The 57412-nt window shown below is 67.2% G+C and carries 49 protein-coding genes and 2 tRNA genes (1 of these 51 cut by a window edge); 42 read left to right on the plus strand and 9 right to left on the minus strand.

Translation table 11 applies throughout. The features are described from left to right. Window positions 1-254 precede the first annotated feature (254 nt). From GOY17_RS07030 to GOY17_RS07040, 3 genes are all read left to right on the plus strand, one after another. Window positions 255-2144, plus strand: a complete 1890-nt coding sequence (locus tag GOY17_RS07030; protein WP_232338548.1) for a type IV pilus assembly protein FimV — start codon at window positions 255-257, stop codon at window positions 2142-2144. A 246-nt stretch (window positions 2145-2390) separates the two neighbouring features. Further along, window positions 2391-3227 carry a tRNA pseudouridine(38-40) synthase TruA gene (gene truA, locus GOY17_RS07035; RefSeq protein WP_157029841.1) on the plus strand — a complete coding sequence of 279 codons (837 nt, stop codon included), beginning with the start codon at window positions 2391-2393 and terminating at the stop codon, window positions 3225-3227. Next, window positions 3224-3865, plus strand: coding sequence for a phosphoribosylanthranilate isomerase (locus tag GOY17_RS07040; protein WP_157029842.1), 642 nt, complete (start codon window positions 3224-3226; stop codon window positions 3863-3865). The genes truA and GOY17_RS07040 overlap by 4 nt, the downstream gene beginning before the upstream one ends. Before the next feature lie 9 nt (window positions 3866-3874). Here GOY17_RS07040 and GOY17_RS07045 read toward each other — a convergent pair whose 3' ends face one another. Next, window positions 3875-4762, minus strand: coding sequence for a LysR family transcriptional regulator (locus GOY17_RS07045; RefSeq protein WP_157029843.1), 888 nt, complete (start codon window positions 4760-4762; stop codon window positions 3875-3877). A gap of 79 nt (window positions 4763-4841) precedes the next feature. On the opposite strand from GOY17_RS07045, the gene trpB reads away from it, so the two are divergent. The 4 genes from trpB to glmM all read left to right on the plus strand — a co-directional run bounded on the left by trpB (window position 4842) and on the right by glmM (window position 9340). Then, window positions 4842-6050 (plus strand): tryptophan synthase subunit beta, encoded by a 1209-nt coding sequence (gene trpB / locus GOY17_RS07050; protein ID WP_157029844.1) that lies wholly within the window; start codon window positions 4842-4844, stop codon window positions 6048-6050. 147 nt (window positions 6051-6197) lie between these two features. Next, complete coding sequence (trpA, locus tag GOY17_RS07055) at window positions 6198-7016, plus strand: tryptophan synthase subunit alpha (RefSeq protein WP_157029845.1); 819 nt, start codon at window positions 6198-6200, stop codon at window positions 7014-7016. Window positions 7017-7115: 99 nt separating this feature from the next. After that, window positions 7116-8003 (plus strand): acetyl-CoA carboxylase, carboxyltransferase subunit beta, encoded by an 888-nt coding sequence (accD, locus tag GOY17_RS07060; protein WP_157029846.1) that lies wholly within the window; start codon window positions 7116-7118, stop codon window positions 8001-8003. After that, window positions 8000-9340 (plus strand): phosphoglucosamine mutase, encoded by a 1341-nt coding sequence (gene glmM / locus GOY17_RS07065; protein ID WP_157029847.1) that lies wholly within the window; start codon window positions 8000-8002, stop codon window positions 9338-9340. Before accD ends, glmM begins: the two co-directional genes overlap by 4 nt. A 46-nt stretch (window positions 9341-9386) precedes the next feature. Here the strand turns inward: glmM and GOY17_RS07070 are convergent, their stop codons facing one another. Next, window positions 9387-11234 carry a DUF3413 domain-containing protein gene (locus GOY17_RS07070; protein WP_157029848.1) on the minus strand — a complete coding sequence of 616 codons (1848 nt, stop codon included), beginning with the start codon at window positions 11232-11234 and terminating at the stop codon, window positions 9387-9389. 144 nt (window positions 11235-11378) lie between these two features. On the opposite strand from GOY17_RS07070, the gene GOY17_RS07075 reads away from it, so the two are divergent. Next, window positions 11379-12368, plus strand: a complete 990-nt coding sequence (locus tag GOY17_RS07075; protein ID WP_157029849.1) for an isopenicillin N synthase family dioxygenase — start codon at window positions 11379-11381, stop codon at window positions 12366-12368. Window positions 12369-12380: 12 nt separating this feature from the next. On the opposite strand, the gene GOY17_RS07080 is transcribed toward GOY17_RS07075, so the two are convergent. Beyond that, complete coding sequence (locus GOY17_RS07080) at window positions 12381-12923, minus strand: DNA-deoxyinosine glycosylase (protein ID WP_157029850.1); 543 nt, start codon at window positions 12921-12923, stop codon at window positions 12381-12383. A gap of 91 nt (window positions 12924-13014) precedes the next feature. On the opposite strand from GOY17_RS07080, the gene tpiA reads away from it, so the two are divergent. The 27 genes from tpiA (at window position 13015) to GOY17_RS07215 (ending at window position 41611) form a co-directional block, all read left to right on the plus strand. Then, window positions 13015-13767 (plus strand): triose-phosphate isomerase, encoded by a 753-nt coding sequence (tpiA, locus tag GOY17_RS07085; protein WP_157029851.1) that lies wholly within the window; start codon window positions 13015-13017, stop codon window positions 13765-13767. Window positions 13768-13799: 32 nt separating this feature from the next. Continuing rightward, window positions 13800-14297: a preprotein translocase subunit SecG gene (gene secG / locus GOY17_RS07090; RefSeq protein ID WP_157029852.1), complete on the plus strand. Its 498-nt coding sequence runs from the start codon at window positions 13800-13802 to the stop codon at window positions 14295-14297. 137 nt (window positions 14298-14434) lie between these two features. Then, a tRNA-Leu gene (locus GOY17_RS07095) sits at window positions 14435-14519 on the plus strand. A 169-nt stretch (window positions 14520-14688) separates the two neighbouring features. Continuing rightward, entirely contained in the window at window positions 14689-15045 is a 357-nt protein-coding gene (locus GOY17_RS07100) for an NADH-quinone oxidoreductase subunit A (RefSeq protein WP_115840673.1), read from the plus strand. After that, window positions 15036-15608, plus strand: coding sequence for a NuoB/complex I 20 kDa subunit family protein (locus tag GOY17_RS07105; protein ID WP_115840672.1), 573 nt, complete (start codon window positions 15036-15038; stop codon window positions 15606-15608). The genes GOY17_RS07100 and GOY17_RS07105 overlap by 10 nt, the downstream gene beginning before the upstream one ends. Window position 15609: 1 nt before the next feature. Further along, window positions 15610-16353: an NADH-quinone oxidoreductase subunit C gene (locus GOY17_RS07110; RefSeq protein ID WP_115840671.1), complete on the plus strand. Its 744-nt coding sequence runs from the start codon at window positions 15610-15612 to the stop codon at window positions 16351-16353. A gap of 23 nt (window positions 16354-16376) precedes the next feature. Continuing rightward, window positions 16377-17657, plus strand: a complete 1281-nt coding sequence (locus tag GOY17_RS07115) for an NADH-quinone oxidoreductase subunit D (protein WP_115840670.1) — start codon at window positions 16377-16379, stop codon at window positions 17655-17657. Window positions 17658-17687: 30 nt separating this feature from the next. Next, entirely contained in the window at window positions 17688-18215 is a 528-nt protein-coding gene (gene nuoE, locus GOY17_RS07120) for an NADH-quinone oxidoreductase subunit NuoE (RefSeq protein WP_115840669.1), read from the plus strand. 12 nt (window positions 18216-18227) lie between these two features. After that, the gene (nuoF, locus tag GOY17_RS07125) at window positions 18228-19595 is read left to right on the plus strand and encodes an NADH-quinone oxidoreductase subunit NuoF (RefSeq protein WP_157029853.1); all 1368 of its coding nucleotides are present in this window, start codon (window positions 18228-18230) and stop codon (window positions 19593-19595) included. Then, window positions 19592-21820, plus strand: coding sequence for an NADH-quinone oxidoreductase subunit NuoG (nuoG, locus tag GOY17_RS07130; RefSeq protein WP_157029854.1), 2229 nt, complete (start codon window positions 19592-19594; stop codon window positions 21818-21820). The genes nuoF and nuoG overlap by 4 nt, the downstream gene beginning before the upstream one ends. Window positions 21821-21823: 3 nt before the next feature. Continuing rightward, entirely contained in the window at window positions 21824-22873 is a 1050-nt protein-coding gene (gene nuoH / locus GOY17_RS07135; protein ID WP_115840666.1) for an NADH-quinone oxidoreductase subunit NuoH, read from the plus strand. Window positions 22874-22882: 9 nt separating this feature from the next. Further along, complete coding sequence (nuoI, locus tag GOY17_RS07140; protein WP_115840665.1) at window positions 22883-23371, plus strand: NADH-quinone oxidoreductase subunit NuoI; 489 nt, start codon at window positions 22883-22885, stop codon at window positions 23369-23371. Window positions 23372-23384: 13 nt separating this feature from the next. Continuing rightward, window positions 23385-24017 (plus strand): NADH-quinone oxidoreductase subunit J, encoded by a 633-nt coding sequence (locus GOY17_RS07145; RefSeq protein WP_157031630.1) that lies wholly within the window; start codon window positions 23385-23387, stop codon window positions 24015-24017. Next, window positions 24014-24340 carry an NADH-quinone oxidoreductase subunit NuoK gene (gene nuoK, locus GOY17_RS07150; RefSeq protein ID WP_157029855.1) on the plus strand — a complete coding sequence of 109 codons (327 nt, stop codon included), beginning with the start codon at window positions 24014-24016 and terminating at the stop codon, window positions 24338-24340. The genes GOY17_RS07145 and nuoK overlap by 4 nt, the downstream gene beginning before the upstream one ends. Before the next feature lie 155 nt (window positions 24341-24495). Next, entirely contained in the window at window positions 24496-26724 is a 2229-nt protein-coding gene (gene nuoL / locus GOY17_RS07155) for an NADH-quinone oxidoreductase subunit L (RefSeq protein WP_157029856.1), read from the plus strand. A 51-nt stretch (window positions 26725-26775) separates the two neighbouring features. Further along, window positions 26776-28272, plus strand: a complete 1497-nt coding sequence (locus GOY17_RS07160; protein WP_181902683.1) for an NADH-quinone oxidoreductase subunit M — start codon at window positions 26776-26778, stop codon at window positions 28270-28272. 11 nt (window positions 28273-28283) lie between these two features. After that, window positions 28284-29738, plus strand: a complete 1455-nt coding sequence (nuoN, locus tag GOY17_RS07165; RefSeq protein WP_157029857.1) for an NADH-quinone oxidoreductase subunit NuoN — start codon at window positions 28284-28286, stop codon at window positions 29736-29738. Window positions 29739-29818: 80 nt separating this feature from the next. After that, window positions 29819-29895: transfer RNA gene (locus tag GOY17_RS07170), tRNA-Met, on the plus strand. Window positions 29896-30203: 308 nt separating this feature from the next. Further along, window positions 30204-30779: a ribosome maturation factor RimP gene (gene rimP, locus GOY17_RS07175; protein ID WP_115840662.1), complete on the plus strand. Its 576-nt coding sequence runs from the start codon at window positions 30204-30206 to the stop codon at window positions 30777-30779. Between the two features lie 58 nt (window positions 30780-30837). After that, window positions 30838-32325 (plus strand): transcription termination factor NusA, encoded by a 1488-nt coding sequence (gene nusA, locus GOY17_RS07180; protein WP_115840661.1) that lies wholly within the window; start codon window positions 30838-30840, stop codon window positions 32323-32325. An 89-nt stretch (window positions 32326-32414) separates the two neighbouring features. Further along, window positions 32415-35027 carry a translation initiation factor IF-2 gene (gene infB / locus GOY17_RS07185; RefSeq protein WP_115840660.1) on the plus strand — a complete coding sequence of 871 codons (2613 nt, stop codon included), beginning with the start codon at window positions 32415-32417 and terminating at the stop codon, window positions 35025-35027. Window positions 35028-35089: 62 nt separating this feature from the next. Next, on the plus strand, window positions 35090-35476 hold the full coding sequence (gene rbfA, locus GOY17_RS07190; protein WP_157029858.1) for a 30S ribosome-binding factor RbfA: 387 nt from the start codon (window positions 35090-35092) through the stop codon (window positions 35474-35476). A 188-nt stretch (window positions 35477-35664) separates the two neighbouring features. Beyond that, window positions 35665-36618, plus strand: a complete 954-nt coding sequence (truB, locus tag GOY17_RS07195; protein ID WP_157029859.1) for a tRNA pseudouridine(55) synthase TruB — start codon at window positions 35665-35667, stop codon at window positions 36616-36618. 212 nt (window positions 36619-36830) lie between these two features. Further along, entirely contained in the window at window positions 36831-37091 is a 261-nt protein-coding gene (rpsO, locus tag GOY17_RS07200; protein ID WP_115840657.1) for a 30S ribosomal protein S15, read from the plus strand. Window positions 37092-37323: 232 nt separating this feature from the next. After that, window positions 37324-39432, plus strand: a complete 2109-nt coding sequence (gene pnp / locus GOY17_RS07205) for a polyribonucleotide nucleotidyltransferase (RefSeq protein ID WP_115840656.1) — start codon at window positions 37324-37326, stop codon at window positions 39430-39432. Window positions 39433-39597: 165 nt separating this feature from the next. Then, entirely contained in the window at window positions 39598-40674 is a 1077-nt protein-coding gene (locus tag GOY17_RS07210) for a DUF5671 domain-containing protein (protein ID WP_157029860.1), read from the plus strand. A gap of 64 nt (window positions 40675-40738) precedes the next feature. Beyond that, window positions 40739-41611 carry an RNA polymerase sigma-70 factor gene (locus GOY17_RS07215; RefSeq protein ID WP_425482292.1) on the plus strand — a complete coding sequence of 291 codons (873 nt, stop codon included), beginning with the start codon at window positions 40739-40741 and terminating at the stop codon, window positions 41609-41611. Between the two features lie 57 nt (window positions 41612-41668). Here the strand turns inward: GOY17_RS07215 and GOY17_RS07220 are convergent, their stop codons facing one another. The 4 genes from GOY17_RS07220 to GOY17_RS07235 all read right to left on the minus strand — a co-directional run bounded on the left by GOY17_RS07220 (window position 41669) and on the right by GOY17_RS07235 (window position 44683). After that, window positions 41669-42118, minus strand: coding sequence for a carboxymuconolactone decarboxylase family protein (locus tag GOY17_RS07220; protein WP_157029861.1), 450 nt, complete (start codon window positions 42116-42118; stop codon window positions 41669-41671). 109 nt (window positions 42119-42227) lie between these two features. Then, window positions 42228-42644 carry a hypothetical protein gene (locus GOY17_RS07225; protein WP_157029862.1) on the minus strand — a complete coding sequence of 139 codons (417 nt, stop codon included), beginning with the start codon at window positions 42642-42644 and terminating at the stop codon, window positions 42228-42230. A gap of 66 nt (window positions 42645-42710) precedes the next feature. Next, complete coding sequence (locus GOY17_RS07230; RefSeq protein ID WP_232338549.1) at window positions 42711-43982, minus strand: sensor histidine kinase; 1272 nt, start codon at window positions 43980-43982, stop codon at window positions 42711-42713. Next, window positions 43979-44683, minus strand: a complete 705-nt coding sequence (locus tag GOY17_RS07235; protein ID WP_115841012.1) for a response regulator transcription factor — start codon at window positions 44681-44683, stop codon at window positions 43979-43981. Before GOY17_RS07235 ends, GOY17_RS07230 begins: the two co-directional genes overlap by 4 nt. Window positions 44684-44958: 275 nt before the next feature. Here GOY17_RS07235 and GOY17_RS07240 point away from each other — a divergent pair, with 275 nt between their 5' ends. The 3 genes from GOY17_RS07240 (at window position 44959) to GOY17_RS07250 (ending at window position 49020) form a co-directional block, all read left to right on the plus strand. Then, window positions 44959-45702 (plus strand): phosphatase PAP2 family protein, encoded by a 744-nt coding sequence (locus GOY17_RS07240; RefSeq protein ID WP_198173845.1) that lies wholly within the window; start codon window positions 44959-44961, stop codon window positions 45700-45702. Continuing rightward, window positions 45699-47375, plus strand: a complete 1677-nt coding sequence (locus GOY17_RS07245) for a phosphoethanolamine transferase (RefSeq protein WP_157029864.1) — start codon at window positions 45699-45701, stop codon at window positions 47373-47375. The genes GOY17_RS07240 and GOY17_RS07245 overlap by 4 nt, the downstream gene beginning before the upstream one ends. Window positions 47376-47514: 139 nt before the next feature. Beyond that, window positions 47515-49020 carry a ComEA family DNA-binding protein gene (locus GOY17_RS07250; protein WP_198173846.1) on the plus strand — a complete coding sequence of 502 codons (1506 nt, stop codon included), beginning with the start codon at window positions 47515-47517 and terminating at the stop codon, window positions 49018-49020. Window positions 49021-49039: 19 nt separating this feature from the next. Here the strand turns inward: GOY17_RS07250 and dinB are convergent, their stop codons facing one another. Next, entirely contained in the window at window positions 49040-50110 is a 1071-nt protein-coding gene (dinB, locus tag GOY17_RS07255; protein ID WP_232338592.1) for a DNA polymerase IV, read from the minus strand. Window positions 50111-50373: 263 nt separating this feature from the next. Next, on the minus strand, window positions 50374-50742 hold the full coding sequence (locus GOY17_RS07260) for an HPF/RaiA family ribosome-associated protein (RefSeq protein WP_157029867.1): 369 nt from the start codon (window positions 50740-50742) through the stop codon (window positions 50374-50376). A 123-nt stretch (window positions 50743-50865) separates the two neighbouring features. Here GOY17_RS07260 and GOY17_RS07265 point away from each other — a divergent pair, with 123 nt between their 5' ends. The 4 genes from GOY17_RS07265 to GOY17_RS07275 all read left to right on the plus strand — a co-directional run. Then, entirely contained in the window at window positions 50866-53568 is a 2703-nt protein-coding gene (locus GOY17_RS07265; protein WP_157029868.1) for a bifunctional acetate--CoA ligase family protein/GNAT family N-acetyltransferase, read from the plus strand. A gap of 96 nt (window positions 53569-53664) precedes the next feature. Continuing rightward, a complete protein-coding gene (locus GOY17_RS18760; RefSeq protein WP_198173847.1) occupies window positions 53665-54081 on the plus strand; it encodes a hypothetical protein in 417 nt (138 codons plus the stop codon). 218 nt (window positions 54082-54299) lie between these two features. Continuing rightward, window positions 54300-56081: a CPBP family intramembrane glutamic endopeptidase gene (locus GOY17_RS07270; protein ID WP_198173848.1), complete on the plus strand. Its 1782-nt coding sequence runs from the start codon at window positions 54300-54302 to the stop codon at window positions 56079-56081. 113 nt (window positions 56082-56194) lie between these two features. Further along, window positions 56195-57412, plus strand: the 5' portion of a protein-coding gene (locus GOY17_RS07275; protein ID WP_157029870.1) for an AAA family ATPase. The gene runs 60 nt beyond the window's last position; 1218 of the gene's 1278 nt are visible here — the first part of the coding sequence; its start codon is at window positions 56195-56197; its stop codon lies off the right edge, out of view.

Below are 57412 nucleotides of genomic sequence, written 5' to 3' on the forward strand. Positions count from 1 at the left end.
GCTCCAGTGTCCGGAACTGGCGCGTCAGTCGAAAAGACTCGCGTACCAGGCTTCGGGACTGGCGCGCCAGGCAAAAACACCGGCGCGCGAGGCTACGGGACTCGACGCAGACGGGCAGGGCGCGCTCCCGCGTCCTCACGCGAGTGGCGCGACAATGCCCATTCCGCCGCGCCAGTCGCAGTCGACGGCGGTTTTCGTTGCCGCGCCCCCCGGCGAGGGCTTAGAGTCGCGCCGGGGAAGGGCAGGGATCCGAAGTGAAACAACAAGTTGCCAAACAAAGCTCCGCCAGACGCTACGTGCGCACCGCGCTCGGGCTGGCGCTGGCCCTGGCCAGCGGCGCCGCGTCGGCGCTGGGCCTTGGGCAGATCGAGGTCAAATCGCGGATCGGGCAGCCGTTCCTGGCCGAGATCCCGATCATTTCCAATGATCCGGCCGAACTGGAGAACCTCCAGGCCGAGCTCGCTTCGCCGCTCGTCTTCGCCCGCGTCGGCCTGCAGCCGCCGATGGGCGTGGTCGCCGAACTGCAGTTCACCTCGGCGCTGGACTCGGCCGGCCGGCCGGTCATCCGCGTCACCACCACGCAGCCGGTCAACGAGCCGCTGCTGACCTTCCTGGTGTCGGTCGATTGGGGCCAGGGCCGGCTGGTGCGCGAATACGCGGCGCTGGTAGATGCGCCGCGCACGGTCTCGGCGCCGATGCAGCCGGCGATCGAGGAGACCGTCGTCTCCGAACCCAACACGATCGAACGCGAGCCCGAAGCCGCCACCCCGACAACCACCGCCGAGGCCCCGCCCGCGACGACGCCGGAAGAGGAAGTCGAACAGGCGATCGCGCGCGAGGAAAACGCCGCGGCCGACAACGAGATCCCCGCCGCGCCGCAGCCCGAACCGCAGCCGCAGGTCGCCTCCGTCACCCCGCCGCGCGAACCGGTGCCGCAGGCCTCGCGCGAGCTGTCGGGCGACTACACCGTGCGACGCGGCGACACGCTGTCGGAGATCGCCGGCCGCATGGAAGGCCAAGCGAGCCTCGACCAGGCGATGATCGCGCTGCTGCGCGCCAATCCCGACGCCTTCATCGACGGCAACATCAACCTGCTGAAGGCCGGCGCTGTACTCGACGTGCCGTCCGGCGACGAGCTCGCCAGCGTCGAGTCCGGCGAAGCGCGGCGTCTGGTCGCCCAGCACGTGCAGCAGTGGCGCGATGCGCGTCGCGCCGTGCCGCAGCCGGCGCTGGAAGGCGCGGCCGCGTCCGCCGCGGCGACGCCCGTCGGCGCCGCGCCGGGCAACACCACTACGGCGGGTGGAACGGCGACGGCCGATGCCCGCCTCGAAATCGTTCCGCCGGAGGCCGCGCGTGCCGCCCAGGCGGGCACCCAGTCCGGCATCCAGGCCGGCGGCGAGGGCCAGATGCTGCGACAGGAACTGCAACAGACCCAGGAAACCGTCGCCGCGCGCGACGCCGAGGTCCAGGAACTCAAGAGCCGCGTCGCCGAGCTCGAACAGCTGCAGAAGCAGCAGCAACAGCTCATCGCGATGAAGGACAGCGAACTGGCCGCCGCGCAGCAGCGCGTGGCCAAGACCAACGAGCAGGCCGCGACGCAGGGCGGCTCGCCGCTCCCGTGGATCCTTGGCGGTGGCGCGATCCTGCTGGCGTTGCTCGGCGGCTGGTGGTTCGGGCGTCGTCCGAACAAGCCGGCGTTCCGGGCGCCGTCCGATGCGGCTGTCGCCACCACGCCGTCGATCGCCGACGCGTTCGCAGCGGGCCCGGATATCGAAGCGCGCCAGGAACCGGAGACGATCGTCGAGCCGCCCGCGCCGGAGTACGTGCAGGAGCCGGTGCGGCAGGAAGAGCCCGCGTTCGAACTGACGCCGGAACCGCCGGCGCCGGTGCGTCCGGCTCCGGCCGCCGCGCCCGCCGCGCCGATCGCCCCGGCCTGGCACATTGCCGCGAACGGCAACGGCCGCCGCGGCCACGTCGAACCGACGCTCGCCACGCAGCCGGGTCAGGAACGCCTTGAACTCGCCCGCGCCTACATCGACCTGGGCGACCGCGAAAGCGCGCGCCAGCTGCTGAGCGAAGTGGTCATCAACGGCGACCTCGCCGCCCGCCAGGCGGCGTCGCGGATGCTGCAGGACCTGGGCTGATCGATCAGCGCCTAAAGTAGTGCGGCGAATCGATCAGCACCTGAAGTAGGGCGGCGAACCCTGACTTGAAGCCCCTCTCCCTTCGGGAGAGGGGTTGGGGTGAGGGGCAACGAAGCGATCGCCCCACACGTCGCCGCAACCGCACAGCGCTGCGCTGTCCGAGCCGACATTGCGCTGGCCCACCAGCCCAAGCACGATGCCCCAATCCCCACGATTCCGGCCCCACCGGAACGCAAGCCGCACCCCGTGAACACGCCCGCCGAATCCTCCCCGCCCGACACCGCCCCGACGCACCGCTTCGCCCTCGGCGTCGAATACGACGGCAACGGCTTCTGCGGCTGGCAGCGCCTGAGCAAGCACGGCGAGCCGGAGCGCGAAGGCGAGGAAACCCTGCAGGCCGCGCTGGAGTTCGCGATCTCCTTCGTCGCCGGCCATCCGGTCGAAACGATCTGCGCCGGACGGACCGACGCCGGCGTGCATGCCGAATGCCAGGTCGTCCACTTCGACAGCCACGCCGTGCGCGATCCGCGCAGCTGGATGCTCGGCGTCACCAGCCGCCTGCCGCCGTCCATCGCGGTGCGCTGGTGCCGGCCGGTGCCGGACGACTTCCACGCGCGCTTTTCCGCGCGTGCGCGCCGCTATCGCTACCGCATCCTCAACCGTCCCGTGCGCGCGGCGCTCGGCCGGCAGTACCTGAGCTGGGAACGCCGCCCGCTCGACGCCGACGCCATGCATCGCGCCGCGCAGGCCTTGCTGGGCGAAAACGACTTCTCCTCCTTCCGCACCGTGCACTGCCAGTCGCCGCACGCATGGCGCGAGTTGCAGGACATCCGCGTCACGCGCACCGGCGACGTCGTCGAAGTGGAAGTGCAGGCGAACGCCTTCCTGCATCACATGGTGCGCAACATCGTCGGCAGCCTGCTGATGGTCGGTAGCGGTGAGAAACCCGAGCGTTGGATCGCCGAATTGCTCGACACGCGCGACCGCACCGTCGCAGGTCCGACCGCGCCGCCCACCGGACTGGTGTTCCTCGGGCCGCGTTATCCGGCGCAGTGGAACCTTCCCGCCGAGGTGATGCTATGAACGCGTCGGCGCACACGCGCATCAAGTTCTGCGGCATGACGCGCCGGGACGACATCGCGCTGGCGTGCGAACTGGGCGTGGATGCGATCGGCCTGGTGTTTGCACAGCGCAGTTCGCGCAGGCTCGACATCGAGCAGGCGCGCGCGCTGCGTGACGTGGTTGCGGACGACATCGACGTCGTCGCGCTCTTCATGGACAACGAGGCCGCGTACGTACAGCGCGTGATCGATGAAGTGCGCCCGACGCTCCTGCAGTTCCACGGCAGCGAGGACGAAGCCTTCAGCGAGGCGTTCGGCGTGCCCTACCTCAAGGCGGTCGCGATGGGCGGCGACGTCGCATCGGACGCGTTGTCGCGCCATGCACGCGCTGTCGCGTTGCTGCTCGACAGCCACGCCACCGGTGGCGCGGGCGGTACTGGGCATCGGTTCGACTGGTCGCGCATTCCGCACGATTCCGGGCGCGCGTTCCTGCTCGCCGGCGGGCTGCATCCGGACAACGTCTTCGAGGCAGTGAACATCGTGCACCCGTGGGGCGTGGACGTGTCCAGCGGCATCGAGTCGGCGCCCGGCGAGAAGGACGCCGCGAAAATGCGGCGCTTCGTCGAGGAAGTGCGTCGCGCGGATTCGTTGCCGCGCTGATCCGCGCGATCAGCCCGCCAGTTCGGCGCGCAGCCACGCCACCAGCAGCGCGACGCGCTGATCGTTCGTCCTGCGTCGCGTGACCAGCACCCAGCTTGCCTGCGTCTCGACGAAACCCCACGGGGCGACCAGCCTGCCCGCGGCCAGATCCTCCGCTACCAGCGGTTGGGGCGCGATGGCCACGCCCAGCCCTGCGTTCGCCGCTTCCAGCAGGTAGTACAGGTGGGGGAACGCGGTGCCCATGTGCAGCGCGTCGGCGTCGAGCCCACTCCCAGCCGCCCAGTCCGACCACGCCTGCGGGCGCGACTGGGTGTGCAGCAGCGACTCGTTTGCCAGCGCATCGGCCGACGCGTCGCGCAGGCGATCGAAACCGGCGAAGCGAGGGCTCACCACCGGGCCGAGGCGTTCGGGCGCCAGTTCGTGCACCTGCCAGTCGGCGGGCCAGGGCGCGCGGTCGATCAACAGCGCGGCGTCGAGCCCGGTCAGCGCCGCGTCCGGCGTGCGCTCGCTGGCGGCGAGGTGGAGGGTCAGATCGGGGCGCTCGCGGGCGAGGCGGTCCAGCCGCGGGATCATCCATCGCGCCAGCACGCTACCCGGACAGCCGAGCACCAGCGGCGCCTGCTGCGGGCGCCGGCGCAGGTCGCTCCAACCCTGGCGGAGCAGGCCGAAAGCGCCATCGGCGGCTTCGTGCAGCCGCCGGCCGGCCGGCGTCAGGGCAAGGCCGCGGCCTTCGCGGACGAACAGCGCCGTCCCCAGCGCCTCTTCCAGCGCCTTCAGGTGGCGGCTCACCGCGCCGTGGGTCACGTGCAGCTCCTCGGCCGCACGGCTGACGCTGTCCAGCCTGGCGACGGCTTCAAAGGCCCGCAGGGCGTTGAGCGGGGGTAGGTCTCGGCTCATTTGAACCTGTGAGGTTTTCTGACAGGACAATCCGATTTTATGCATGTTCCCGGCGGATGTCGTTCGCTAAAGTCACGGCATGTCCCGCCCCGACTTCCATGCCTTTCCCGACGCCGCCGGCCACTTCGGTCGCTACGGCGGCCGTTTCGTCGCCGAGACCCTGATCGGGCCGTTGGAGGAACTGGCCGCCGCCTACGACGCGGCGCGGGTCGATCCGGCCTTCAACGCAGCCTTCGACGCCGACCTGGCGCACTACGTCGGTCGCCCCAGCCCGATCTACTTCGCCGAGCGGCTCAGCCGCGAGGTCGGCGGCGCACGCATCCTGCTCAAGCGCGAAGACCTGAACCACACCGGCGCGCACAAGATCAACAACACCATCGGCCAGGCGCTGCTCGCCAGCCGCATGGGCAAGACGCGGATCATCGCCGAGACCGGCGCCGGCCAGCACGGTGTCGCAAGCGCCACCGTCGCGGCGCGGCTCGGGCTCGAATGCGTGGTCTACATGGGCGCCACCGACATCGAGCGCCAGAAGATCAACGTCTACCGCATGAAGCTGCTCGGCGCGACCGTCGTGCCGGTGACCAGCGGTTCGGCGACGCTGAAAGACGCGCTCAACGAGGCGATGCGCGACTGGGTCACGAACGTGCGCGACACGTTCTACATCATCGGCACGGTCGCCGGCCCCGATCCGTATCCGCGCATGGTGCGGGACTTCAACGCGGTCGTCGGTCGCGAGGCGCGCGCGCAGATGCTCGCCGAATACGGTCGCCTGCCGGACGCGGTGACCGCGTGCGTCGGCGGCGGCAGCAACGCCATCGGCATCTTCCACGCCTTCCTCAATGACGCCGACGTCCGACTGGTCGGCGCCGAAGCGGCGGGCGAGGGCATGGAAACGGGGCATCACGCCGCGTCGCTTGCCGCGGGTCGCCCGGGCGTGTTGCACGGCAATCGGACCTACGTGCTGTGCGACGACGACGGCCAGATCATCGAAACGCATTCGGTGTCGGCGGGCCTGGACTACCCGGGCGTCGGTCCCGAGCACGCTTTCCTGAAGGACAGCGGACGCGCGGATTACGTCGGCGTCACCGATGCCGAAGCGCTGTCGGCGTTCCATCAGCTCTCGCGCACCGAAGGCATCCTGCCGGCCCTGGAATCCAGCCACGCGATCGCGCAGGCGGTCAAGCTCGCGCGGGAACTGCCGAAGGACGCAATCGTGCTGTGCAACCTTTCCGGGCGCGGCGACAAGGACGTGCACACCATCGCCGCACGCGAAGGCATTTCGCTCTAGCACCGCGCCTGCGTTCCCGAGGTACGCAGGCAACGTTTGCGGCTTCTCAAGGGGAAGGTCGGGAACGCGGCGGGATCTCCCTCCCTCCCATCCCACGCCTTCCGGGCCTTCCTCTTGAGAGGCTGCGCTCCCCGACACGGCATCGTCATGAACCGAATCGACCGACGCTTCACCCAGTTGCGCACCGATCGCCGGAAGGCGCTGATCCCGTTCGTCACTGCGGGCGATCCTTCGCTGGAGGCCACGGTGCCGGTGATGCACGCGCTGGTGGAGGCAGGCGCGGACGTGATCGAACTCGGCGTGCCGTTTTCCGATCCGATGGCGGACGGCCCCACCATCCAGCGCAGCTCGGAGCGCGCGCTCTCGCGCGGCGCGGGCCTGTCCTTCGTGTTCGAAAGCGTGCGCAAGTTTCGCGAACGCGACGCCGATACGCCCGTGGTGTTGATGGGCTACCTCAACCCCGTCGAAATCCGTGGCGCGGAGCGGTTCGCGCGCGACGCGACCGATGCCGGCGTGGACGGTGTGCTGCTGGTGGACCTGCCGCCGGAAGAGTCGAACGAGTTCCGTGCCGCGTTCGCCGCACATGACCTCGCGCTGATCCTGCTGGCCTCGCCGACGACGACGGACGAGCGCCTGCAACTCCTCTGCGACGACGCGCAGGGCTACCTCTACTACGTCAGCTTCGCCGGTGTGACCGGTGCCGCGGACCGGCTCGACACCGGGGCGGCGGGCGAGCGCCTGCACGCGATCCGCCAGCGAAGTCGCGTCCCCGTGGTCGCGGGATTCGGCATCAAGGACGCCGCCAGCGCGGCGGCCATGGCGCGCGAGGCCGAAGGCGTCGTCGTGGGCAGTGCGCTGGTGGCGGCGCTGGCCGAGACGATCGAGCCCGCCATACAGGCCCGCACGTTCCTGGCGCCGCTCCGCGCCGCGCTGGACGGCCTTCCGGCCGTTGCGGAATCGGCGTAGCGGAGCGCCGGGCGCCGACGCCCGCTGCGCTACACTGCCCCGCTTCCGCCGGGGCCCGCTCCGGCATTCTTCACGCCTGAACGGGAATACTCTCAACGCATGTCCTGGCTCAAGAAACTCATGCCCTCGGGCATCCGCACCGAAACCGGCGCCGCCAAGCGCCGCAGCGTGCCCGAAGGCCTGTGGGAAAAGTGCGACCGATGCGGCGCGGTGCTGTACCGCCCCGAGCTCGAGGAAAACCTCGAGGTCTGCCCGAAGTGCAACTACCACATGGCCATCCGCGCGCGCGTCCGGCTGACCGCGCTGCTGGATGAAGGCAGCACGCGCGAGATCGCGGCCGAACTTGGCCCGACCGACGTGCTCAAGTTCAAGGACCAGAAGCGGTACGCCGACCGCATCAAGGCCGCGCAGAAGTCCACCGGCGAGCGCGATGCGCTGATCGCGATGGAAGGCACGCTGAAGCAGCGGCCGCTGGTCGCCGCCGCGTTCGACTTCGCCTTCATGGGCGGCTCGATGGGTTCCGTCGTCGGCGAGCGCTTCACCCGCGCAGCCGAACGTGCCGTCGAACTCGGCTGCCCAATGGTCTGCTTCACCGCCACCGGCGGCGCGCGCATGCAGGAAAGCCTGTTCTCGCTGATGCAGATGGCCAAGACGTCGGCGGCGCTCGCGCGCATGCGCGCCCGCGGCCTGCCTTTCATCTCGGTGATGACGCATCCGACCACCGGCGGCGTGTCGGCCTCGTTCGCGATGCTGGGCGATCTGAACCTCGCCGAGCCCGAGGCGCTGATCGGCTTCGCCGGCCCGCGCGTGATCGAACAGACCGTGCGCGAAACACTTCCGGAAGGCTTCCAGCGTTCGGAATTCCTGCTGGAACACGGCGCGCTCGACCAGATCTGCGATCGCCGCGAACTCCGTGATCGCCTCGCCACGCTGCTGGCGTTGATGATGAAGCAGCCGCAACCGCCGGCAGAAGAGGCGGCTGCATGAGCCGCCGGTACTTCGGCACCGACGGCATTCGTGGACGCGTGGGCGAGGGGCCGATCTCGGCCGATTTCGTCCTGCGCCTGGGCAATGCCTACGGCCACGCACTGCCGCGCCGCGACTGGCGCAATCCGGTGGTCATCATCGGCAAGGACACGCGCATCTCGAACTACATGTTCGAGGCGGCGCTGGAAGCCGGCCTGGTCGCGGCCGGCGTCGACGTGCAGCTGATGGGGCCGATGCCGACGCCCGCCGTCGCGCACCTGACGCACTCGATGCGCGCCGACGGCGGCATCGTGATTTCCGCCTCGCACAACCCGCACCACGACAACGGCATCAAGTTCTTCTCCGCCGAAGGCGAGAAACTCGACGATGCCACCGAGCTGGCGATCGAAGCCGCGCTGGAGCATCCGTTCCGCACCGTGCCGTCCGAGCAGCTCGGCAAGGCCGTGCGCACGCGCGACGCGCTGGGCCGCTACATCGAGCACTGCAAGAGCTCCGTGCCGAAGGGCTTCGACCTGGGCGGCCTGCGCATCGCGATGGACTGCGCGAACGGCGCGACCTACCAGCTCGGGCCGCTTGTGCTGCGCGAACTCGGCGCTCGCGTGGATGCCATCGGCATCGACCCCAACGGCATCAACATCAACGACGGCGTGGGTTCGACCCACCCGGACACGCTCGTCCAGCACGTGCGCGCGACCGGCGCCGACATCGGCATCGCGTTCGACGGCGACGGCGATCGCGTGCTGTTCGTCGACGGCAACGGCGCGATCTGCGATGGCGACGACCTGCTGTACGTGATGGCGACCGACTGGCAGCAGACCGGCCGTCTGCGCGGGCCCGTCGTCGGCACGCTGATGACCAACTACGCGCTGGAGCGTGCCTTCGCCGAACAGGGCATCGGCTTCATCCGCGCGAAGGTGGGGGACCGCTACGTGCACCAGCAACTGGTCGCCAACGGCGGCGTGCTGGGCGGCGAGACCTCGGGCCACATGCTGTGCCTGGATCGCGCCAACACCGGCGACGGCATCGTCAGCGCGTTGCAGGTGCTGGAAGTGCTCAAGCGTCGCGGCGTGTCGCTGCGCGAGGCGCTGGGCGATTTCCGCAAGGTGCCGCAGAAGACGGTCAACGTGCGCTTCGCCGCGGGCTCGAAGCCGGCCGAAGCCGATTCGGTCAAGGCCGCGCTGGCGGAGGCTGAAAAGGCCGTCGCCGGCCGTGGTCGCGCCTTCCTGCGTCCGTCCGGTACCGAGCCGGTGGTACGCGTCACGGTGGAAGCCGACGACGCCACGCTGATGCAGGACACGCTCGACAAGCTCGCTGCCGCGGTCACCGCGGCAGCCTGACAGGCGCAACGCCCTCTCCCGTCACCCGGGAGAGGGCAGGTTCACGCTAGCGCTTCTGGAAGCGCGTGAGCATTTCCCACGACTCGCGCACCGCATCGGCCGAGACCTCCGCGTCCGGGACCGCGTCGTAATTGCGGTCCACCACCGTCGCCGAGCCGAAGTTGTCGAACAGGTAGATCAGCGCGCCGTCGCGGATGCCACGCTGCGACCAGCTTTCCACCAGCAGCGGCCGCTTGCGCGGCAATTCGCCGAACAGGTCCATGCCGGTCGAGTAATCCGCACTGTCGCTTTCGCAGCCGAGCGCGTGGCGCATGACGGTGGGGACGAAATCCTCGTGCGACGTCGCCGCGTCCACGCGACGCGCCGGACGGCCGGGCCAGCGCAGCACGAACGGCGTGCGTAGCTGGTAGTCCGAGAAATTGCCGTTGTGGCCCCAGTAGTTCTTGCGCATGTCGTTGAACTCCTCGCCATGGTCGCCGGTGATGAGCACGACGGTGTTCTTCGCAAGTCCGCTTTGTTCGAGCGTGTGCAGCAGTTCGCCGATCAGCGCGTCGCTGTAATGCACGGCTGCCCGATAGCGATTGAATTCGGGCGTCGGGTCGTGGTCCGGGCCGAGGTTGAGGAAGTTCACGTCCTGCGCCATCGGCTGGAACGGCGAGCGGTATCCCGCCGGCAGGTGGTACGGCGCGTGGGGCGAATCCAGGAAGACGAAGCCGAAGAACGGCTGGCCTTTCGGATGGTTGCGGATGTCGGCCTGCATGCGCGAGACCACGAAGCGGTCGCGCTCGGCGCTTTTCGCCTTCGGCGGCCCGATGACGATGCGGTCGCGCACCTTCGAAAACACCGTGCGGTCGAACTCGGGGCTGTAGAGCGGCGCGCTACCGTAGATGTGCATCGCATAGCGGTCGGCGAGCATGCGGTCGATCATCACCGGCCCGCGCTGCTGCGCCAGCATCGCCTGCCAATAGCCGCCGGGCAGCCCGTACATCAGCCCGAACAGGCCGAAGCGCGTCGCGTTGCCCGTGCTGTAGTGGTTCTGGAACCACTGCGCGTCCTGCGCGTAACGCCAGGTGTTGGGCATCACGGCAGGATCGAGCATGTCGTGGCGCAGCGACTCCACCAGTACCACGAGCACGTTGAGCGATGGCGAGGCCGCGCATTGCGGCGCACTTCGCGGATACCCGAGGCGATCGCCTGCATCGGGCAGCTCATGGGCCTGCGCGGTCTGCACGCCGAAGCGGTGCAGCGCGTTCTTCAGCGTGATCGGCTGCGCCCACGGGATGTAGGTCAGCTGCGACATCACCGCGCGATCGCCGCGCGCGTCGGAGTACGCCGCCATGCCCTGGCTCACCAGGAACAGCGAGACGGCGATCCACCACGCCTTGCGGATGCGGAGCAGGGCCGGGCGGCGGCGCAGCGCCTGCCACCACAGCCGCGCACCCAGGACCTGGAGCGCTAGCAGCGTGGCCGCGCCAAGCGCGATCAGCGCCCACATTTTCGCCGAGAAGGCGACCTGATCCTGCAGCGCGCCGCCGAAGATCATGTTCGCCACCATCGCATTGAGGTGGAAGCGATACAGCGCGAAGACCTTCGCGTCGGCGAGCAGCAGGAGCAGCCACGCCGTCTGCATCAGCACGGCCAGCGCGATCATCCAGCGCGGATTGCGGACGACCCGGCCGAGCACGTACGCCGGCAGCGCGACGATCGCGCCGAAGAAGATGAAATGGCCGGGCAGGGCCAGCAACAGGAACAGCGCCGAATGCCAGGCGCTGCCGGCGTCGGTCAGGGGAATGTTGCTGAGCGTGATGAGGCAGGCCAGGACGGCGTTGCCAAGGATCAGGCCGGTCAGCCAGGCGTTCGCGCGCTGGCGCAGGGGAGGGGCGACGTCTTCCATTCGTCCGGGCGGGGTAGGAGGGGCGGGAAAAAAGCCCGCCATTATCCGGCAATGGCGTCGCGCGGAGCCCATGCGGAAAGACATCCCGCCTGAACGGCCCGCCGGCGTCCCCGCGAGCCCGGCCTGCCGGCTGCGGGCGGTATCATGTGCGGCTCCTCCAGACCCGCAGCAACAGGAATCGACGTGAACCGCATCCCGACCCTCGACATCCGCCGCTTCAGCGATCCCGCCAGCCCGGCCGATCGCGAGGCCTTCGTGGCCGAACTCGGCGCGGCGTACCGCGAGTGGGGCTTCTGCGGCATCCGCGGCCATGAGATCTCCGACGCGCAGATCGACACCGCCTACGACGTCTTCAAACGCTTCTTTGCGCTGCCGGACGAGGTCAAGCGCAAGTACAACGTACCCGGCAGCGGCGGCGCCCGCGGCTATACGCCTTTCGGCGTGGAGACGGCCAAGGATTCCAAGCACTTCGACCTGAAGGAGTTCTGGCACGTCGGCCGCGAGATCCCGCGCGATTCGAAGTACGCCGACGTGATGCCGCCGAACCTGTGGCCGGAGGAGATCCCGGAATTCCGCGACGTCGCCTACGGCCTGTACACGTCGCTGGACCAACTGGGTTCGCGCGTGCTGAGCGCGCTGGCGCTGCACATCGGCCTGCCGGAGAGCTTCTTCGCCGACAAGACCGACTCGGGCAACTCGATCCTGCGCCCGATCCACTACCCGCCGATCACCACCGACGACGTCCCCAATGTCCGCGCCGGCGCGCATGAAGACATCAACCTGATCACGCTGCTGGTCGGCGCCAGCGCGGAAGGGCTGGAAGTGCTGTCGCGCAAGGGCGAGTGGGTGCCGTTCACGGCGGACGCCGACACCATCGTGGTCAACATCGGCGACATGCTGCAGCGCCTGACCAACCACGTGTATCCGTCGACGACGCATCGTGTGGTCAACCCGAAGGGTGAGAAGGCGCGCCAGCCGCGCTATTCCACGCCGTTCTTCCTGCATCCGAATCCGGATTTCCTGATCGACGTGCTGCCTTCGTGCGTCACGGCGGAAAACCCGAGCCGTTATCCGGAAGCGATCACCGCGCACGGTTACCTGGAAGAACGCCTGCGCGAGATCAAGCTGAAGTAATCGCAGCAACGATCAATCGGATTCAACGACTCCGGCCGCCTGCAGCGCTTCGCGCCAGGCGGCCAGTTTTTTGGCGAACGCGATCGACGCGTTCGCCGGGCTCGTCGAAGGCAGGCGGAATGCGCGCAGGCCGAATGCGTCCAGCGGCGGGCCGAAACGACGGTACGCGGCTTCCGCCTTGGCCCCGTTGAACAGCACCGTCCTCAACTTCGCGTGCTGCCTGAAGAACGCGGCGAAGTCGTTCGCCTGCGCCGTCGCATCGACGATCGCCGAATCCAGGCTGCCTTCGCGCTCGCAACGATCGAGCACATCCCACAGCGCGATGCCGGCGGATTTCAAGCGTGCCATTCGCTGCGCGTAGGGCAGCGCGGGATCGGCCCCGACGAGTTCGCCCATGATCGACCAGAAGGCGTTGCGCGGGTGCGCGTAATAGCGCTCGGCCTGCAGCGACGCGACGCCCGGCATGCTGCCCAGCACGAGCACGCGCGCATCGCGCGTGGCGACGGGCGGAAAACCCTGCAGCAATGACGAATCCGCGCGCGATGGCGTGTCCATGGGAGGGATTCTCGCCGACGTGGAGTAAACTTGCCGCCGCTCGCGGCCGGTCGTGCCGCCGCGCAATCCCGAAAGACGCTGAGGAGTGGTCATGCGCCGCAAGATCGTTGCCGGAAACTGGAAGCTGCATGGCGATCGCGATTTCGCGCTGGCGCTGCTGGACGCGCTCGTCGCGATGCCGGCGCCGCAGGGCGTCGAACGCCTCATCCTGCCGCCGCTGCCGTATCTGGCCGGCCTGGTCGTGCGCTACGGCGAGAAGGGCCTGACCTTCGGCGCGCAGGACGTCAGCGAGAACCAGAAGGGCGCCTACACCGGCGAAGTGTCCGCGACGATGCTCAAGGACGTCGGCGCGCGCTACGGCCTGGTCGGGCATTCGGAACGTCGCCAGTTCCATGGCGAGACCAACGAGCTGGTCGCCCGCAAGTTCCTCGCCTGCAAGGCTGCCGGCCTGACGCCGATCCTCTGCGTCGGCGAAAGCCTGGCCGAGCGCGAGGACGACAAGACGCAGTGGCGCATCGAGAAGCAGCTGGCCCCCCTGTTCGAGCTGGGCGGCGAGGGCGTGTTCGAAGGCGCGATCGTCGCGTACGAGCCCGTCTGGGCCATCGGCACCGGCCGGACCGCGAGCCCGGAGCAGGCCCAGGAGGTCCATGCATTCATCCGTAGCGAAATCGCTGCGCGCGATGCTAGAATCGCTGGCTCGCTACCGATCCTGTACGGCGGAAGCGTAAAGGCCGACAATGCCGCCGCGCTGTTCGCGCAGCCGGACGTCGATGGCGGCCTGGTCGGAGGCGCCTCGCTGGTCGCCGAAGACTTCCACGCCATCGCTGTCGCGGCGGCACCCTGACGTACTCGAAACCACTTTCGTAGAACCCCACGATGCTGTTGCTGCTCAACGTCATCTATGTGCTGATCGCGATCGCGATGGTTGCGCTGATCCTGATGCAGCGCGGCGCAGGCGCCCAGGCCGGTTCCGGCTTCGGTGGCGGCGCGTCGGCCACCGTCTTCGGTGCGCGCGGTTCGGCGAACTTCCTGTCCAAGGCGACGAAGTGGCTCGCCATCGCGTTCTTCGCGATCAGCCTCTTCATGGCCTGGCAGGCCACCCGCAAGGCCACGGGCGACACCGGCGCCGCGCCGAGCGGTGTCATGGCCGAAGTCCCGGCGGTTCCGAGCGCACCGGCGCCGGCCACCGGCAATGCCGCGGTTCCGGCTGCGCCTTCGGCTGCTCCGGCCCCGGCCAGCGCCGCTCCGGCCAGCACGGTGCCGCAGGCGCCGGCGGCGCAGGAAGCGGTCCCGGCTGCTCCGGCACCTGCGCAGCAGGCGCCCGCGACGCAATCGCCGGAACCGGCAAAGCCGCAACCCCCTGCGGGCGGCTGAGTTAACGCGGTAAACTTTGTTTTCATCGGCCCGGCACGGATTGCCGGGTACGGTCAGCGATGACCGGAGCGATCAACGCCCACAGGGCACCGATCGCGTCAGGAAGACGACATGCCAGCGATGGCGTGGGTTTGATTGCCCAGGTGGCGGAATTGGTAGACGCACTACCTTGAGGTGGTAGCGACGTAAGTCGTGGGGGTTCGAGTCCCCCCTTGGGCACCACACCGAACAACCCTGCTGTCAGTGAATTGCAGCAAACGCACCACAAGCACCACCGACCGAGGTGCGGCACGCACGGCGGGCCGAGTCTCGCGCGGGGATCACCCAGGCGGCTGCCGCCGAGCCAGGTCGCGGTAACGCGATCGAGCTAAACGAAGCGAGAGAACACCGAGTGCTGGCCGAATACCTGCCGACCCTGCTGTTCCTGATCGTCGCCGGAGGTATCGGCGTCGCCCTGCTGGTGGTGGGCAAGGTGCTCGGCCCCCAGCGTCCGTCCATCGAGAAGCTCTCGCCTTACGAGTGCGGCTTCGAGGCGTTCGAGGACGCGCGCATGCAGTTCGACGTGCGCTACTACCTCATCGCGATCCAGTTCATCATCTTCGATCTGGAAATCATCTTCATCGTGCCCTGGGCCACCGTGTTCCGAGAACTCGGCGTGGTCGGCCTCGTGGAAATGGGCATCTTCGCCGGCATGCTGCTGCTCGGCTTTATCTACGTCTGGAAGAAGGGAGCACTCGAATGGGAGTGATCCAGAGCGTCTCTGACCTCATGCACAACCCGCTGCCCGAAGGGCGGCTGGACGACATCCTGCGCCCCGAGGGCGACAACCCGCTGCTGCAGAACGGCTTCGTCACCACGAGCATGGACGCGCTGTGGAACTGGGCGCGCACCGGCTCGATGTGGCCGATGACGTTCGGCCTGGCCTGCTGCGCGGTCGAGATGATGCACGCCGGCGCCGCGCGCCTGGACCTGGACCGCTACGGCGTGGTGTTCCGCCCGTCGCCGCGCCAGTCCGACGTGATGATCGTGGCCGGTACGCTGGTCAACAAGATGGCCCCGGCGCTGCGCAAGGTCTACGACCAGATGCCGGATCCCAAGTGGGTCATCTCGATGGGCAGCTGCGCCAACGGCGGCGGCTACTACCACTATTCGTACTCGGTGGTGCGTGGTTGCGATCGCGTTGTCCCGGTGGACGTCTACGTCCCGGGCTGCCCGCCGACGGCCGAAGCGCTGGTGTACGGCATCCTGCAGCTGCAGAAGAAGATCCGCCGCGGCACCAACTTCGGCGAAAACATGCAGGGCGTGCGCTGACATGGCCCAGCCCTACGATTTCATGGATGCCCAGGCGCTCTCCGGGCGCCTGACCGCGCGCTTCCCGGAAGCGATGGTCGTCATCGCACCGGGCCGCAATGAAGTGACGATCGACGTCGCTGCCCCGCAGTGGCTCGCCACCGCAGTCGCGCTGCGCGACGAGTTCGGCTTCGAGCTGTGCGTCGACGTCAGCGGCGTCGATTACCTCAGCTACGGCAGCGACGAGTGGGATACCGACGTGTCCTCCGAAGGCTTTTCGCGCGGCGTCGAAGGCAAGAGCGCCGGCCGTTTCGTGTGGGGCGAGCAGCCCAACGGCGCCGCTGCCGCGCCGGAGCGCCGCTTCGCTGCGGTCGCGCACCTGCTGTCGTGCCAGCACAACGAGCGCGTCCGCCTGCGCACGTTCGCCGACAACGACGACCTGCCGGTGGTGGATTCGCTGACCTCCGTGTGGCCGGGCGTGAACTGGTTCGAGCGCGAGGCGTTCGACCTGTACGGAATCGTGTTCGAAGGCCACCCGGACCTGCGCCGCATCCTGACCGACTACGGTTTCGTCGGTCATCCGTTCCGCAAGGACTTCCCGCTGATCGGCAACGTCGAAGTGCGCTACGACGCCGACAAGAAGCGCGTGGTGTACGAGCCGGTGTCGATCGAGCCGCGCGTGCTCGTCCCGCGCGTGATCCGCGACGACGCCCGTTACGAGACCGCGCAGGGCGAGGCTGCACAGCGCGGCGAGGTGAAGAAGTGAGCGCCCAGCTTTCCAACGGAACCGTGAGCAACACGTCCGGCCTCGGCAGCGGTGCCGAGATCCGCAACTACACGCTGAACTTCGGTCCGCAGCATCCGGCCGCGCACGGCGTGCTGCGCCTGATCCTGGAGATGGACGGCGAAGTCGTGCATCGCGCCGACCCGCACGTCGGCCTGCTGCATCGCGCGACGGAAAAGCTCGCCGAATCCAAGCCGTTCAACCAGTCGATCGGCTACATGGATCGCCTGGATTACGTGTCGATGATGTGCAACGAGCACGCCTACGTGCGCGCGATCGAGACCCTGCTGGGCATCGAGGCGCCGGAGCGTGCGCAGTACATCCGCACGATGTTCGACGAGATCACCCGCATCCTTAACCACCTGATGTGGGTCGGTTCCAACGCGCTCGACCTGGGCGCGATGGCCGTGTTCCTGTACGCCTTCCGCGAACGCGAAGAGCTGATGGACTGCTACGAGGCAGTCTCCGGCGCGCGCATGCACGCGACGTACTACCGTCCCGGCGGCGTCTACCGCGACCTGCCGGAGCGGATGCCGAAGTACAAGGAGTCGCCGTGGCGCAAGGGCGCCAAGCTCAAGCGCTTCAACGAATGGCGCGAAGGCTCGCTGCTGGACTACCTGGAAGCGTTCACCGACGACTTCCCCAAGCGTGTCGACGAGTACGAGACGCTGCTCACCGACAACCGCATCTGGAAGCAGCGCACCGTCGGCATCGGCGTCGTGTCGCCCGACCAGGCGCTGGCATGGGGCATGACCGGCGCGATGCTGCGCGGCTCGGGCATCGCCTGGGATCTGCGCAAGAAGCAGCCGTACGCGAAGTACGCGGAGATGGACTTCGACATCCCGGTTGGCGTCAATGGCGACTGCTATGACCGTTACCTGGTGCGCGTCGAGGAGATGCGCCAGTCGAACCGGATCATCAAGCAGTGCGTGAAGTGGCTGAAGGCCAACCCGGGCCCGGTCATCGTCGACAACTTCAAGGTCGCTCCGCCCAAGCGCGAGGACATGAAGGACGACATGGAAGCCCTGATCCACCACTTCAAGCTGTTCTCCGAAGGCTACTGCGTGCCGGCCGGCGAGACCTACGCGGCGGTCGAAGCGCCCAAGGGCGAGTTCGCCTGCTACCTGGTCTCCGACGGCGCCAACAAGCCCTTCCGCGTGAAGCTTCGCGCGCCGGGCTTCGCGCACCTGTCGTCGATGGACGCCATCGTTCGCGGCCACATGCTGGCCGACGTCGTGGCGATGATCGGCACCTACGATCTCGTGTTCGGCGAGGTCGACCGCTAAGCGCGGCGGCCCGTTTAGGAATCTGGACAAATGAAGGCGACCGGAAATTTCGAAGCCTGTCAGCACGTCGACCCGATGGTCGCGTTGTCTGACAAGACGCGTGCGCACATCGACCACTGGCTGGCGAAGTTCCCGCCGGACCGCAAGCGCTCGGCCGTGCTGCAGGGCCTGCACGCCGCGCAGGAGCAGAACGACGGCTGGCTGAGCGACGAGCTCATCGCCGCCGTGGCCAAGTACCTCGACCTGCCGCCGGTGTGGGCGTACGAAGTGGCCAGCTTCTACTCGATGTTCGAGACCGAGCAGGTCGGCCGCAACAACGTCGCCTTCTGCACGAACATCAGCTGCTGGCTCAACGGCGCCGAAGACCTCGTGCGTCATGCCGAGAAGAAGCTTGGCTGCAAGCTGGGCGAATCCACTTCCGACGGCCGCGTCTACCTCAAGCGCGAGGAAGAGTGCCTGGCCGCGTGCTGCGGCGCGCCGGTGGTGGTCATCAACGGTCATTACCACGAGAAGCTCGACGCCGCGAAGGTGGACGAGCTGCTCGACGGACTGAAGTGAGGCCCGGCTGAGATGGCGCACGATCATCACGATTATTCCCAGGGCTACGGTCCGGTCGGCCCGGCTCCGCAGGAGCACAGCGTCGTCTACACGACGCTGCACTACGACACGCCGTGGTCGTACGAGAACTACCTCAAGACCGGCGGTTACGCCGCGCTGCGCAAGATCCTGACCGAGAAGATGGATCCGGCTGCCATCGTCGACCTGGTAAAGGCCTCGGGCCTGCGCGGTCGCGGCGGCGCAGGCTTCCCGACCGGCCTGAAGTGGTCCTTCATGCCCAAGGGCAGCGGCACGCAGAAGTACATCCTGTGCAACTCGGACGAATCCGAGCCCGGCACGGCGAAGGATCGCGACATCCTGCGCTACAACCCGCATTCGGTCGTCGAGGGCATGGCGATCGCCTGCTACGCCACCGGTTCGACGGTGGCCTACAACTACCTGCGCGGCGAGTTCCACCACGAGCCGTTCGAGCACTTCGAGCAGGCGCTGAAGGAAGCGTACGAACACGGCTGGCTAGGCAAGAACGTGCTCGGCAGCGGCGTGGACATCGACATCTACGGTGCGCTCGGCGCCGGCGCGTACATCTGCGGCGAAGAAACCGCGCTGATGGAATCGCTGGAAGGCAAGAAGGGCCAGCCGCGCTACAAGCCGCCGTTCCCGGCGAACTTCGGCCTGTTCGGCAAGCCGACGACGATCAACAACACCGAGACCTACGCGTCGGTGCCGGCGATCATCCGCAACGGCGCGGAGTGGTTCCTCAATCTGGGCAAGCCGAACAACGGCGGTCCGAAGATCTTCTCGGTCTCCGGCCACGTCGCCAGGCCGGGCAACTACGAGATCCGCCTGGGCACGCCGTTCTCCGAGCTGCTCCAGCTCGCCGGCGGCATGCGCAACGGCAAGAAGATCAAGGCCGTGATTCCGGGTGGTTCGTCGATGCCGGTGCTGCCGGGCGAGACGATGATGTCGCTCACGATGGACTACGACGCCATCCAGAAGGCCGGTTCGGGTCTGGGTTCGGGTGCGGTCATCGTGATGGACGAGGACACCTGCATGGTGCGCGCCTGCCAGCGCATCGCGCGTTTTTACTTCAAGGAAAGCTGCGGCCAGTGCACGCCGTGCCGCGAAGGCACCGGCTGGATGTACCGCATGCTGACCCGCATCGTCGACAAGCAGGCGACGCTGGAAGACCTGCAGATGCTGCGCGCCGCCGCCGGCCAGATCGAAGGCCACACCATCTGCGCGTTCGGCGAAGCCGCCGCGTGGCCGGTGCAGGGCTTCCTGCGTCACTACTGGGATGAATTCGAGTACGCGATCGTGAACAAGCGTTTCCTGGTCGACGACCAGCGCGCCGGCACGGTGGTGGAGAAGGTCGCCGCATGAGCGCACAGCCCGTAAATCCGAACCTGCCGCCGGACCACGTCACCGTCTTCATCGACGGCGTCGAGATGGCCGCGCCGAAGGGTTCCATGATCATCCATGCCGCCGACAAGGCCGGCATTCCGATCCCGCGTTTCTGCTACCACGACAAGCTGGCCGTCGCGGCGAACTGCCGCATGTGCCTGGTCGAGGTGGAAAAGATGCCCAAGCCGGCGCCGGCCTGCGCCACGCCGGTCATGGACGGGATGAAGGTCGCCACGCGTAGCGACAAGGCGCTCAAGTCGCAGCGCAACGTGATGGAGTTCCTGCTGATCAACCATCCGCTCGACTGCCCGATCTGCGACCAGGGCGGCGAGTGCGAGCTGCAGGACCTGTCGCTGGGTTACGGTCGTTCGGTCAGCCGTTTCGCCGAGCGCAAGCGCGTGGTGCCGGACGAGGACATCGGTCCGCTGGTCGCCACCGAGATGACCCGCTGCATCCAATGCACGCGCTGCGTGCGCTTCACCGCGGAGATCGCCGGCACGTATGAACTCGGCGGCATGTACCGCGGCGAGAACCTGCAGATCGGCACCTACGACGGCAAGCCGCTGACGACCGAGCTGTCGGGCAACGTCATCGACGTGTGCCCGGTCGGCGCGCTGACCAACAAGGTGTTCCAGTTCAAGGCGCGCCCGTGGGAACTCATCGCGCGCGAATCGCTGGGCTACCACGACGCGCTGGGCAGCAACCTGTTCCTGCACGTGCGTCGCGGCGAAGTGCTGCGCACCGTGCCGCGCGACAACGAAGCGGTCAACGAATGCTGGCTGTCTGACCGCGACCGTTATTCGCACCAAGGCCTGTACGCGGAAGACCGCGCGACCGTGCCGATGGTGAAGGAGAACGGCGAATGGCGTGAAGCCTCGTGGGAAGAAGCGCTGGCCAAGGCCGCGAAGATTCTGCGCGACAACGGCGCCGATCAGCTCGGCATCCTCGCCGGCCCCGCGACGTCGAACGAGGAGGGCGCGCTGCTGGCCCGACTCGCCGAAGCGCTGGGCACGGGCAACCTCGACCACCGCATCGGCCAGCACGACCTGAGCGACGCCGCGCATGCGACGACGTTCGCCGCGCCGGTGGCCGACATCAACCACGCCGACGTCATCGTCATCGTGGGTTCCAACCTGCGCCACGAACTGCCGCTGGTGAACCAGCGCGTGCGCAAGGCCTGGACCCGCGGCGCGAAGGTGTATGTGGTCAACCCGGTCGATTTCGACTTCACCTACGACGTCGCGCAGAAGGCGATCGTCGCACCGTCGCAGATCGCTGCGACGCTGGGAGACGACGGCCTGGTCGACATTGCGAAGAACGCGACGCGTGCGGTCGTGATCGTCGGTGCGTTGGCCGAGAACGGCCCGTACGCCGCGCAGATCCGCAAGGCCGCGGCCGATTTCGCCACTGCCACCGGCGCCTCGCTCAACCGCATCCCGCAGGGCGCGAACGCGGTTGGCCTGTCCGACTACGGCGTGCTGCCGACCGCGCGCGACGCCCAGTCGATGCTGGCCGATGCGCGTTCGGCGTACGTGCTGTACGGCATCGAACCGGGCATGGACTTCGCGGACACCGCGATCGCGCTGAAGGCACTCAACGCGGCGCAGGTCGTGGCGTTCAGCACCTTCGCGTGCCGTTCGACGCGCGCGGTCGCCGACGTGATCCTGCCGGTCGGCCTGCTGCCGGAAATCGACGCGACGCTGACCAACCTCGACGGCCGCCAGCAGGCGACCGTCGCCGGCGGCAAGCTGCCGGGCCAGGCGCGCGCCGGCTGGCGCGTGCTGCGCGCCCTCGGCGGCGAGCTGCAGGCGAAGGGTTTCGACTTCATCGACCTGGCTGGCCTGCGCGCCGGCATGCAGATGCGCGATGTCGACGTTGCCGCCGGCAAGGCGCCGAACGTCTCGGGCGACGGCCTGGAAGTGGCCGCGAGCATGGCGATCTACCGCAGCGATGCGGTCGTGCGCCGCGCGCCGGCGCTGCAGTCGCATCCGCTCAACGTCGAGCCGAAGGCGGTGATCAATCCGAAGGACGCCGCCGCGCTCGGTTTCGCCGATGGCGTGGTCGGCAAGTTCAACACCGCCGCGGGCACCGCGACGCTGCCGGTCTCGGTCAGCGACAAGGTCGCGCCGGGCACCGTGTGGGTGGAATCCGGCCACGGCGCCACCGCACCGATGTCGGGCCGCGTGCAGGCGGGGAGGGCATAAGCAATGTTTGATCCGTTCCGCGACTGGCTGCTGTCGCTCGGCAACATCGGCGCGATCCTCTGGATCGTGCTGAAGGTCCTCGCCATCGCCATGCCGGTGATCATCACCGTGGCGTTCTACGTGGTCTGGGAGCGCAAGCTCATCGGCTGGATGCACGTCCGCCACGGACCGATGTACGTCGGCATGGGCATCCTCCAGGCGTTCGCCGACGTCTTCAAGCTGCTGTTCAAGGAAGTCATCCAGCCCACGCGGGCGGAGAATTTCCTGTTCAAGCTCGCGCCGCTGCTCGCGCTCGCGCCGGCGTTCGCCGCCTGGGCGGTAGTGCCGTTCGACTACCAGGTCGTGCTGTCGAATGCGAACGCCGGCCTACTGTACCTGCTCGCGATGACCTCGCTGGGCGTGTACGGCATCATCCTCGCCGGTTGGGCGTCGAACTCGAAGTACGCGTTCCTCGGCGCCATGCGCGCCGCGGCGCAGGTGGTGTCGTACGAAATCGCGATGGGCTTCGCGATGGTCGGCGTGATGGTCGGCGCCGGCAGCCTGAACCTTACCGACATCGTGATGGCGCAGTCGGGCAACTCCGGTTTCCTGGAGTGGTTCTGGGTGCCGATGCTGCCGCTGTTCGTCGTCTACTTCATCTCCGGCGTGGCCGAAACCAACCGCGCGCCGTTCGACGTGGTGGAAGGCGAGTCGGAAATCGTGGCCGGCCACATGGTCGAGTATTCGGGTTCGGCGTTCGCGCTGTTCTTCCTGGCCGAATACGCGAACATGATCCTGATCAGCTTCCTGACCTCGATCTTCTTCGTCGGCGGCTGGCTGAGCCCGTTCCACGGCTGGGGCATCCCTCTGCTGTCGGTCGACGGCTGGTGGTGGCTGCTCGCGAAGGTGTTCTTCTTCGCCAGCTGCTTCATCTGGTTCCGCGCGTCGTTCCCGCGCTATCGCTACGACCAGATCATGCGACTGGGCTGGAAGGTGTTCATTCCGATCACCATCGCCTGGATCTGCGTGGTCGCGGTCATGGCGTACTTCAAAATCTTCGAGCCCGGGGTGTAAGGGGCAGGCATGAATCGCATCGTTTCCTACTTCAAGAGCCTGCTGCTCATCGAGCTGTCGCAGGGACTCGCCCTCACGGCGAAGTACCTGTTCAAGCCGAAGTACACGCTGATGTACCCGATGGAAAAGACCCCGCAGTCGCCGCGCTTCCGCGGCGTGCATGCGCTGCGTCGCTATCCCAACGGCGAAGAGCGCTGCATCGCATGCAAGCTGTGCGAGGCCGTGTGCCCGGCGCTGGCGATCACCATCGATTCGACCAAGCGCGAGGACGGCACCCGCCGCACCACGCGTTACGACATCGACCTGTTCAAGTGCATCTTCTGCGGATTCTGCGAGGAGTCCTGCCCGGTCGATTCGATCGTGGAGACGCACGTGCACGAGTACCACTTCGACCGGCGCGGCCAGAACATCGTGACCAAGCCGCAGCTGCTGGCCATCGGCGACCGCCTCGAGGCGGAAATCGCCGAGCGTCGCGCGGCCGATGCACCTTTCCGCTGAGGGCCTGACGAACATGGATCTCGCCCAGATTGCCTTCCTCGTCTTCGCCGCCGTCGCCACGATGGCCGCGGTCGGCGTCATCAGCGTCAAGAACCCGGTGCACGCGGTCCTGCTGCTGGTGCTGACGTTCTTCTCCGTCGCCTGCACCTGGATCATCGCCGGTGCCGAGTTCCTCGGCGTCGCGCTCATCCTGGTCTACGTCGGCGCGGTGATGGTGCTGCTGCTGTTCGTGGTGATGATGCTCGACATCGACGTCGCGCCGCTGCGCGAAGGCTACGTGCGCTACCTGCCGCTCGGCCTGGTCGTCGCCGTGATCATGCTGGTGGAAATGCTGACGCTGATCGGCGTCAAGGCCAGCGTCGCGACCGGATTCCCGGCCGATCCGTCCGCCGCGGGCAACACGCAGTGGCTGGCGCGTGCGCTGTTCACGCAGTTCCTGCTGCCGTTCGAAGTCGCTGCGGTCATCCTGACCGTCGCGGTGATCGCAGCAGTGACGCTGACGCTGCGCCGTCGTGTCGGTGCGCGCCACCAGAGTCCGTCGGCCCAGGCGCGCGTGCGCGCCGCCGACCGCGTCCGCGTCGTGAAGATGGATGCCGTCAAGCCGGTCGTCCCGGCGGAAACCCCGGTAGAGGAGGGCAAGCCGTGAGCGAATTCTTCGGCGCCGGGCTTGCGCTCGGCCATTACCTCGCGCTCGGCGCGGTGCTGTTCTGCATCAGTGTCGCGGGCATCTTCCTCAACCGCAAGAACGTGATCATGTTGCTGATGTCGCTGGAGCTGATGCTCCTGTCGGTGAACATCAACTTCGTCGCGTTCTCGCGTCAGCTGGGCGATCCGGCCGGCCAGGTGTTCGTGTTCTTCATCCTGACGGTGGCCGCGGCGGAAGCCGCCATCGGCCTGGCAATCCTGGTGACGCTGTTCCGCAACCGCCGCACGATCAACGTGGCTGAAATCGATTCGATGAAGGGGTGAGCCGCCGCGCTTGCGAGCCTCCGGCTCGCGCGGCGGCGAACGCCCGGCCATGGATGGTCGGGCAGGGCGACCCGAAGCCCGAAGCGTTCCGCCATGGATGGCATGGCCAACGGATAGAGATCTGGTGCAGTACGACGACGCAATGGAAATGAGCCGTGATATCTAAAAACCTTCTACTGCTGATCGTCCTCGCGCCACTTTTCGGCGCGATCGTCGCCGGCCTGTTCCGCCGCCAGGTGGGCCGTGCCGGCGCGCACTGGGTGACCATCCTCGGCGTGGCGGTCAGCTGCGCGCTGTCGATGTACACGCTGTGGCAGCTGCTGCAGGGCGCCTCGCCCTTCAACGAGAATGTCTATACCTGGTTCCAGGTCGGCGGTATCGAAGCGCACGTCGGCTTCATGGTCGACAAGCTCACCGCGATGATGATGGTGGTCGTCACCTTCGTCTCGCTGCTGGTGCACATCTACACCATCGGCTACATGGCCGAGGACGATGGCTACCAGCGCTTCTTCAGCTACATCTCGCTGTTCACCTTCTCGATGTTGATGCTCGTCATGAGCAACAACTTCCTGCAGCTGTTCTTCGGCTGGGAAGCCGTGGGCCTGGTGTCGTACCTGCTGATCGGCTTCTGGTTCAAGCGCCCGACCGCGGTGTTCGCGAACCTCAAGGCGTTCCTGGTCAACCGCGTGGGCGACTTCGGCTTCCTGCTCGGCATCGCCGGCGTGCTGTACACCTTCAACACGCTGGACTACGGCACCGTGTTCGCACGTGCCGGCGAACCCGCACTGGCCGCCGCACAGATGCAGAACGCGTGGCCGGCGCTGGCGGAAGCCGGCAGTTGGCTGGCGCCGGTGGGCGGCTGGTCGTTGATGACCTTCATCTGCATCTGCCTGTTCATCGGTGCGATGGGCAAGTCGGCGCAGGTGCCGCTGCACGTCTGGCTGCCGGACTCGATGGAGGGCCCGACGCCGATCTCCGCGCTGATCCATGCCGCGACGATGGTGACCGCCGGCATCTTCATGGTCGCGCGCATGTCGCCGCTGTTCGAGCTGTCGCAGACCGCGCTGTACTTCGTGCTCTTCATCGGCGCCACCACCGCGTTCTGGACGGGCCTGATCGGCATCGTGCAGAACGACATCAAGCGCGTGGTCGCGTACTCGACGCTGTCGCAGCTTGGCTACATGACCGTCGCGCTGGGCGTGTCGGCGTACAGCGCCGGCGTGTACCACCTGATGACGCACGCCTTCTTCAAGGCGCTGCTGTTCCTGGGCGCCGGCTCGGTCATCATCGGCATGCACCACGAGCAGGACATGCGTCGCATGGGCGGCCTGAAGAAGTACATGCCCATCACATACTGGACGATGCTCATCGGCACGCTGGCGCTGATCGGCACGCCGTTCTTCAGCGGCTTCTACTCGAAGGACACCATCATCGAGGCCGCCGCCGAGCGTGCGCATCACAGCACCGAGCACGCGATGCAGCTGCTGGATTACGTGAATATCGAGTGGTACGCGTATATGGCGGTGCTGCTGGGCGCGTTCGTGACCTCGTTCTACAGCTTCCGCCTGCTGTACCTGACCTTCCACGGCAAGGAACGCTTCCACGATCCGGTGCCCGACCACTATGTCGCGCCGGAAGCGGATTCGACCGAGCACGAGTCGCAGCTCGCCGAGCAGCACGGCCACGACGCGCACCACGCGCCGGTCGCGCACGCCACGCACGATGCGCACGCGAAGCACGGCGACAGCCATGGCCATGACGACCATCATGCGCACACGCCGCACGAGTCGCCGTGGGTGGTCACGCTGCCGTTGATCCTGCTGGCGATCCCGTCGGTGCTGATCGGCTTCTTCACCGTCGGGCCGATGCTGTTCGGCACGGACGTCTTCGGCCATCACAAGCAGCTGCCGTTCTTCCTCGGCGCCATCGACGTGGGCGCCGCGCGCGACACTGTCGCCAAGGTGGGCGAGGAGGTCTGGCACGGTCCGGTCGCCTACGCGCTGCACGGCTTCAAGGCGCCGGCATTCTGGCTGACCCTGGCCGGCTTCGTGCTCGCGACCATCATGTACTGGTGGAAGCCGGAACTGCCCGCCAAGGCGCGCCGCATCCTCTCCTGGCCGGTGCGCGTGCTCGAGGAGAAGTACGGCTTCGACAAGCTCTGGATCGGTGGTTTCGCCGGCGGCGGCCTGGGTCTGGGCAAGGCGTCGCGCGCCATCGACTCGCACGTCATCGACGGTGCGGTGGTTAACGGCAGCGCCCGCGTCGTCGACCTCGTCGCCAACCTGACCCGCCGCATCCAGTCGGGTTATCTCTACCACTATGCGTTCGCGATGATCATCGGCCTGATTGTTCTGCTGGCCGCACTGATCCGCTACTGGCACTAACTAGGACAAGGACCCGACGTGAACCCCGAGCCCTTGCAGAGCACTTCCTTCCTGCTCAGCCTCCTGATCTGGCTGCCGATCATCGGCGGCCTGGCCACGATGGCATTCGGCAACGAGCGCGCCGGCGCGGCGCGCTGGTTCGCCACCGGCATCGCGTTCCTTGCGCTGCTGGCGAGCATTCCGCTGCTCACCGGTTTCGACATGACGACGCCGGCGATGCAGTTCGTCGAGAACCGTAACTGGATCCCGGCCTACGACATCCGCTACCACCTTGGCGTCGACGGCATTTCCGTCGCGCTGATCGCCCTGACCACGCTGACCACGCTGCTGGCGATGATTGGCGCGTGGACTTCGATCGACAAGCGCGTGGCGCAGTACTACGCCGCGTTCCTGATCCTCGAAGGCCTGATGGTCGGCGTGTTCGCCGCGCTCGACGCGATGCTGTTCTACGTGTTCTTCGAAGGCATGCTCATCCCGATGTTCATCATCATCGGCGTGTGGGGCGGCCCGCGTCGCGTGTATGCGTCGATCAAGTTCTTCCTGTACACGTTCCTCGGCTCGCTGTTCATGCTGCTGGGCCTGATCTACCTGTACCTGAAGGGCGGCAGCTGGCAGCTCGCCGACATGTACGCGCTGCCGCTGACCGCAACCGAGCAGATGTGGCTGTTCTTCGGATTCCTCATCGCCTTCGCGGTGAAGGTGCCGATGTTCCCGGTCCACACCTGGTTGCCGGATGCGCACGTGGAAGCGCCGACCGCCGGTTCAGTGATCCTGGCCGCGATCATGCTGAAGATCGGTGGCTACGGCTTCATCCGCTTCGTGCTGCCGATCGTCCCCGACGCCGGCGCCGAGTGGGCGTGGCTGGTGATCGCGCTGAGCCTGATCGCCGTGGTCTACGTCGGCCTGGTCGCCCTGGCGCAGGACGACATGAAGAAGCTGATCGCGTACTCGTCCGTGTCGCACATGGGCTTCGTCACGCTTGGCACGTTCATCGCCTTCGCGCTGGTGCGCGAAGCCGGCAACACCGACGGTGCGCGCCTGGGCCTGCAGGGCGCGATGGTGCAGATGATCAGCCACGGCTTCGTCTCGGGCGCGATGTTCTCCTGCGTCGGCGTGCTGTACGACCGCATGCACACCCGCATGATCAAGGATTACGGCGGCGTCGCGAACGTGATGCCGTGGTTCGCCGCGTTCGTCGTGCTGTTCGCGATGGCCAACTCGGGCCTGCCGGGCACCTCGGGCTTCGTCGGCGAGTTCATGGTGATCCTGGCCAGCTTCCAGCAGCACCCGCTGATCGGCTTCGTCGCGGCCACCACGCTGATCATCGGTGCGGCCTACACGCTGTGGCTGGTCAAGCGCACGATGTGGGGCGAAGTGGGCAACGCGCATGTCGCCGAGCTCGAGGACATCAATGCACGCGAAGCCTTCGTGCTGGGTGTGTTCGCCGCCGGCGTGCTGATCCTGGGCCTGTGGCCCAAGCCACTGACCGACCTGATGGAACCCGCCATCGCGAACCTGGCGACCCAGATCGCCGCGTCGAAGCTCTGAGGTTGTAGCGAATGAACATGCCTGTCCGCTCCGCCGCCGACCTGCTGCCGCTCCTGCCAGAGCTGGTGGTGATCCTCGGCGCGTTCGCTCTGCTGATGCTCGATCTGTTCGTCGACGAGCGCCGCCGCGTCGTCAGTCACCTGTTCGCCATCGCGGTCCTGGCCGTGGCCACCTTCATGGTCGCCACTGGCGTGGGCGGCCACGGCACTGTGCTCAACGGCATGTTCGTGCGCGATACCGCTGCCGACGTGATGAAGGTGACCATCGGCGTCGTCGGCATCCTGTCGATGATCTACACCTGGCCGTACCTGCGCGCCCGCGACCTGTACAAGGGCGAGGTGTCGGTGCTGATGCTGTTCGCCATCGCCGGCATGATGCTGCTGGTGTCGTCCGGCAGCCTGGTGATGGTGTACCTGGGCCTGGAAATGCTGGCTCTGTGCTCCTACGCGCTGGTCGCGGTGGATCGCGACAGCCCGCTCGCGTCGGAAGCGGCGATCAAGTACTTCGTGCTCGGCGCGCTGGCGTCCGGCCTGCTGCTGTACGGCCTGTCGCTGGTGTACGGCGCCACCGGTTCGCTGCAGCTGGACCAGATCGCCACCGCCACGCAGCAGCGCATCGCCGAAGGCAACACGCTGATGCTGATCACCGCCGTGGTGTTCATCGTCGCCGGCATCGCGTTCAAGTTCGGCGCCGCGCCGTTCCACATGTGGCTGCCGGACGTGTACCACGGCGCGCCGACGCCGATTACGTTGTTCATCGGCTCCGCGCCGAAGCTGGCCGCGTTCGGCATGACGTACCGCCTGCTCGAGATCGGTGCGCCGGCGTTCGAGGAACAGTGGCGCCTGATGCTCGCGATCCTGGCGGTGCTGTCGCTGGCCATCGGCAACCTCAGCGCGATGGTGCAGACCAACTTCAAGCGACTGCTCGCCTATTCGACGATCTCGCACGTGGGCTTCCTCTTCGTTGGCTTGGCCGGCGGCGGGCGCGAAGGCTTCGCGGCGGCGCTGTTCTATGCGATCAGCTACGCGATCATGTCGGCCGCGGCGTTTGGCGCGATCGTCGTGCTGTCGCGTCGTGGCTTCGAAGCGGACCGCATCGAGGACTACAAGGGCCTCAATGCGCGCAATCCGTGGATGGCCGGCCTGGTGCTGTGCGTGATGGCCTCGCTGGCGGGCGTGCCTCCGTTCCTCGGCTTCTGGTCGAAGCTGGCCGTGCTGCGTGCCGCGCTGCAGGGCGACATGCTGTGGCTGACGCTGGTTGGTGTCGTCTTCGCGGTGATCGGCGCGTTCTATTACCTGCGCGTGATCAAGGCGATGTACTTCGACGAGCCGGAAGGGCAGGGCATCGAAGCCACCGACAATCGCCCCCTGCGCATCACCTTCGGCGTGAACGCACTGGCGCTGCTCGCGCTGGGCCTCGCGTGGAATCCGATCATGGCGTGGTGCCAGCGGGCGTTCGCGGGATAGTTTTTTTTCGCGCAAATCCGATTTGATTCATGAATCGGGGTTGCGCATGTTTTAGTCGGCCGTTATGATGGTCGGCCTGATGCGGGGTGGAGCAGTCTGGCAGCTCGTCGGGCTCATAACCCGAAGGTCGCAGGTTCAAATCCTGCCCCCGCTACCAGCTTCGGCAGGCGTAGTCTTCAGGACTCACGCCGGCGGAAGGTCCGGAGTCCGGACCTTCCCAGGCCAAAGGCTCGGGCTTGGTGGTCGCGCACTGCTCACGCGACCACACCGAAATCCAGCTGTACGGACAAGGGGCCCGCAAGGGCCCTTTGTCGTTTTCGCGCTTGTGGGCTCGCGATCCGGAAGTAACTGCTTTGGAATGCGTGCTTCGGAAGAACGTGTGCGCAGAGGCGTTTTGCTGGGTATTGCATTGCATCGAGGCACCGCGGCTTCAACACGGTGCCGGTTTCATGGGAGTCAGTTCGCGTGGCCGATAAAGCTGTCGAAATCGCCAACCTGCTCGCCCCGACCGTCGCGTCGCTGGGCGTCGAGCTGCTGGGTGCGGAGTACCTGCCGTCTCCCGGCAGCGCCGTGCTGCGCCTGTACATCGACGTGCCGGCCGATGAGGCCGTGGGCGAGGACGGGCAGCCGCGTTCGGTGACCATCGAGGATTGCGAAGCGGTCAGCCGCGAGGTTTCCGCGCAGCTCGACGTCGAGGATCCGATCAGCGGCATGTACACGCTGGAAGTGTCCTCCCCGGGCATCGACCGTCCGCTGTTCACGCTGGCGCACTACGCGCGCTTCGCGGGCGAGACCGCCAAGGTCGGCCTGAAGCTGCCGCAAGACGGCCGCCGCCGCCTTCAGGGCCGCATCGTGCGCGTGCAGGGTAACGACGTGGTGTTCGACGTGGACGGCAACGAGTTCGTCACCGCATTCGGAAATATCGACAAGGCGCGCCTGGTCCCGGACTGGGCCGCGCTGGGAATGGCCCCGGTCAAGCCGGGCAAGGACAAGCCGGCGAAGGGCGCGCCCAAGGGCGGCGCTTCGAAGGCGAAGAAGTAATCACCAAATCACCATCAAAGCCGGCGGCGCGAGTCGCCGACCGTGCGGAGTCAGAGAGATGAGCAAGGAACTGTTGCTGGTCGTGGATGCAGTCGCCAACGAGAAGGGCGTGCCCCGCGAGGTCATCTTCGAGGCCATCGAGGCCGCGTTGGCCTCGGCCGCGAAGAAGCGCTACCACGACGAGGACGTGCTGGTGCGCGTCACCATCGACCAGAAGGACGGCAGCTACGAGACCTTCCGCCGCATGGAGGTCGTGGCCGACGACGTCGTCATGGAATCGCCGGACCGCCAGGTCCGCCTGATGGACGCCATCGACGAAGTCGAGGGCGTGGAAGTCGGCGACTACATCGAAGAGCAGATCGAAAACCCGGAATTCGGCCGCATCGCCGCCCAGGCCGCCAAGCAGGTCATCGTCCAGCGCGTGCGCGAAGCCGAGCGCCAGCAGGTCGTGGACGCGTGGAAGGATCGCGTGGGCGAGCTGGTCACCGGCGTGGTCAAGCGCGTGGAGCGCGGCAACATCTACGTCGACCTCGGCGGCAACGCCGAGGCGATCATCCCGAAGGACAAGGGCATCCCGCGCGACGTGCTGCGTACCGGCGACCGCGTGCGCGGCTACCTGTTCGACGTGCGTAGCGAGCCCCGCGGCCCGCAGCTGTTCATCAGCCGCGCGGCGCCGGAATTCATGATGGAGCTGTTCAAGCTCGAGGTGCCGGAAGTCGGCCAAGGCCTGGTGTCGATCAAGGCCTGCGCCCGCGATCCGGGCGACCGCGCCAAGATCGCCGTGGTCGCGCACGACAACCGCACCGACCCCATCGGTGCCTGCATCGGCATGCGCGGTTCGCGCGTGCAGGCCGTGAGCAACGAGCTCAACGGCGAGCGCGTGGACATCGTGCTGTGGTCGGACAACCCGGCCCAGTTCGTCATCAACGCGATGGCGCCGGCCGAAGTGCAGTCGATCATCGTCGACGAAGAGAAGCACTCGATGGATCTGGCCGTGGCGGAAGACCGCCTGGCGCAGGCGATCGGCAAGGGCGGCCAGAACGTGCGCCTGGCCAGCCGCCTGTCCGGTTGGCAGCTGAACGTGATGACGCAGGACCAGGTCACGGCGAAGTCGGAGGCCGAGCAGGCCTCGGCCCGTCAGCTGTTCCAGGACAAGCTGGAAGTCGACGAGGAAATCGCCGGCATCCTGGTGTCCGAAGGCTTCAGCACGGTCGAGGAAATCGCCTACGTGCCGGTCGGCGAGCTGCTGGCGGTCGAGGGCTTCGACGAGGACATCGTCGAGGAACTGCGCTCGCGCGCCCGCGACGCCCTGCTCAACGAGGCCCTGGCGGCCGAGGAAGAGCTGGACGAGCACCAGCCGGCGGCCGACCTGCTCGAGCTGGACGGCATGGACGAGGCCACCGCTTACGCGCTGGCCGCCCGTGGCGTGGTCACCCGCGACGACCTGGCCGACATGGCCACCGACGAGCTGACCGATGTCGAAGGCATCGACGAGGCCCGTGCCGCCGCGCTGATCATGGAAGCGCGCAAGCACTGGTTCGAATGAATACCGCGTCGGCTCGCCTGGCACCCCCGGGCTAGAATGACGCCAACACGCGCGGGACCCGTCCCGCGCCACGAGGACACCGAATCCGAATGTCGCAGCAAACCACCATCCGCAAGCTGGCCGAACTGGTGAACACGCCGGTCGAGAAGTTGCTGGAGCAGCTGGCCGAGGCCGGCATGACCTTCAGCGGCCCCGACCAGGTCGTCACCAGCATCGAGAAAGTCAAGCTGCTCGGCTTCCTCAAGCGTGCCCATGGCAAGGCCGAAGACAAGGCCGAGCCGGGCGACGCGGCGAAGAAGATCACGCTCAACCGCAGCCGGAAGCAGGAAATCACCGTCGGCGGCGGCAAGAACAAGACGACCGTCGACGTCGTGGTGCGCAAGAAGGTCACGCTGGTGAAGCCGACCGACTCGCAGCCGATGTCCGAGAGCGACGAGCGCGCCGACATCCTGCGCAAGCTGGAGGAATCCAAGCAGCGCAACCTCGCCGAGCAGCAACGCCTGGCCGCCGACGACAAGCGTCGCGCCGACGAGCTCGATGCCGCGCGTCGCGAGGCCGAGGAAGCCGCACGCCAGAAGGCCGAGGAAGAAGAGCGCGCTCGCCTGGCCGATGCCAGCGCCGCCGCCGGCGATGCCGACGAGCCGGTGCGCAAGCCCGCTGCCAGCGGTCATGGCCACGGCCACGGCCATCCGAAGCCGGCCGCTCCGGCCCGTGCGCCCGAAGCCGCCCGCGGCGCCCCGGCGCACAAGACGCGCGGTTCGCACGCGATGGTCGCGACCGTCGAGGACGACGACCGCACCAACCGCTTCGCCGGCCAGATGCACCTGAGCGCGACCGATCGCGCGCGCCGTTCGAGCAACACGCGCGGCAAGTCCAAGCCGACGCGCCGTCACGCCGAGCAGGCCCGTTCGGGCAGCGGCTTCATGCGCCCGACCGCGCCCATCGTCCGTGAAGTGGCGATCGGCGAGACCATCACCGTCGCCGACCTGGCGCAGAAGATGGCGCTCAAGGGCGGCGACGTGGTGAAGGCGCTGTTCAAGATGGGCGTCATGGCGACCATCAACCAGTCGATCGACCACGACACCGCCGCGCTGGTGACCGAGGAACTCGGCCACGTCGTGGTCAAGGCCGACGCCGCGACCGCCGAGGACGCGCTGCTGGCCCACGTCGAGGAAACGCAGGGCGAGAAGGCGCCGCGTCCCCCGGTGGTCACCATCATGGGTCACGTCGACCACGGCAAGACCTCGCTGCTGGACTACATCCGCCGCACGAAGGTGGCCTCCGGCGAAGCCGGCGGCATCACCCAGCACATCGGCGCGTACCACGTGGAAACCGACAAGGGCGTCATCAGCTTCCTCGACACCCCGGGCCACGCCGCGTTCACCTCGATGCGTGCCCGCGGCGCCAAGCTGACCGACATCGTGGTGCTGGTCGTGGCCGCCGACGACGGCGTGATGCCGCAGACGCGCGAAGCCATCCAGCACGCGAAGGCGGCCGGTGTGCCGCTGATCGTGGCGATCAACAAGATCGACAAGTCCGACGCCGACCCGAGCCGCGTCAAGAACGACCTGCTCGCCGAAGACGTGGTCGCCGAGGACTTCGGCGGCGACACGCAGATGGTGGAGCTGTCGGCCAAGACCGGCCTCGGCGTGGACGACCTGCTCGACGCCATCAGCCTGCAGGCCGAAGTGCTCGACCTCCAGGCCATGCCGACCGGCCGCGCCAACGGTACGGTGATCGAATCCGCGCTCGACAAGGGTCGCGGTCCGGTCGCCACTGTGCTGGTGCAGCAGGGTGAGCTCAGGAAGGGCGACTACCTCGTGTGCGGCGTGCAGTACGGCCGCGTGCGCGCCCTGTTCGACGAGAACGGCAAGCAGGTCGAGAAGGCCGGCCCCTCGATCCCGGTGCAGGTGCTGGGCCTGTCGGGCGTGCCCGACGCCGGCGACGACTTCGTGGTCGTCGACGACGAGCGCCTGGCCAAGGACGTGGCGCAGCAGCGCGACGCCAAGCGCCGTGAGTCGCGCCTGGTCGCCGCCGCCGGCAACCGCATGGAAGACATCATGGCCCAGATGGGCAAGGGCGAGGGCCAGCTGAGCCTCAACCTTGTCGTCAAGGCCGACGTGCAGGGTTCCGTCGAAGCGCTGCGCCAGGCACTGGTCGCGCTGTCGAACGACCAGATCCGCATCAACGTCATCAGCTCCGGCGTGGGCGGCATCACCGAGTCCGACGCCAACGCCGCGCTCACCGCGAAGGCCACGATCATCGGCTTCAACGTGCGTGCCGACGCTTCGGCCCGCAAGGTGATCGAAGCCAACGGCCTGGACCTGCGCTATTTCTCGATCATCTATGACGTGATCGACCAGGTGAAGCAGGTGGCCTCGGGCATCCTGGGCGTGGAGATCCGCGAAGAAATCATCGGCACCGCCGAGGTTCGCGATGTCTTCCGCAGCTCGAAGTTCGGCGCCGTGGCCGGCTGCATGGTCGTGGAGGGCGTGGTCAAGCGGAACAAGCCGATCCGCGTGCTGCGCGACAACGCCGTCATCTTCGAAGGCGAACTGGAGTCGCTGCGTCGCTTCAAGGAAAACGTCGACGAAGTCCGCAACGGCACCGAATGCGGTATCGGCGTGAAGGCGTACAACGACGTCAAGCCGGGCGACCAGATCGAGTGCTTCGAGCGCATCGAAGTCCAGCGCACGCTGTAAGACAGGAACGGGCGGGTTCATCCCCGCCCGTTTCTCGTTCCACCTAATCAGCAATTGGATTTATGCCTAAAACGTTCCACCGCACCGATCGCGTTTCCGCCCAGCTCCGTCGCGAACTGGGCACGCTGGTGCACGAGGCCGTGCGCGAGCACGGCCTGCCGTCCGTCAGCGTCTCCGACGTGGAAGTCACGCGCGACCTCGCGCACGCGAAGGTGTTCGTCACCGCGTTGCAGCAGGAGCGTTCGCGAGAGGCCGTGAAGGCGCTGAAGGAACTGGCTCCGCAGATCCGCTACCAGCTCGGCCGCGCGGTGAAGATGCGCCACGTTCCGGAGCTGCATTTCCACTACGACGACTCGGTCGATCGTGGCGAGCGCATCGGCAACCTGTTGCGCGACAACCCGGCCGTGTCCGAAGACGATGGCGGCGATACGGGCGACGCGGACAAGTAAGTCCGCCATGTGCGCCTGCTGACGCAGGTTTTGCCGTTCGTCAGCCCGACCTCCATCCGATTCATCGACTTGTTGCCCTGACCCCGGAGATCCACGCAGGATTCGCCACGGGGAGCCTGGGCCTCGTCCCGCCTTTCGGCGGACGAACTCGACCCCGCTGCGACCTGCGGACCTTCTGCGGACGATCCATGACGAAAGCCAAGACGCGCTTCCGCCCGCTCGACGGCATCCTGCTGCTCGACAAGCCGCAGGGGCTGAGCTCCAACCAGGCCCTGCAGCAGGCGCGCCACCTGTTCCGCGCCGAGAAGGGCGGCCACACGGGCAGCCTGGATCCGCTGGCGACCGGACTATTGCCGCTGTGCTTCGGCGAGGCGACGAAGATCGCCGGCCTTCTGCTCGGTTCGGCCAAGGCCTACGAAACCACGGCGGTGCTCGGTCTCACGACCGACAGCGATGACGCCGACGGCGCGCCGCTGCTCGAACGCCCCGTCCGCGCGCTGGACGATGCCGCCATCGAAGCCGCACTGGCGCCGCTGCGCGGCCCGATCCGCCAGCGCGCTCCGATCTATTCGGCGCTGAAACAGGGCGGCGAGCCGCTCTATGCCAAGGCGCGCCGTGGCGAAGCCATCGAGGCGCCGGAGCGCGACGTTGTCGTGCATCGTTTCGAGCTGATCGAGCGCGACGGGCCGCGCCTGCGCCTTCACGTCGAATGCGGCTCGGGCACCTACGTGCGCAGCCTGGTCCGCGACCTTGGCGAGGCGCTCGGATGCGGCGCGCACGTCGCCACGCTCCGCCGGCTCTGGGTCGATCCGTTCCGTGCCCCGCGCATGATTACGCTCGACGCCCTGCGTGCGATGCGCGAATCCGACGGCGAAGCGGCGATCGAGGACTTGCTGCTGCCGATCGAGGCCGGTCTGTCGCAGTTCCCGCGGGTCGATGTGGACGCCACTGCGGCGCGCCGGCTCGGGCAGGGGCAAGGCGTGGATTGCGCGCCGGCGGCCGACGGACTGGTCGCCATCTTTGGTCCGGAAGGCCGCTGCCTGGGTCTCGGCCAGCGGACGGGCACGCGGCTGGCGCCGCAGCGGCTGTTCCGATGGGCGGCCCAGAGCGGGGCTGAACAGGCGGCCTCGTCCGCCGTGTGAACGGGCTCCCGTATCGGCGCGCCCGATCTTCACGCATCACGGCGGTCGCATTCGCGTAGGGCTGCTGTTACAATTTCGCCGCTTTTCAAGCACCTAAGCAGTACCCCTTCGCAACATTCCACCAGCAAACGGCGGGCCAGGCGGTGCGTCGGCGCGGTTCATTCCGGTCGATTCGCTTTCTGCAGGCCACGCATCTACGAGGCAACAACCCGATGTCCATCGACACCAGCAAGATCATCGAAGACAACAAGCGCGGCGCCAACGACACCGGCTCGCCGGAAGTCCAGGTCGCCCTGCTCACCGCTCGCATCGAGCAGCTGACCGGCCACTTCAAGGTCCACAAGCAGGACCACCACAGCCGTCGCGGCCTGCTGCAGATGGTCAACCGTCGCCGCAGCCTGCTCGACTACCTCAAGCGCAAGGACAACGAGCGCTACAAGGCCCTGATCGAGAAACTCGGTCTGCGCCGCTAAACGCACTACCGACCGCGGCGCAGCGATGCGCCGCGGTTCGTTTTTGAGGTGCACTCGCCTCATCGCAGTACCGGTGGACCCGCGCAAGGCGCACACGGTCTCCACCGCGCACCACCCGGACGCGCCCGGCGCATCCACGCAACACCACATCCGAACACGCACCGCCAGGGCGGTCGACCGGAGCGGGGCAGGGGCCTCGACCGGAACGCATCAGAAACGATAGGAACCCAACGTGGCAAAAATCACCAAGACCTTCCAGTACGGCGATCACCAGGTGACGCTGGAGACCGGCGAAATTGCTCGCCAGGCTAGCGGCGCCGTCATCGTCAAGATGGACGACACCGTCGTGCTGGTGTCTGCCGTCGCCGCCAAGAGCGCGCGCGAAGGGCAGGACTTCTTCCCGCTCACGGTGGACTACCAGGAGAAGTTCTACGCCGGTGGCCGCATCCCGGGTGGCTTCTTCAAGCGCGAAGGCCGTCCGACCGAGAAGGAAACGCTGATCTCGCGTCTCATCGACCGCCCGATCCGCCCGCTGTTCCCCGAGGAATACAAGAACGAAGTCCAGATCATCGCGACGGTGATGTCGCTGAATCCGGAAATCGACGGCGACATTCCGGCGCTGATCGGCGCCTCGGCCGCGCTGGCGCTGGCCGGCACGCCGTTCCAGGGCCCGATCGGTGCCGCCAAGGTCGGTTACAAGAACGGCCAGTACATCCTCAACCCGACCGCCACGCAGCTGGCCGACTCGGACCTTGAGCTGGTCGTAGCGGGTACGTCCAACGCCGTGCTGATGGTCGAATCCGAAGCGAAGATGCTGTCGGAAGACGTGATGCTCGGCGCGGTGATGTTCGGTCACCGCGAGATGCAGAAGGTCATCAACGCCATCAACGAGCTGACCGTGGAAGCCGGCACCAAGCCGTCGACCTGGGTTGCCCCGGCGAAGAACGACGCGCTGATCGCTGCCATCGTCGAATCGGCCGGCGCTTCGCTGAAGCAGGCCTACCAGATCCGCAACAAGGCCGAGCGCCGCGACGCCATCTCGGCCATCCGCAAGGACACCTGGGAACAGCTGTCGGGCCGCGCCGAAGCTTCGGGCTGGACGGCTGGCGAGTACGCCAAGGAGTTCGGCGATCTTGAATACCGCACCATGCGCGACTCGGTGCTCGACACCAAGATCCGCATCGACGGTCGCGACCTGACCACCGTGCGTCCGATCGAATGCAAGACCGGCGTGCTGCCGCGTACCCACGGCTCGGCGCTGTTCACCCGCGGCGAGACGCAGGCCATCGTGGTCACCACGCTGGGCACCGCGCGCGACGGCCAGATCATCGATGCCGTCTCGGGCGAGTACAAGGAAAACTTCCTGTTCCATTACAACTTCCCGCCGTACTCGGTGGGCGAGACCGGCCGCTTCGGCGCGCCGAAGCGTCGCGAGATCGGCCACGGCCGCCTCGCCAAGCGCGGTGTGCTCGCCACGATGCCGACGCTGGAAGAGTTCCCGTACACGATCCGCGTCGTGTCGGAAATCACCGAATCGAACGGTTCCTCGTCGATGGCCTCGGTCTGCGGTTCCTCGCTCGCGCTGATGGACGCCGGCGTGCCGGTGAAGTCGCCGGTCGCGGGCATCGCGATGGGCCTGGTGAAGGAAGACGACCGCTTCGTCGTGCTGTCGGACATCCTGGGTGACGAAGACCACCTGGGCGACATGGACTTCAAGGTGGCCGGTTCGCAGGAAGGCATCAGCGCCCTGCAGATGGACATCAAGATCCAGGGCATCACCGAAGAGATCATGAAGGTCGCCCTCGCCCAGGCGAAGGAAGGCCGCCTGCACATCCTCGGCGAGATGGCCAAGGCCATCACCGCGCCGCGCAGCGAGCTGAGCGAGTACGCGCCGCGCCTGCTGACGATGAAGATCCACCCGGACAAGATCCGCGAAGTGATCGGCAAGGGCGGTTCGACCATCCAGGCGATCACCAAGGAAACCGGCACGCAGATCGACATCCAGGACGACGGCACCATCGTCATCGCGTCGGTGAATGCCGCCGCTGCGCAGGCCGCCAAGGCGCGCATCGAGCAGATCACCTCCGACGTCGAGCCGGGCCGCATCTACGAAGGCAAGGTCGCCAAGATCATGGACTTCGGTGCGTTCGTGACGATCCTGCCGGGCAAGGACGGCCTGGTGCACGTCTCGCAGATCTCGAGCGAGCGCGTGGAGAAGGTCTCCGACAAGCTGAAGGAAGGCGACACGGTCAAGGTGAAGGTGCTGGAAGTCGACAAGCAGGGCCGCATCCGCCTGTCGATGAAAGCCGTCGAGGAAGGCGAGGGCGTTCCGGCCGAGTAAGCCGGGCGTTCGATCCTTCGGCGATTTCGCCGGACGTACGAAAAAGCGGGCTTCGGCCCGCTTTTTCTTTGCGCGGCTTTCGTGGTGCGGCACGGTGCCGGGCTTGCGATTCCGGATGCGGATCGACGCCTGCTAGGCTGCCCGCATCCAACGGGAGGGAACCGCATGGCGTCGGGATCGCAGGAACTGGAGCGTTTCGTCCACGAAGCGCTGTTGCGTGGGGAGTCGAAGGCGTCGATCGCAAAGGCGCTGTCCGACGCGGGATGGCGCGACGAGCAGACGCGCGGCGTCATCGATGCGTATGCCGACGTGCCCTTCGCCGTGCCTGTTCCGCGACCGCGTGCGTCGCTGTCGGCGCGCGAGGCGTTCCTGTACCTGGTGATGTTCGCGTCGCTGTACTTCGCGACCTGGCATCTGGGCAGCCTGCTGTTCGACCTGATCAACATCGCCTGGCCCGACGCGGCCGACCCGAACTACGCGTGGCGCAGCTTCGACAGCTCGCTTCGCTGGTCGTGCGCGGCGCTGATCATCGCGTTTCCGGTGTTCGCGTTCGTGTCGTGGTTCGTCGGACGCGACGTCGCGCGCGATCCGATCAAGCGCCTGTCGCCGGTGCGGCGCTGGCTCACCTACCTGACCCTGTTCGTCGCCGCGGCGGTGCTCATCGGCGATCTCACCACGCTCGTGTTCAACCTGCTCGGCGGCGAGCTGACGACGCGTTTCGTGCTGAAGGTCGTCGTGGTCGGCGTGCTCGCCGGCAGCGTCTTCGGCTACTACCTGCAGGACCTGCGACGCGAGGAAGGCGCCGGCCCCGGCCGCATGTGGTCGGGACGGGGCTGGTTGATCGGCGCGGGCGTCGCGGTGCTGGCGGCGCTGGTGGCGGCATTCTTCGTGATGCGCACGCCGATGGAAGCCCGCCAGGCGCGGCAGGACCAGCGGCGCATCGAGGACCTCACCGCACTGAAGGCGGAAATCGAGGGCTGGACCCGCAGGACGGGCGAGCTGCCCTCGACGCTGTTCGAGCTGTCGCAGCAGCCCGGCGCGCGGGTGAACCTGGCGGACCCGTTCGATGCGCAGCCGTACGAGTACCAGGTCGTCAATGCGCGTCGATACCAGCTGTGCGCGACCTTCGTGACCGACAGCGCCGCCATTGCGGACGCCGCCGTGTACGCGGAACGCCAGTGGCGCCATCCACGTGGCCGCCACTGCTTCGTGCTCACTGTTCCCGAGCAGAAGGACGACTGAACCGAAGTGTCACGAACCTGCCTGCCCGCCCGTCCTGGGAGCAGGCACCGCTCGAGACCTTCCCATGTGCACCGCAGTGAACAGCGATTTCGAAACCCATCGTCCGCGCCTGATGGCGCTGGCCTATCGATTGCTCGGAAGTCGCAGCGACGCCGAGGAGGTCGTGCAGGACGCCTGGCTGCGCTGGCACCAAGCCGATCGCGCGACGATCCGCGACCTCGAAGGCTGGCTGGTGACCACCACCACGCGCCTTGGCATCGATCGCCTGCGCCTGGCGCGCAACGAGCGCGAGGTGTACCCGGGCCCGTGGCTGCCGGAGCCGCTGACCGCCGACGATTCGCCCGGCCCCGAGCAGCAGGCGGACGTGGCGGGGCAGGTGTCGCTGGCGTTCCTCGCGGTGCTGGAAAAGCTGGGGCCCGAAGAGCGTGCTGCGTTCCTGCTGAAGGACGTCTTCGATTACGACTACGCACAGATCGCCGAATTGCTGGGCCATACCGAAGCCAATTGCCGGCAGATGGTGAGCCGCGCCCGCACGCGCGTGCAGCGCGATCGCCCGCGATTCGCCGTCGAGCCCGACACGCACCGTCGCCTGCTGGAGCGCTTCATGCACGCGATGCAGCGCGGCGATCGCGATTCGATCATGGCGTTGCTGGCGGCCGACGCGCGCCTCATCTCCGACGGTGGCGGCAAGGTCACGGCGGTGATCCGTCCACTGGAAGGCGCACGGCGCATCGCCGACCTCTACTGGGCCGTTGCGCGCCGCACGACTGGTGCAAAGGAAGTCCGCATCGGCCACGTCAACGGCGAGCCCGCGCTGTTGCGCTTCCACGAAGGAAAGCTGCATTCGATCAGCACGATCGGCATCGACGAGAACGGCCGCATCGTGCAGGTGCTGTCGGTGCTCAATCCCGACAAGCTGCGCCACCTGATGGCGTGAGATCGCGCGAGCGAACCTCTCCCGGGAACGGGAGAGGTTCCGCGGCGCTGTGACGCTTCACGCTTCCGGCAGCGGCTTGCGCAGGCCGATGTTGAGCACGTTCCAGGCGCGGATCGCCGCGACCGCGAAGGTCAGCTCGGCCACTTCGCGCTGGTCGAACTGCTCGCGCACCTGCTCCAGCGCATCGTGCGGCACCTGTGCCGCGCCGAGGGCGTTGAGGGTTTCGGCCCACGCCAGCGCCGCGCGCTCGCGGGCATCGAACAGCGGGCTTTCGCGCCAGGCGGCGAGGGTGTCGAGCTTGCGCTGGCTTTCGCCGGCCTTGCGCAGCATCGTCGAATGCATGTCCAGGCAGAACACGCAGCCGTTGATCTGCGAGACGCGCAGCGACACCCATTCGACCAGCTTCGCGCCGAGCGGGCCCTTGTGCAGGCCGGTGCTGAGCTGGAGCAGGTGCTGGAAGGCGCTGGGCGCGAGGGCGGTGTAATCGAGTTCGGTGGCAGCGTTCATGTCGTCGTCTCTCATGTTGGCGGCCGCGGTGGCCGCTTCATGTACAAGGACGGACGAGAGGCATGCGCTGTGACAGGCCGACCGGGCTATCCGGGGACGCGCCCGCGACTCACCGTTCCCGTGGCGAAACGCCAACGTGCGGCCAGGCAGCGAGCACGATCCGCTGCACGACCGCGAGCGCCAGAGATGCGACTGCTGCGATCGCCACGCCCGCGCTCCACGCGATCCATGCATCGCCGCGCGCGCCGGAAAACACCAGCGCGAGGTTGCCGGCCATCGCAACCGACACCGGCAGCCACGCGATCGCCATCAGCAGCGTGACGAGCGAAAGCCTGCGCACCAGGCCTCGACGCGCGATCGACGCACCACATGCCGCGATCGCGCACAGCCCGAACGCGGCCAGCGCATTACCGAGCGGCAGGCCGCCCGGGAGCGCTGTTTCGAGATACGGCGCGCCGACGACGAGCGAGCCCAGCGCAAAGGCGGCGAGCGCAAGGAGTGCGGCGATCTTCCAGCCCGAGTGCATGTCGTGCGGTTCCGATGGCGAACGCCGAGCCTACGCAGCCCGGCTGCGTGCGACAAGGCGCGCGACTCAGCTCGCCATGCGCAGCATGGTCGTGGTTCCGCGGCCTTCGTCGGACGCGAAGTCCAGTCGCCATCCCAGGTGTTCGCACAGCCGCGAGATGAGATCGAGCCCGATGCCGCCGCCATCGCGTCCGCCACCGCGGGCGACGCGCGCGTAGATCTGCGCGATCTCTTCCGGCGTCATGCCATGGCCGGGATCTTCGATGATCACCGTCGCCGGTGCTTCGAGCCGGATCGTGATGCGCCCGCGATCGCTATGCTCGATCGCATTGCGCAGGAGGTTGCCGATGGCGACCTGGACGATGGGCAACGGCGCGACGATCTCGCACGGCCGCAGCCCGACGATGTCGAGCTGCAGGTCCTTGTCGCGCGTGAGATGGCGGTGATCCTCGACGATGCCCGGAATCAGCTCGTCGAGCGCAACGTGGTCGCTGGAGCGGGCCAGCCGCGCCGGGTCTTTCGCCAGCACGAGAAGCAACGACACGAGTTCTTCCACGCCGCGCGCGGTGCGCTGGATGCGCAACAGTTGCCCGCGCGCAGGTTCGGGCAGATGCGGCTGCTGCAGCGCGATCTCGCTGGCGCCCGCGATTACCGCCACAGGTGTTCGCAGTTCGTGGCTCGCGCTGTCGATGAACACGCGTTCCCGCTCCACGAAGCGGTCGTTGCGCTGCAGGTAATCGTTGAGCGCATCGGCGATGACCACCAGTTCGGCACTCGCCGTATCGGGCGTGGCGATGCGCTGGCCGGCCTGGTCGGGCCGAAGTGCCGCGATCGACTGGGCCATGTCGCGAAGCGGCTTGACCAGCCGGTTGACGCTCCACGCGATCGCGATGCACAGCAGCCCGACCAGCGTCACCGCCGAGCCGATGACCGTCAGGCCCATGTCGAACTCGCGTTCTTCCAGGTCGGTGATATCCAAAGCCAGCGCGAGCGGGCGGCCATCGACTTCGCGCACCAGCGCGACGCGCTCCACGCCGTCGATCATGATCTCGTCGTAGACGCCCGGCGGAACGCCTCGCAGCGGCGGCGGCATGTCCTCCGGAATGTGGCCATCGTAGAACGCGAGGCTTTCGGTGTTCGTCCAGGGGAAGGTGGGATCGCGCTCGTGAAGTTCGAGCAGGTGATCCATTTCCGAATCGAGCAGCGTCTGCCATACGAGGCTTTCGGCATGCTCGTTCACGATGAAGCCGTGCATGACCACGGCAATGGTCAGCACCACGACGTAGCCGAGCAGACCGAGCAGGATGCGCCGACGAAGTCCGGAACGATTGGCGCTCACTCGATGGCCTCGCTCGCGATCGTTGCGACATCGCCGGCCACGATGCGATAGCCCACGCGTGGAAGCGTCTGGATCAGCTTCGTCGCGAATGGCCCATCCACGCTGCGGCGCAGTTCGTAGATGTGCGAACGGAGCATGTCGCCATCGGGTGGATCATCGCCCCACAGCGCATGTTCCAGGCGGTCGCGCGTGACGGCGGCGGGGCTGGCCTGCATCAGCACTTCGAGCAGCTTCCGGCAGGCGGGATAGAGGTGCAGCGCATGGCCTGCACGCGTGGCTTCCAGCGTGCCCATGTCGAGCTTGAGGTCGCCCACCTGCAGCACCTTGTGGCGGCCGCGGCCGCGTGCGCGGGCGACCAGCGCTTCGAGCCGCACTTCCAGTTCGGGCAGGTGGAAGGGCTTTGTGAGGTAGTCGTCGGCCCCGGCGCGGAACCCGGCGATCTTGTCGGGCAGTTCATCACGCGCGGTGAGCATCAGCACGGGTGTGTCGCGGCCGGCATCGCGCAGGCGGCTGAGCACTTCGCGGCCGTCCATGCGCGGAAGCATCCAGTCGAGAACGATGGCGTCGAACTCCGTCGTGATCGCCAGATGCAGGCCGGTCGGTCCGTCGGGCGCGGCGTCGAGCGTGTAGCCGCGCGCGTCGAAATATTCGAACAGGTTGGCGACCAGGTTGTGGTTGTCCTCGACGACCAGCACGCGCATGGCGGTCTCTGCCTCTTCTGGCGGCGCGCACGCGCCTGTGCACATTGTGCGCCTGCCGGCATCGGAATGCCGTCGGAATTGCGGCCGGATCGCCTCGGCGAAATGCCCGATGAACGCCATCGCGCGGAGGGCGCCGATCCGACCGCATTCCGACACCCGCGTCGCGAGCATGCGCAGCGTTCCGATCACCGAATGCCATCCGCTCCGTCATGCGCAGTGCGACCTCCACGTCCGTCATCCCGATGCACGCACGTCCCCGAATCCAGAACCTTCCGATGGACGTCCTGCCGCACGGCGGCGTGCGCTTCGCGATCACGCACGTGCTGCTGCCGCTGCTCGGCTTCGCACTGGCGCTGCTGGCGATGCGCTGGTCCGGTGGCGACCAGTGGCTGGCCGATCGCCTTTACGCGCTCCAGGGCGGGCAGTGGGTGCTGCGCGATGCATTCGTGACGCAGACACTCATCCACCGGTTCGGGCGCTACGCGGGCATCGCGCTGTGGATCGGCGTGGTGGTGGCGTGGCTCGTCGCGCGACGTCGCGTCGAGTGGGCGCCGCTTCGCGCGCCGCTGGCGTACCTGGCCGTCGCCGTCGCGCTTTCGGTGCTGTGCGTGGCGTGGGTGAAGTCCTGGTCGAACATGGACTGCCCGTGGGACCTCACGCGTTACGGCGGGCTGCGGCCCTTCGTCGGCCTGTGGGACGTGCGACCGCTTGGCCTGCAGCGCGGTGCGTGTTTCCCCGCCGGGCACGCGGGCGGTGGCTACGCGTGGCTGTCGCTGTATTTCTTCCTCGGCGCGGTGCGACCGCGCTGGCGATGGGCGGGGTTGGCCGCGGGCATTGGCCTGGGCCTGCTCTTCGGCATCGCGCAGCAACTGCGCGGCGCGCATTTCGCCTCGCACGACCTCGCCTCGGCGGCGATCTGCTGGACCGTCGCCGTAGCGACGTGGCAGGTGTTCCGGCCGGCCATGGTGCGTTCGCGCCGACTCGCGGCGGGCACCCGCGCGCAGGGAACGCAGGCATGAGCTCGATCGTTTCCCGTCGCCCGTTCGACGAAGCGCAGCGCCGGTTCCGCCAGCTCCTCGCGATACGCCCCGAGATGACGGTCGAACGCCTCGCGTTCTACGTCGCCGTCTTCTTCACCGTGTTCTGCAATGGCGCCTTCTTCCGCGCCGTCGGCGGCACGGGCGCGTTCGAGGGCGCGTCGGGATGGGGCGTCGCACTCAGCCTGGTGCTGATGATCGGCGCGCTCAACATGCTGCTGCTGTGCCTGTTGCTCAATCGCTGGACGGTGCGTCCCGTGCTGACGGTGCTGATCCCCGTCACCGCGATGGCCGCGCACTTCATGAGCCGCTACACGGTGTATCTCGATGCGGACATGCTGCGCAACATCCTGCATACCGATGGCAAGGAGTCGGGCGAACTGCTGTCGGTCGGCATGCTGCCGGCGTTGTTGTCGCTCGGCGTGCTGCCCACGCTGATGGTGTGGCGCGTTCGCCTGAAGAAGCGCCCGATGGGCCGTGCGGTGCTCGTGCGGCTGGGCGCCATCGCGCTGTCGCTGCTGGTGGCGGGCGGCGCGATGATGGCCTCGTTCCAGGACCTGTCCGCGCTGATGCGCAACCACAAGGAAATCCGGCACCTCATCACGCCGGGCAATTACATCGTCTCGCTCGTGCGCGTGGCGCAGCACGATGGCGCGCAGCATCGTCCGAAGACGCCCATCGGCGTGAACGCGCACGTCGTCGGTCGCGACCCGAGCGCCAAACCGCGCCTGCTCGTCATCGTCGTGGGCGAAACCGTCCGCGCGCAGAACTGGGGCCTGAACGGATACGCACGCCAGACCACGCCACAGCTGCGCGATATCGGGCCGATCAACTTCACCGACATGACCTCCTGCGGTTCGGCGACGGAAGTCTCGGTGCCGTGCATGTTCTCGCCGTTCGGTCGCGCGCATTACGACGAGGACCGCATCGCGCACACGCAGTCGCTGCTCAACGTGCTCGATCACGCGGGCATCGGCGTGCTTTGGCGCGACAACCAGACCGGTTGCAAGGGCGTGTGCGAAGGGCTGTCGTTCGAGTCGTTCGAACATGCGCGGGATCCGCAGGCGTGCACGGCCGAAGGCTGTCTCGACGAAGTGATGCTGCACGGGCTCGCGGGAGAGATCGCGCGCCGCCCCGGCGACCAGGTCGTCGTGCTCCATCAGCTCGGCAGCCACGGACCCAGCTATGCGAAGCGCTATCCCGAACGTCTTCGCCGCTTCACGCCCACGTGCGAGACGGGCGACCTGGGGGACTGCACGCGCGACCAGATCGTCAACGCCTACGACAACTCGGTGCTGGCGACGGACGACTTCCTCGCGCGCACGATCCGTTTCCTCGCCGAGCAGTCCTCGCGCGACACGGCGATGATCTACCTGTCCGACCACGGCGAATCGCTCGGCGAGAACGGCCTGTACCTGCACGGCGTGCCGTACGCGATCGCCCCGGACACGCAGACGCACGTTCCGATGGTGATGTGGTTCTCGCCGGGCTTCGCGGCCGATCGCAAGCTCGACATCGATTGCATGAAGCAGGAAAGCCATGCGCCGGCGAGCCAGGACAACCTGTTCCACTCGGTCCTCGGCCTGATGCAGGTGAACACGCCGGAATACGACCGCAAGCTGGACCTGTTCGACCGCTGCATCGCGCCGGCGTAAGTCCGCCGGGCAGCCAGCACTCGCATGAGCCAGCGGGCAAGTGCCGGCGGTGGGCGGCCGCATGGCAGGCGTGCTGCGGTGCACACCAGGCTCATCCTGTGGCTTCGCGCCGGCGACCCTGTCGGCCTCGGAGCCGCCGATGTCGAAATCCCTCCTGTGGACGGCCCTGTTCACACTGGCCACGCTGGCGGCGCCTGTCGCGGCCGCCGAACTGGGCGTGCTCGCGCCCGTGCTCGCGAACGGCCAGCCGCAAACCCGACCGGATGCGGCTGGGCATGCCGCACCGGTCGTCACGCGCGTGACCTCGGGCGCGCTGTACGCGCAGATCCAGCGTGAAGCGAGCGAGGGTTTCCTCGGCACCGTGCTCGCGCTGGACGAGAGCGCGCAACGCATTGCCGGCGCGAAAACCACGACACCGACGTGGCTGTACCTGTCGGCCGAAGACGGCGGCTTCGCGCGACGCGGCTTCTGGCTGGAAGAGGACGGCCGCCAGCGCTTCGTCGACGAACTCTTCGTCGATCTGGTCGTCGACGCCGACATCATCGACGACGGCGGTTTCGAGGAAATCTTCACGCACGAGATGGGGCACGTGTTCCTGCGCCGGCTCATGCCGGGCCTGCCGTACGGCTGGTCGCGCACGCCGCACAGCAGCATGAGCGTGACCGACTACCCGACCGCGTTCGACGAAGGCTTCGCCACGCATTTCCAGAGCGTGGTGCGCCGCCATTCGCGCAATCCGAAACTGGAAGACCTCACGCTGGGCCTGGGCGCCAAGCCCTTTGTGCCGCTCTGGTTGAGCAATCTCGATCGCGCCGGGCGCATCGACGGCGTGCGCCGGAACCTCTTCGTGCAGCAGCAGCTCGTCCCGCCGGGCAACGATGCCGATGCGTGGTCGCGCGCCAACGAAAGCACCGCCTTCGACATGGCGCGGCTGCGCAACGGCCAGCAGATGCTGTCGTCCGAAGGCGTCATCGCCACGCTGTTCCATCGCTGGCTCGTGCCGGGCGAAGGCTCGCGCGAGGCGATCGTGTCGCGCTATTCGCAGCTGTTCCGCACGATGGCCGCGGCCACCGCGCGCGGCTGGACGATGAACCCCGACACGCCGATGTTCCTGGACCTGGTCGATCGCTACTGCGTAGACGTGCCGGCCGATTGCACGCGCATCCGCAACCTCGTGCTCGACACAACCTATGGCGCGACCGCGGACGCCACGCTACCGCGCACGACCGAGGCGATGGCCGAACGCGGACGCATCGGCGACATGGCCGGGTTCGTCGCGGGCCTGAAGCAGGCGCGTGCGCAGATGACGCAATTGCAGGCCGCCGTGGCGCAGGATCCCAAGCGGATGCGCGCGATGCTGGGCCCGGACATCTGGCTGCTCGGCCACACGCCGATCAAGCCCCCGGGCCTGCCGTCGAACGAAGTCGCGGTGAACCTCAATACGGCCGAAGTGGAACAGCTGCGCGCCTTGCCCGGCATCGATGCCGCGATAGCAGAACGCGCATTAGGCAGTCGGCGCGAGCGCGGCGCGTTCGTCGACATTGCCGATTTCGCACAACGTAGCGGGCTGGATGCCGCGGCATCGTCATCGCTGCAGGCGGCGGCTTCGGCACTGCACAAGGCGGGTTTGAACGAGCGGCGCTGAAGTCGGCTGCAGGGCAGGCTCACTCGGCCGCATAGCGCTCGAACAGGTCGCTCTGTGCGATCGGCACGTCCTCGCGGTCGATGAAACCCGACAGGCCGACGCCCACCAGCCGGTAGCGCGTATCCGCCGGCAACGGCACGCGGGCGCGCAGGTCGCAGGCGATACGCGTCAGCTGTTCCAGGCTCGTCGGCCGTTCCGTCGGCGTGAGGCTGCGCGTGAGGATGCGGAAGTCGGCGGTCTTCAACTTGAGCACGATGGTGCGCGCAACGCGTTCGGGATCGCGCTCGAGTTCGCGGCCGTAGCCTTCCCAGGTCTTTTCGGCGAGCCGGTGGATGTGCGGCTCCAACTCGTCCAGCGGCAGGTCGCGCTCGAAGGTGTCTTCGGACGAAATCTGAAGGGTGGGGCGCTCGGGTTCCACCGGGTTGTGGTCGATGCCCAGCGACAATTCGTGCAGCCGACGGCCCCAGCGGCCGAAGCGCAGTTCCAGCTCGGCCGCGCCCAGCTCGCGAAGATGCGCCACGGTTTCGATGCCGAGCTCCTGGAGCTTTGCTTCCATCACCTTGCCCACGCCTGGCAATCGGCCGACGGGCAAAGGCGCCAGAAACGCCTCGACCTGGTGTGGGCGGACGACGAAGAGCCCGTCGGGCTTGCGCCAGTCGGAGGCGATCTTCGCCAGGAACTTGTTCGGGGCGACGCCGGCGGACGCGGTGAGCTGCGTTTCCTCGCGGATCGCCACGCGGATCGCCTGTGCGGTAGCGGTCGCGGTCGGCAGGCCCGTCTTGGTCTGGCTGACGTCGAGGTAGGCCTCGTCCAGCGAGAGCGGCTCGATGAGGTCGGTGTGCCGCGCGAAGATCTCGCGCACCTGCCGCGACACCGCCTTGTAGCGCGTGAAATCCGGCGGGACGAACACCGCCTGCGGGCACAGGCGCTCGGCGCGGATCGCCGGCATGGCCGAGCGCACGCCGAAGGTGCGCGCCTCGTAGCTCGCCGCGCACACCACCGAGCGCGCGCCGCGCCAGGCGACGACCACCGGCCGGCCGCGCAGGGACGGGTCGTCGCGCTGTTCGACGGACGCGTAGAAGGCGTCCATGTCGACATGGAGGATCTTGCGGGGCGGTGCGGACACGGGCGTGGTGCGGCCGGGCGGCGTTTGTTAGTCAAAATGCTAACAAGTGCGGGCGACGCGGTCACGTGCCGTGTCCAGCGCAGGGCACGCCTGAAGCCGTCATCCCGGCGAAGGCCGGGACCCAGGCTGGCATGGCTCCGGGCCCTGTGTCCGGCTGATCAGGAACTCGGGACGCTGCGAGCCTGGATCCCGGCTTTCGCCGGGATGACGGAGGGGAAGTGAGGCAGCTACGCCGCATCCTCATCGCGCGAAAGCAACGCCCGCTTCCCACCGTCGCGCCCGCTGCGCACATGTTCGGACACCTGCCGCTGCATCGCATCGAACGCATCGCGAACGGCGACATAGGCGTCCTCGTGCGAGTGATCCTTCGTCGGCGTGCGGCCGGCTTCGAACGTCGCGCCGGGCATCACCGCATGCACGTGGACGAGGTAGCGGTTGCCGTGCTGGTGGCGGTGTTCGGCATGGCGGACGGCGACATCGCACGACTGAAGCTGCGGTGCGACCTGCCACAGCTTGTGCGCGTGGCGCAGGATGTCCTCGCGCAGTGCATCGGACACGGGCAGACCTTCGAAGCGGATCGTGACGTCGTGTTGCATGGGGGCTCCGTTACGGTGGACACGCCTCCATTTGCGGTGCCGCACGATGCGATGTCAGCTTGAAACTTGCACGTGGCCGCGTGCATGGTGGTGGCGCATGATGTCGGACTGGCGACGCGCCCGATGAGCACCTATTCCCTTCCATCGCTGTTCTCGCCCGCATCCGTCGCCGTGATCGGCGGCAGCCCGCGCGAGCGTTCGATCGGTCGCGCGATGCTGCGCAACCTGCAAGCCGGTGGTTTCGCCGGCAGCATCGGCCTGGTGAATCCGCGGCATCGCGAGATCGAGGGTGTCGCGTCCGTCGCGCGCGTGGCCGACCTGTCCTTCGTGCCGGAACTGGTGCTGATCGCCACGCCGGCCGCGATGGTCCCCAAATACGCGAAGGCCGCCGCCGAGCACGGCGCCTCCGCGGCGGTCGTGCTGAGCACCGGGCTGGGACAGGGCGAAGGCTCGCTCGCGGCGGAACTGCAGGACATCGCGCGCACGCACGGCATGCGCCTGGCCGGGCCCAACAGCCTGGGCGTGATCGCGCCGCATGCGCGGCTCAACGCGAGCTTCGCCGCGCACACGCCGCTGCCGGGCGACATCGCACTGGTGTCGCAATCGGCCGCGATCGCCGCCGCGCTCGTCGAATGGGGCGTGAGCCGCGAGATCGGCTTTTCGGCCATCGCCTCGCTCGGCGACGCGCTGGACGTCGATTTCGCCGATCTTCTCGATTACTTCGCACGCGACCGGCATTCCCGCGCGATCCTGTTGTACGTCGAATCGATCCGCGACGCGCGCAAGTTCATGTCGGCCGCGCGCGCCGCCGCACGGTTGAAGCCGGTGGTGGTCGTGAAGTCCGGCCGCCATGCGCCGCGCGCCGTCGCGCCGCACACGCACGCAGCCGCGCTCGCTTCGCCTGACGCGGTCTACGCGGCCGCGTTCCATCGCGCCGGCATGCTGCGCGTGCGTGCGTTGAACGAGCTGTTTTCCGCGGCCGAAGCGCTCAGCCGCGTCGAATCCTTGCCTGGACGACGGCTGGCGATCTTCGCCAACGGGCGCGGCACGGGCGCACTCGCGGCCGATCGCCTGCTCGACATGGGCGGCACGCTGGCGTCGATCTCCGACGAGGCGCGCGCGCACCTCCAGCCGATCGCATCGAGCGCGTGGCCCGGCACGAATCCGGTGGATTTCTACGGCGACGTCGATCACGCGTCGTACGCCGACGCGTTCCGCGCGCTGGCGACGGACGATGCGAACGATGCACTGCTCGTGCTCAACACGCCGACCGCGCTGATGGACGCACACAGTCGCGCCGACGCGCTCGCACGGGCGCGCGAGTCGTTGCCGTGGCAGGCGCGGAAGAAGCCGGTGTTCGCGGTGTGGCTGGGCGCCGACGAAGCCGCGGCCGATCGCCTCAATGCCGCGCGCATTCCCAACTATCCAACCGAAGCCGACGCCGTGCGCGGCTTCATGTACCTGGTGCGCCATCGCGAAGCGAAGCTGACGCTGATGGAAACGCCGCCGAGCCTGCCCGACGATTTCGTCGTCGATACGGAAACGGCGCGCGGCATCGTCGAGCGCGCGATCAAGGCCGGCCGCCGCTGGCTCGATCCCATCGAAGTCACGCGCGTGCTCGGCGCGTACGGGATTCCGATCACACCGGTGGCGCTTGCGCGCGGCGCGGATGAAGCCGCGCGTGTCGCCGCGCAATGGCTCGCGGAAGGATTGCAGGTCGCGGTGAAAGTGCTGTCGTCCGACATCGAGCACAAGTCCGACGTCGATGGCGTACGACTCAACCTGCCCAGCGAGCAGGCCGTGCGCGAGGCGACCGCGTCGATCCTGCAACGCGCGCGCGACGCGCGGCCGAATGCGCGCATCGAAGGCGTGACCGTGCATCCGATGATCGTGCGCACCAAGGCGCGCGAGCTGATCGCCGGCGTCGCGGACGACGAAACCTTCGGGCCCGTCATCGTGTTCGGCCGTGGCGGTACGGCGGTGGAAGTCATCGACGACAAGGTGCTGGCGCTGCCGCCGCTGGACCTGCGATTGGCGCACGAAATGATCGGCCGCACGCGCGTGTCGCGGATCCTCAAGGCGTATCGCGACGTGCCCGCCGCCGACGAGCGCGCCGTCGCGCTGGTGCTGGTGAAGCTGGCGCAACTCGTCGTCGACGTTCCGGACATCCGCGAGGTCGACATCAACCCGCTGCTGGCCGACAAGGACGGCCTGATCGCAGTGGATGCGCGCATCGGCGTGTCGCGTTCGCGCCGGCTGCACAAGGGGCGCGGGCATCCGCGGCTGGCGATCCGTCCGTATCCGAAGGAATGGGAACGCAACATCGTGCTGTCGGACGGCGCGACCGCCTTCGTGCGGCCGGTGCGGCCGGAGGACGATGCGATGTTCCGCGAGTTCTTCGGCCGCGTGTCGGACGAAGACCTGCGCATGCGCTTCTTCCAGACGGTGAAGCATTTCAGCCACGAATTCATCGCGCAGCTAACGCAGCTCGACTACGCGCGATCGATCGCGCTGGTCGCCATTGATCCGCCCACCGGCGAGATGCTTGGCGCCGTGCGCCTTCATGCCGACGCGAACTACGACCGCGGCGAGTACGGCATCCTGGTGCGATCGGACCTGAAGGGCCACGGCCTGGGCTGGCGGCTGATGCAGATCATGATCGAGTACGCGCGATGGCTCGGCCTGCGCTCGGTCGAAGGCGAAGTGCTGCAGGAAAACCGCACGATGATCGAGATGTGCCGGGCGCTGGGGTTCTCGGTCGTCACCAATCCCGACGATGCGAGCCTGGTGACGGTGTCGCTGCGCATCGGGGACATGCCGACGTAAGTTCGGCGCGACGCCCGCAAACGCCCAGGCGAGGCCGGGCAGGGCACATGGCTCTCGCTTTCCCCGCCACGCGCTGCGTTTCAGCGGCTCATGCCGATGGAAAAACCGCCGCGCGAGTCACTTAAAGTGCCTGCGCTGACGAAAAAGCGTCACGCATGCCGCTTCAAGTGCATGCGATGGCGAACAAAGTGCTTCGCGCGCCACCTTTCTCATTGCCCCGTGGCGAAAAAAGCGCCTTTGATGGCACTCAAAGTGTCGCCCGTGCCGCTTCAAGTGCCGACGGTGACGAAAAAGGCGTCACGCGTGGCGCATTTCTCATTGCTCCCGAGTCAGAAAAGCGCCATCGCCGGCACTTCAAGCGCCGACGTTGTCGCTCGAAGTGCCAACGCTGGCACTTCAAGCGTCACGCGTGCCGCTTTTTCGCCACGCGAAGCACTTTTCGCGAAAGCTGGAACCCACCTTGCTTTCGCTTTCATTCGTCATCCCGGGCTGCACCCTGCGCATCGCTTCTGATCCGTCATCCCGGCGAACGCCGGGACCCAGGCCCGCAACGCATGGGCACTCCCACAAGACCATCAGCCGGCCCCCGCCACGCATGGCAAACCCCGCCCCGACCGTGGCCCCGACCTGTCCACGGGACACCAGAACACCCCTCCGCCGACCCTTCATTTTCTGTGCGCCCTGTCGCTAAACTCGGGGTGGGGACATGGGGGATGGGTATGGATACTCGCGTGGCATGGCAGGCGCTGTGTGCCGCTGCTGCACTTTTCATCGGGCTGGCGCAGGCGACGGAGCCGTCGCCCGGGACACCCGACGACAGGGCCCAACGTTCGATAGACCAGGTCGAGGGCGCCAGCGATCTCGCGTACCGCGATGCCCTCACCGCATTCGATACCGCCGCCAGTCGGGCAACGGACGATGTCGACATCGCCCTGGCGCGGTGCAAATTCCTCCAGTATTTCGCCGACGACGAATTGGGCAGCTTCAAGCCTGAAGCCGTGGAAGCGTCCCGGACGTGCGCGCAGCAGCTGCACGAGCACTGGCCTGACGCGCCCCAGGTGCAGATTTTCGAGCTGGACCAGCTCTGGGGCGCGGACGCGGCGGAGCGGGGCGAGGCCCTTATCAAGTCCGCAGACCAGTGGCCGGCGCCGTTGCGCCGCGACCTGCTCAGCAAGACGTCGGTTGCGCAGGAAGGCGCCGACGACGCCCGTGCAGGCGAACTGGCCCTGATGGCGGTGCGCCAGGGCGATGCGTCGCGTGTAGCGGCCGCAGTGACGTACCTGTCGGGGCAGAAGCACTTCAAGGAAGCCGCCGACCTGCTGGCAAAAGCCGAGCCCGCCGAACTGCCGTGGGACGCCCAGCAGCGCATCGAGGCCGCCCTGACGTTGCCCGACACGAAGATCGCCGTGGCTGAAGCGCGACGGCACACGGACGCCCTTCCGACGTTTGGTGCCGAAGCGAGCGCGCGTGCCTACATGCGCGCCGGCGATTTCGCCTCGGCCGGTCGTGTGCTCAAGGACGTCCGCAGCACTTCCGAGAACATCACCGCGGTGAAATTCGACGCCGCCATCGGCATCGGCGACTTCGCAGGCGCCGCCGGGTACGTCGACATCACCGACACCGAAAACCTCTTTGCCAACGTCGGCCGCTTCCTGACGCTGGCGGTGGCCGCACCTACCACGCTGGTCAAACCGTCGATGCTGCTGGCGCTGGCGATCTGCCTCGCGTACCTGGCGGCCATGGCGCTGGTGCCTGGCCTGGTGCTGGTCCCCGCGCATTACCGCGGGCTGGCGCGGCGCCTGAAGGGCAAGACCAGCGAACCGTTGTTCTCGGCCATCGGACTGAAGCGCGCGTGGTATGGCGCGGCCGTCGCGTTGATCGTCCCGATGGTGGTGTTGATGCTGGTGCGGCCCGAGGCGATGGCCGACCTGCTCAGCGGCAACGCCGGGGCCTCGGCGCAGATGTTCCGCGCCTTCCTCATCGCGGAAGGCACGGCGTTGCTGATCCTCGCGCCGGCGCTGGTCGGCCTCACACGACCGCAGTTCCTCGGCGACCGCACCGCACTGCGCACGTGGTGGATCGTGCTGCTGATGTGGGGTGCGCTGATCGCCATCGGCTGGGTGCTGACCGTCGTGCAGATGCGGCTGGGCGTGAACCTGGAAACCAACCAGACGCGCATGGTCGCCGCGATGGTGGAAGGCGGCGCCGAACTCGGCGGCCCGATGCTGACGCTGCTGATCCTGGCGCTGATCGGCCCGGTCTTTGAAGAGTTCGTGTTCCGCGGCCTGCTGCTGGGCGGCCTGTCGCGCCACATCAGCTTCGGCTGGGCCAACACACTGCAGGCACTCGGCTTCGCCGCCATGCACGACGACCCGCCGCGTTTCCTCTACTACTTCGCCATGGGCCTGTTCGGCGGCTGGCTGGTGAAGCGCACCGGCTCACTGGCCCCGGCGATTGCGCTGCATGTGTTCAACAATGCGGTGGCGGTGGGGGTGTTGTTGTGGGTGGGTTGAGGGATCACGCTTTTCAACCTTATTCATTGAAGCTCATTCTCTAATAGAGCAATGAGGCGTTCGTTTCGGCTGGTAACGCGTAGCTACGGTTACTGAAAAAGAGAGGGCTGTACGTGGCGATTAACGGATTTGCGGCGATAACGATTGAAGGATGGCGACAGTTCAAGGCTGTGAATATTGAACTTCACCCACGTCTTACAGTGCTGACCGGAGCCAATGGAGCCGGAAAATCCACAATTCTGAGCGTCTTCTCCCAGCACTTTGGATGGCATCGCCCCCTCCTGGCAACACCCGTTCCGACTAGGGACGGCGTGCTGTCTTACTTCATAGGATTGTTCTCGCGACAGCACCGATCGATGATGCATGGGCAGGATCGATACAGAATCGGATCGATTCGATACGCGAACGGCAATACGGGGGCTATATACGTGCCGGGTAATTCTGGCATTGAGTACGGCTTGCAAATCGACGGGCAGCAACATGTCGAAGGCGTCAATATTCCGTCGCATCGTCCGGTGTCCAGGTTCCAACAGGTGGCCAGTATTCCGACTAGCGCTATTAGCCCTTCGGACGCTTATAGCTCGTACTTTTCAGAGATCATGAACCGCTTTCACGGCGGACACTCAGGGTTTTCGCCTGCCTACCGGATGAAGGAGGCCCTAATTTCGATGGCTGCGTTCGGTGAGGGCAATAGGTATCTCGACGGACGCCCTGACCTCATAGTCGCCTATACAGGATTCATCGAGATTCTTCAGAAGGTCCTTCCACCATCACTCGGCTTCGAAACTCTTGCCATTAGGCCGCCCGACGTAGTTATGGTTACAAAGACCGGGCAGTTCTTGATTGACGCAGCATCAGGTGGCTTGGCCGCGCTTATTGACCTGACGTGGCAGATATATATGTTCACTGTGAGGGTGAAGGACCCGGTTGTTGTCATGGACGAGCCGGAGAATCACTTGCACCCCGCAATGCAACGGACGCTAATGTCGCGACTAGTAGATGCCTTTCCCGGGGTGCAGTTTATTGTTGCGACCCACAGCCCTTTCATTATTTCCTCGGAGCGTGATTCCAACGTTTACGCATTGCGCTATGAGGTTACGCAAGTCACAGAAGAATTTTTCGAGCCCGCGTTCGCTCCAGCAAACAGTGTGGTGGCAACAAAGCTTGATTTGCAGGATCGAGCGAGCAGTGCGAATGACATTCTGAGGGAAGTGCTTGGTCTAGAGACGACGCTTCCCGTCTGGGTAGAGGAGCGGATTCAGCAGTTGGCTGACAGAGTTGCTGGTTCCGAACTCACAGCTGAGTCGTACAGGGCAGTATCTGACGAACTC

The sequence above is a fragment of the Lysobacter soli genome (assembly GCF_009755585.1).
GTDB lineage: Bacteria > Pseudomonadota > Gammaproteobacteria > Xanthomonadales > Xanthomonadaceae > Lysobacter_J > Lysobacter_J soli.

Excerpts from the sequence above, each read along its gene's own strand:
- GOY17_RS07265 (WP_157029868.1), top strand. The coding sequence starts at position 50,866 with ATGAGCACCTATTCCCTTCCATCGCTGTTCTCGCCCGCATCCGTCGCC.
- nuoE (WP_115840669.1), top strand. The coding sequence starts at position 17,688 with ATGAAGGCGACCGGAAATTTCGAAGCCTGTCAGCACGTCGACCCGATG.
- nuoH (WP_115840666.1), top strand. The coding sequence starts at position 21,824 with ATGTTTGATCCGTTCCGCGACTGGCTGCTGTCGCTCGGCAACATCGGC.
- GOY17_RS07220 (WP_157029861.1), bottom strand. The coding sequence starts at position 42,118 with ATGAACGCTGCCACCGAACTCGATTACACCGCCCTCGCGCCCAGCGCC.
- nuoG (WP_157029854.1), top strand. The coding sequence starts at position 19,592 with ATGAGCGCACAGCCCGTAAATCCGAACCTGCCGCCGGACCACGTCACC.
- GOY17_RS07145 (WP_157031630.1), top strand. The coding sequence starts at position 23,385 with ATGGATCTCGCCCAGATTGCCTTCCTCGTCTTCGCCGCCGTCGCCACG.
- GOY17_RS07240 (WP_198173845.1), top strand. The coding sequence starts at position 44,959 with ATGGACGTCCTGCCGCACGGCGGCGTGCGCTTCGCGATCACGCACGTG.
- GOY17_RS07045 (WP_157029843.1), bottom strand. The coding sequence starts at position 4,762 with ATGAGCCGAGACCTACCCCCGCTCAACGCCCTGCGGGCCTTTGAAGCC.
- trpA (WP_157029845.1), top strand. The coding sequence starts at position 6,198 with ATGAACCGAATCGACCGACGCTTCACCCAGTTGCGCACCGATCGCCGG.
- GOY17_RS07250 (WP_198173846.1), top strand. The coding sequence starts at position 47,515 with ATGTCGAAATCCCTCCTGTGGACGGCCCTGTTCACACTGGCCACGCTG.
- truB (WP_157029859.1), top strand. The coding sequence starts at position 35,665 with ATGACGAAAGCCAAGACGCGCTTCCGCCCGCTCGACGGCATCCTGCTG.
- glmM (WP_157029847.1), top strand. The coding sequence starts at position 8,000 with ATGAGCCGCCGGTACTTCGGCACCGACGGCATTCGTGGACGCGTGGGC.
- GOY17_RS07080 (WP_157029850.1), bottom strand. The coding sequence starts at position 12,923 with ATGGACACGCCATCGCGCGCGGATTCGTCATTGCTGCAGGGTTTTCCG.
- GOY17_RS07225 (WP_157029862.1), bottom strand. The coding sequence starts at position 42,644 with ATGCACTCGGGCTGGAAGATCGCCGCACTCCTTGCGCTCGCCGCCTTT.
- GOY17_RS07215 (WP_425482292.1), top strand. The coding sequence starts at position 40,739 with ATGTGCACCGCAGTGAACAGCGATTTCGAAACCCATCGTCCGCGCCTG.
- rbfA (WP_157029858.1), top strand. The coding sequence starts at position 35,090 with ATGCCTAAAACGTTCCACCGCACCGATCGCGTTTCCGCCCAGCTCCGT.
- tpiA (WP_157029851.1), top strand. The coding sequence starts at position 13,015 with ATGCGCCGCAAGATCGTTGCCGGAAACTGGAAGCTGCATGGCGATCGC.
- GOY17_RS07110 (WP_115840671.1), top strand. The coding sequence starts at position 15,610 with ATGGCCCAGCCCTACGATTTCATGGATGCCCAGGCGCTCTCCGGGCGC.
- GOY17_RS07235 (WP_115841012.1), bottom strand. The coding sequence starts at position 44,683 with ATGCGCGTGCTGGTCGTCGAGGACAACCACAACCTGGTCGCCAACCTG.
- rpsO (WP_115840657.1), top strand. The coding sequence starts at position 36,831 with ATGTCCATCGACACCAGCAAGATCATCGAAGACAACAAGCGCGGCGCC.
- nuoN (WP_157029857.1), top strand. The coding sequence starts at position 28,284 with ATGAACATGCCTGTCCGCTCCGCCGCCGACCTGCTGCCGCTCCTGCCA.
- GOY17_RS07105 (WP_115840672.1), top strand. The coding sequence starts at position 15,036 with ATGGGAGTGATCCAGAGCGTCTCTGACCTCATGCACAACCCGCTGCCC.
- secG (WP_157029852.1), top strand. The coding sequence starts at position 13,800 with ATGCTGTTGCTGCTCAACGTCATCTATGTGCTGATCGCGATCGCGATG.
- GOY17_RS07245 (WP_157029864.1), top strand. The coding sequence starts at position 45,699 with ATGAGCTCGATCGTTTCCCGTCGCCCGTTCGACGAAGCGCAGCGCCGG.
- GOY17_RS18760 (WP_198173847.1), top strand. The coding sequence starts at position 53,665 with ATGGAAAAACCGCCGCGCGAGTCACTTAAAGTGCCTGCGCTGACGAAA.
- GOY17_RS07210 (WP_157029860.1), top strand. The coding sequence starts at position 39,598 with ATGGCGTCGGGATCGCAGGAACTGGAGCGTTTCGTCCACGAAGCGCTG.
- accD (WP_157029846.1), top strand. The coding sequence starts at position 7,116 with ATGTCCTGGCTCAAGAAACTCATGCCCTCGGGCATCCGCACCGAAACC.
- GOY17_RS07260 (WP_157029867.1), bottom strand. The coding sequence starts at position 50,742 with ATGCAACACGACGTCACGATCCGCTTCGAAGGTCTGCCCGTGTCCGAT.
- nusA (WP_115840661.1), top strand. The coding sequence starts at position 30,838 with ATGAGCAAGGAACTGTTGCTGGTCGTGGATGCAGTCGCCAACGAGAAG.
- GOY17_RS07075 (WP_157029849.1), top strand. The coding sequence starts at position 11,379 with ATGTGCGGCTCCTCCAGACCCGCAGCAACAGGAATCGACGTGAACCGC.
- GOY17_RS07040 (WP_157029842.1), top strand. The coding sequence starts at position 3,224 with ATGAACGCGTCGGCGCACACGCGCATCAAGTTCTGCGGCATGACGCGC.
- infB (WP_115840660.1), top strand. The coding sequence starts at position 32,415 with ATGTCGCAGCAAACCACCATCCGCAAGCTGGCCGAACTGGTGAACACG.
- nuoF (WP_157029853.1), top strand. The coding sequence starts at position 18,228 with ATGGCGCACGATCATCACGATTATTCCCAGGGCTACGGTCCGGTCGGC.
- dinB (WP_232338592.1), bottom strand. The coding sequence starts at position 50,110 with ATGGACGCCTTCTACGCGTCCGTCGAACAGCGCGACGACCCGTCCCTG.
- nuoI (WP_115840665.1), top strand. The coding sequence starts at position 22,883 with ATGAATCGCATCGTTTCCTACTTCAAGAGCCTGCTGCTCATCGAGCTG.
- trpB (WP_157029844.1), top strand. The coding sequence starts at position 4,842 with ATGTCCCGCCCCGACTTCCATGCCTTTCCCGACGCCGCCGGCCACTTC.
- GOY17_RS07070 (WP_157029848.1), bottom strand. The coding sequence starts at position 11,234 with ATGGAAGACGTCGCCCCTCCCCTGCGCCAGCGCGCGAACGCCTGGCTG.